Origin of the sequence: Flavobacterium sp. I-STPP5a, from assembly GCF_009764685.1 — a bacterium.
In the GTDB taxonomy this organism is placed as follows: domain Bacteria; phylum Bacteroidota; class Bacteroidia; order Flavobacteriales; family Flavobacteriaceae; genus Flavobacterium.
Genome location: NZ_VHLM01000055.1, coordinates 115,344 through 173,014, shown reverse-complemented (window position 1 = coordinate 173,014; position 57,671 = coordinate 115,344). Strand labels below are relative to the sequence as shown.

Here is a 57,671-nt window from a genome sequence, read left to right as displayed (position 1 = left end):
AAAATTTGATTGGTATTTATCCAATTTAGTAGCTTTCATACGATTGAATCTTTTCGTTAAAATTGACTTGCAAAAATGGTTAGATAAGCCATTTGAAGAACACATAGAGCCTCCTCCAGAAAACATACAGGGGGTTCTGTTTTAAAAAATGACCATTTCTAAGGTGTAAACTCAATGAAATGGGCGGATTTTATATGATGTAATTTTATTTAGGACAGGATTGAATAATTATATAAAAAACTATTTATGCTATATTTAGAATAACATATTAAAAATAGAAGACTTTATAATTCAATTGAGAGCTTCAAAATAGTACACTAGAATCATTTTTTAGTAGGCAGTGTAAGTTTGTTGATTTAGAACTACTTAAGATTCGTCTTTAGTAGTACGAACTAAGTTTATTCCTGAAATAAAAAATACAGCACCTAGAATACCGTATATTAGTATGGGTTTTATTGTTTCAAAATCAGAGTTTGCTGATGAGAATAATACTGCTGCATAAATTAATCCGCCTATTCCTAGGACAGTTAATATTGTTCCAAAAAATCTTTTTATGTTCATTGTTTAATAATTTATTAGAAACAAAAGTACTAGTAATGTATCCTAGAATTATTGTACAATTATTTTAATAATTTATATCATTCACACAAAAAGGTTCGGATATGCATAATAACCTACAGTGTAACTTAAGCTACATTTTTGTCATTAACTTGATTATTATATGTTTCAATAGTTATATAATTCAAGGCAGGATTTTTCGTTTTTCTATTGCATCAAATTTCAATGTATTGCAACGCGAGTCCGCTTTCCTTGGGTCAAAAATTTGGGTTTAGCTTTGAACTTCTTGCTTAATGTATTGGGTCAGTCAAGCTCTTTCATGCATTTTTCAACTGTCATTGCTTTGCCAGTTCACTATCGCTCGTATTGTGAAACTTGATAAGCTAAGTACTTGAATACTTAAAAAAAACAAATCGATTTATCTATTCAAACATCTTCCCCTTGGTTCATCACCCTCATGAAGCACAATTACGGAATGCAAAAACTGCGCAGCAGCAGCAGAGTCATTTACTTTTGTAGCACTACGTTCTAACATTTCTAATTCAAACTCCGTTAATATACTTTCCCTTATTCCAACTTTTCTCCATTGCGATAATGGCCTGCAGCCTTTTGTTACTACGCGAGCCAAATAAAGTGCATCAAGTAAAGCTTGATTCGCACCTTGACCTTTAAATGGACTCATAGGATGAGCTGCATCTCCAATTAAGGTTACTGGTCCGGCTTTCGCCAAAAATTCCGACTTAAGTAATTCTCTGTCATAAACAGGATAGCCAGAAATCTGAGCTTCTGGTGTTGCGAGTAAAATTTGAGGAATAGGATTATGCCACAGCGTTCTACGACACGCTTCTTCCTTTAATGCTTGAGCTCCTTGAGCACTCAAAGCCTTAGCGTCTTCTTCGGGCATTGGGAAACTCAATTGCCACATTACTGAGTCTAAATCATAAGGCATAACATAGATTCGTTCTTTGCCATTGGCAGTTTGAAATACAGTAGCCGAATCCAGTAGCGGACTATCGAGACCTTCAAGGGTTTTTAAAGGGCAAATACCTAATATTACAATACAACCGAGATATCGTAAAGTCCTACTATCATCACCAATAAGTAATCTCCGAACTGAACTACGAATGCCATCGGCTCCAACCACAAGATCTGCTTTGTAGCTTTTTATTTTTCCATCCACTTGAAAGTTTAAATCAACACTTTCATCTTTACATATTTTAAAATCTGTTAATTGGTGACCCCAATGTATTACATCATGTCCGCCTAACTGCTCCAGAAGTGCTAAGCGCAAAGATTGTCGTGCAATATGAATGTTGGTGCGTTTTTGAAAAGTTTTAGCATCCGATTGTATCCATTTTCTAATTCCCCATTCGCCAATAACTGTTCCATCAATCGTGTGAACTACATGTCTTGTTGAAACTACTCCTTCATTCAATGAAATGATTCCCAGGCCTTCAATAGCTTTGCTAGCTTGTTGCAAAGTAAGCCCGTAGCCTTGAGATCTGGCTTCAAAGTTGTTATCGCGTTCAAATATTGTAAAAGGAATTCCACGATGTAAACAAGCAACAGCAAGAGCAACTCCACCAATACCACCGCCAATAATGGCAACATGTGGGTAATTTTCTTTGTCTGCTTTTGGTGGATGTAACGTTTTAACTAAGCCAGATCCGCTGCAGTGTGAGCACGCATACAAGTGTCCTTTGGGTGGGGTTGGAGCTGGCTTATCTTGATCGTTTTTGTTAAAAACCTCTAGTTCAAGTAAATATTTATTTCGGACTTTCTTGCTTAGCCCTTTACTTTTTTTACCACGTCCTTTACATTCGAGACAATGAGTCCAATATGTTTTTGTATTTTCCACTATTGTTGTTGCTTTTTTTACTGAAAGAAATTACACTTTTGATTTGACTAATTTTAAAGAATTACCAAAAAGATGTTCGTTTAATCTAATGTCAAGGCACCCAAAATTTCTTCTGACAAAAAGGGTCCACCCGGATATTGTGCGGTGTAGTCTAAGTTCATCCAAATTTGCCCGCGTTCGTCAACGTGATAATGTAATTTTTGACTGATACTTTCCTTAGGGAAAAGGATATTCTTGATTAAAAAATTCACTTGCTCTAAGTCAGCTTCAGTTCCAATTAAAATCTCAGGATAAATATGCCCAGTAGTATGAATCAATCTTGGAGTACCACCTATAGATTTGATACTGGCCGCCATTAAAATAGAGTGATCATCGCAATCCCCAGACAAATATAGCAAAGACTCTGAGGCTGAAGCAATATAATCTCGTGCTTTGGGATCACTTACGTAATTCCAACGGCTGTTGATTTCTTTAAAAACGGCAAAGCATTGAATGATTGTTCTATAATCCGAATAACCTTTTAATCCTTTAAAATGCTTATTCGTGGCCATTAAGGCAAAATTTCTAATTTTTGGATTTTGATATTCTATTGCGTTGACAATTTTTGATTTGTTTGGAAAAGGTAACAACTTAGCAATGATTATATCTTGAGGATACGGATTATCAGACATGGTGTACAGCATGGAATTGTAATCTTCATAAACGCTATTAAAACCATAATTACCAATAGTAGAACCGTAAATTAAAGCAAGTAGATAAACAAAAATACAAAGTATGATAATGGTACGTAATAGCCTTAAAATCAGCTGAATTATCACGACCATAACGATAAAAATCACTACGCGATCAATGTTTAAAAACCAATTTGGGTTAATTAAGTTTTGATGTAAAATGATAAAAAGAGGAACAGCAATTAATACATTCAGTACAAAAATAATAACATCGTCCCAAGGTTTTTTGACCTGAAAACGATGTTTAATTCCCTGAAAATTAATTTCTTTTTTTTGTATCATAGTTACAATAAAAACAGTTTCCTATACTGTTTTTACAATGTCCTCAAAAGTACCTTTTTTATCAATAATTCCGAGTTCAAAAAGTTGATTTTGAACTTTGTTTAACATTTGAGGTTCTAATCCTTTTTGAGACCAACGCGTTAATCGTAACCACTCTTGAATATCTTCTATTTTTTGATGGTAGGCTTGTGCCAATGTTTTATCAATGCTTGGTATTTCTTTGAATTCTTGCGTGGTTTGATTGATGATTTCTAATACTTTCGCAACTATTTCTGGTTGTCCTAGCAATACTTCATCGCGAACTGCAATTACAAAGCACGGCCAAGGAGTAGGGCAATCAGCAATTCGTCTGAAAACACCTTTGTCTACGAGTGGTTTTGTCATAAAACGTTCCCACATAAAATAATCTGCGGTTCCGTTTGTTAAGGTTTCAACAGCTCCGTCGATGGTATTTACGATTTCAAATTGTAAATTAGTTGTATCCCAATTTTGATTACTAGCGTTTACGTAAGCCATCAATTGCGAACCAGAGCCTAATCGAGAAATTGCAATTTTAGCGTTTTCTAAATCTGCTAAGGTTTTAAAACTTGAATTAGCAGCAACATGAATACCCCAAATTAAAGAACTTTCAACATATACTTGCACTATTTTACTCGAATTTCCAGCTGTGATGTCTTTTACAATTCCTTCGGTAAGGATAACAGCAATATCAGTTTCGCCAGCCCGAAGCATTTGACACATTTTACCAGTTCCCTCAGGAACATCAGTCCATTGTAAGTCTATATTTTCGTTTTCAAAATCGCCGTTTTCAATGGCTAAATGCCAAGGCAAATTAAAGTGTTCTGGAACTCCTGCTATTTTTATAGTTTTCATTATAGATTGGGATTTTTTAATTCGTACCAATTCCAAGAAACACCGTCTTCTAAATAAGTTTCGGTCATTTGTAGTCCAATTTTTTGCAAAATTCGGTTAGAAGCTATGTTATCCGAATGCGCTGCCGCTTCCATAACCGGAATTTTCATAGTTTTAAAACCATAGTCCAACCACGCAAAACTAGCTTCACTCGCGTAGCCTTTGCCCCAAAATTTTTCATCTAAGCGATACCCAATGTCGTAAAAATTGATTTTGTTATTGACTATTTCGGTGTTGAATTTTAATCCTGCCCAACCAATAAGTTCTTGAGTCTCTTTTAAAATAATCACAAAACGACCAATATTATTATTTTTATATTGCAATTGGACAGATTCAATAGTTGTATGTACTTCGCTAATATCTTTTACGGGTTTGTTCCAAAGGTATTGATGCACATTAGGATTTCGGTCCATTTCAAACAACGCTTCGGCATCTGAAAGTTTCATTTCTCGTAAAAGTAATCGGTCAGTTTCTAGAATTAAGTCCATGGTAAATTAATTTGAAGTCTTGAGCAAAAAGCGTTTTAGCCCTGATAGAAGCGGCATCCTCTTGTGGTAGCGCTAGCGAACACAAGAGATATAGCGGATAGCAGGAAATAGCTCCTAAAATTACACATTTATATCTTTAAAATGCTGATTTTTTGCATGGCGAATCATGTTGGTAAAAGCATTGTCATCTAAACTCGGAATTTCTAAAATTTGGTTCAGAATTTCGGTGTCGTACTCGTTTGCCGCTGTTGTAAAATACGGACTCAAATGCTTGCCAATACTCTCGTAATATAGTTTTTCAATGTTATTTTGATAGGTGAAGTCTTTGATGTTTTCTATTAAAGTAAAATTAGAGTAACCAACCTCTTTCATTATCAATTTCAAACCTTTAGTCATATTAAAACTTTTGTTGTGAACGATGTTTAACTGTTCAATATCTTCTCGTTGAAAAACTGAAACAATAACTTTTGCAACATAATCTACAGGAATAATATTTAAAACCGTATCAGGATTTACAATAAACCTCACGTTTTCTTGATCGCCTTTGCGCTGCGAGGTAAAATGGAAAAATTTGGCCAACAAATAAAACACCATGTATTTTGAGATAAAATAGGGGTTTTCAGGAGTTAGCATATTACCACCAATTACGCTAGGACGTAATATTTGAAAAGGCAAATCTATTTTTTTACAAGCTGTTGCAATGAAATTTTCAGAAGCAAATTTGGCGTTTTCGTAAGCATTGCGGTGCTCTGGCTCAAAATTTAAGGAATGAAAATCGTTATCAATCATTCCTGTTCGGTTACCTGAAGAAAATGCTGTTCCGATGTAAATAAATTTGGTAATAAACGGATGAAAAAGTTCAAAAATAGACTTGGTTATCGTAGTATTTTCGTTAAAAATTCTTTCACGCTGGGATTCATCTGTAGACAAATTGACCAAACCAGCCGAGTGAATAAAGTACGCTCCCTTGATTTTTTCGGTCACCGTATTTTGAATATCAGCTAAATCCGTATCAATGATTTCGATAAATTTTTGAAGTTTTTCATAACCTTGCTGAAGCAATACAGAAGGTGTGTAGCTGCTTGTCAGTAATTCTTTGATACGTTCATGAGCTGATTTTTTTCCTTTGTTTCGAGCTATCAAAAAGAGTTTTCCATCAGGATTAGAAGTACTAAAAAGTTCTAGAATTTCATACATGACGTGCGACCCTAAAACGCCCGTGGCACCGGTAAGTATTATTTTCATTCGTTGTTTGTTCAAAAAACAAATGTAGTTTTAAAAAAGAATAAATTGTTTTTTAAAACTACAAATGTGTATATCGAGAATTGTGGATTTAGATTCCTGCGGCCAGTTTATCCAGCGTATACGCAATTAAGGCATCTACCGCTTTATAAGGATCTTCGCTAAAAGTTCCAGATGCACGATTGGCAATGATGGCGTTTAATGACAAGGCTTGGTGTCCTAAAAGTGCCGAAAGCCCATAAATTGCAGCGGTTTCCATTTCTAAATTTGTAATTTGGTTGTCACCAAATTTAAAATTATCCATTTTTGAATTCAATGCTTCATCCTGAATGCTTAAGCGGAGAACTCGCCCTTGTGGTCCGTAGAAACCTCCGGCAGTTGCTGTAATTCCTTTGTGCATTTGGTCACTTTCAATTACTTTTTCTAATTTTTCAGAACAAGCAATTACGTACGGTTTTCCTTTTCTGAGATCCCAATTAGTATGTTGAACGAAAGCGTCTTCTATTTCTAGATTCGAAACTTCGTCAATTAAATAGGAGCGAAGCATATTGTCTAATCCCAATCCAAATTTAGATAGTACAAAACTATCCACGGGAATATCAGCTTGCAAAGAACCTGAGGTTCCGATGCGAATGATGTTCAAGGAAGTTAAATTTTCTTTTGGCTGACGCGTTTCTAAATCGATGTTAACCAAAGCATCAAGCTCGTTGATTACGATGTCAATATTATCTGGACCAATTCCAGTAGACATAACGGTAATGCGCTTGCCTTTAAAAATTCCGGTTTGGGTTTTGAACTCTCTTTTTTGAGTCGAAAATTCAATACTATCGAAAAATTGGGTGATTTTCTCCACACGATTTTGATCTCCTACAAAGATGATATCGTGCGCAATATTTTCTGGTTTTAAATTCAAATGGTAAACGCTACCGTCTGGATTTAATATTAATTCTGATGATTGTATCATTTATTTTTTTGTTTAAAGTTTAAGGTTTTAAGTTGCTCAACTGAATATTAAAACTGAGACTGTATACTGAGACTGCAAACAGCTCACTATCATCCTCCAACACGTTTTACTTTGAATCCTTTTAGTTTTAATATTTCCATTATTTTATCTCGGTAATCCCCTTGAATGATTATAGAATCGTCTTTGAAAGTACCGCCCACGCTCAGTTTGGTTTTAATTTCTTTGGCTAGAATTTTAAAATCTTCATCCGTACCTTCATAACCTTCAATGATGGTGGTTGCTTTTCCTTTACGTTTTTCAAATTTACAAATCATTGGCTCTTTTTGAACGTATAATTCGTAGGGTTCCTGTGCTTCAACCTCTTCTGGCAAGGGTTCGTGATCAGGGAAAAGGTTTTTTAATTGGTCTTGTAAGTCCATAACTTTATAATTTTGAACGCGGATAATACGGGTTTTACGGATTTACGCGGATGCTATTTTCTATTATTTTGATATACTTTTCTAATAAATTCTGGTTTTTTACCAAAGGTTAGCACCACTACACATAAATTCAAATATCAGCGTTATCTGCGATCCAATTCTATGAAAAAACAAAAAGACATCAAGCGAACTCGATGTCTTTCTTGAACTATTGAATTAAAATTTATTTTTTGATCAATCCTAAATCAACCAAACGCTCATAAAGGTAATCACCTGCAGTGATGTCTTCAAATTGTTTTGGATTTTCAGCATTAATACAGTTTTCTAAGCAATTCAATGGCATATCGCTCACTGGGTGCATAAAAAACGGAATAGAGTAACGAGAAGTTCCCCATAATTCACGTGGCGGATTCACTACTTGATGAATAGTCGACTTTAATTTGTTATTAGTATGACGTGATAACATGTCACCCACATTAATTACCAACTCGTCTGGCTCCGCAATAGCGTCAATCCATTCTCCGTTGTGGTTTTGAACCTGTAAGCCTTTTCCTTGAGCACCCATTAACAACGTAATCAAGTTGATGTCACCATGAGCAGCAGCTCTAATAGCGTTTTCAGGCTCTGATGTAATTGGTGGGTAATGAATAGGTCTTAGGATAGAATTTCCATCTTTTGCATAATTGTCAAAATAAAATTCATCTAATCCTAATCTTAAAGCCAAAGCTCTTAAAACATACACACCTGTTTTTTCTAACATTTGGTAGGCTTCTTTTCCGACTACATTAAAACGAGGTAGTTCGTTTACTTCAACATTTTCAGGATATTCTGCAGCGTATTTAGAATCTTGAGACACATACTGTCCAAAATGCCAAAATTCTTTCAAATCTCCTTCTTTTCTGCCTTTGGCATGTTCTGTTCCAAAAGAAACATAACCTCTTTGTCCGCCAATTCCAGGAATTTCATAACTGCGTTTGGTTTCTAATGGTAGGTCGAAAAAATTTCTAATTTCACCATACAATTCATCAACCAACTGGTCGTTTAAAAAATGCCCTTTGAGTGCTACGAAGCCAATGTCTTCAAATGCACTTCCGATTTCATTTACAAATTTTTGTTTACGTGCCGGGTCATCCGACAGGAAATCACGCAAGTCAACACTAGGAATGTTTTGCATACTTAAATAATTTTATAAATTGCAAGGAATAAATCTTGCAGTTACAAATGTAAAGAATAATTTTATATCTGAATTTTAAATTTTACAAACAACATGAAAAAATATAACAAAATAACACAAAACTGTTATATTTTTTTATCTTTGAACCATACATTAAAACCGCAACCATGATCTTCGAGAGAAAAAATCTTACTGACAATCAATTATTAGATTTATATAAACGAATACTAAAACCCCGACTGATAGAGGAAAAAATGTTAATCCTTATTCGTCAAGGTAAAGTTTCAAAATGGTTCTCAGGAATTGGTCAAGAGGCAATTTCTGTTGGGGTTACCGCAGTTTTAGATTCAGATGAATACATTTTGCCTATGCATAGAAATTTGGGAGTATTTACAGGAAGAGATATTCCGTTATACCGCCTTTTTTCGCAATGGCAAGGCAAAGCCAATGGTTTTACAAAAGGTCGCGATCGTAGTTTTCATTTTGGAACTCAACAGTACAAAATTATTGGTATGATTTCGCATCTCGGACCACAATTGGGTGTGGCTGATGGAATTGCTTTGGCTAATAAACTCAAGAAAAACGGTAAAGTTACCGCTGTTTTTACCGGTGAAGGAGCAACAAGTGAAGGAGACTTTCACGAAGCTTTGAATATTGCTTCGGTATGGGAATTACCTGTTTTATTTATAATTGAAAATAATGGATACGGACTTTCTACACCAACAAATGAGCAATATAGATGTGAAAATTTAGCAGATAAAGGCATTGGTTACGGAATGGAAAATCATATTGTTGACGGAAATAATATATTGGAAGTATTTAATTTATTATCTGAATTAAAGGCTTCAATGAAAGATAATCCAAGACCTGTTCTATTGGAATTTAAAACCTTCCGAATGCGCGGGCACGAGGAGGCGAGTGGAACAAAATACGTTCCGCAGGAATTAATGGATATGTGGGCTGAAAAAGATCCTGTAGAAAACTTCAGAAACTTTTTGACAGAGAACAAGATTCTTACAAGTGAATTTGATGAAGCGCTACGATTAGAAATTAAGAAAGATATAGACGAAAGTTTGGCTCTAGCCAATGCAGAACCTGAAATAGAAGCTTCATTAACTGAAGAGCTAAATGATGTGTACAAACCATTTATATATGAGGAAGTTAAACCTTCAACGGAAAAAGAAAACATCCGCTTTATAGATGCAATTTCCAGTGCTTTGAAACAATCTATGGAGCGCTTTGAAAATTCGGTAATCATGGGGCAAGATATTGCTGAATATGGTGGTGCATTTAAAATTACTGATGGATTTGTAGCGCAATTTGGCAAAGAGCGCGTGATTAATACACCCATTTGCGAAAGTGCTGTAGTTTCAGCGGGAATGGGATTATCTATTAATGGTTACAAAGCGATTGTGGAAATGCAGTTTGCTGATTTTGTTTCTACAGGATTCAATCCAATAGTAAATTTATTGGCCAAATCGCACTATAGATGGCTAGAAAAAGCCGATGTGGTGGTAAGAATGCCTTGCGGCGGTGGAACTCAAGCAGGACCATTTCATTCACAAACCAATGAAGCTTGGTTCACCAAAACTCCAGGTTTAAAAGTAGTTTATCCAGCCTTTCCTTATGATGCAAAAGGCTTGTTGAATGAGGCTATAAATGATCCAAATCCTGTATTGTTCTTTGAGCACAAGCAATTGTACAGAAGCGTTTACCAAGACGTTCCAACAGCTTATTACACCTTACCATTAGGAAAAGCGGCTCTATTGAAAGAAGGTGATTCGGTAACTATTATTGCTTTTGGAGCGGCAGTTCATTGGGCAATTGATACATTGGATAAAAATCCTGAAATTTCAGCAGATTTACTAGATTTAAGAACCTTACAACCTTTAGATACCGACGCTATTTTTGCTTCTGTAAAGAAAACGGGTAGAGCTATTATTTATCAGGAAGATTCCATGTTTGGCGGAATTGCCAGTGATTTATCAGCCATGATTATGGAAAATTGTTTCCAATTTCTTGATGCACCAGTTCAGCGTGTTGCAAGTCTAGACACACCAATTCCGTTTACAAAAGCATTAGAGGATCAATATTTACCCAAAGGCAGGTTTGAAAATGCTCTTAATGCTTTATTAGCGTATTAGTATGGAAGTTATTTTAGGTTGTTTTTAGAAATTTAATTCTAAAAATAACCTAAAATCCAATAGATAATTATAAAAATTAGAATGGTGCCAAAGCATCCTCCACCTAGTTTTTTAGCTCCGTAGCCCGCTAGTATTGTTTTAAAGAATCCGTTCATAATTTTTTTAATAAAAGTAACCATTAGTTTTTACATTACAATCTTTTCATAGTTGTGTATTTTTTTCGAAAATAATTCATTTGTATTTGTAGCAACAAAATGATGTTTCTATTTTTGAAAAAAAATTAAAACGTACTCATGAAGCCGCTTAACGAAAAATTATTAGTCAAAGATGCCACTATAAATAAAGTACAATTTGACAAAGAATGGTTTTATAAATTAGATGATATGGCTTTTTATTTGAAGGAAGACCTTTCAGAAGTTGAATTTGTATACTTGCCCATGCAAATTGATGGTGAACAAGAGTTTGTGAAATGTTCCAGTTTTGAAGATATAATGCGCGGTCGCAAAGAAATTGAATAGAAAAGGAGACGTTTTAGCCTCCTTTTTAGTTTTTTAACGATTGTTTAGTTTTGCTTTTTCCTTTCTAATTACGCTAATCTTGCGGTTTTCTATTTTACTTTCTAACCATGAAATAATATCAAGATATAAAAAGGCGCGTTTTTCATAGGTATTTTGCTCTAACTCAATAAAACGAGTTCGCATTTTGATAAACTCTTTCTTGATATCTGTCGGGTAAATAGAGTTTAAGTTTTTCAAGAATTTGATAATTTCTTTTTGCACTTCATGCAAGTCGTTCATTTTGAGTAAAAACTTGTACGTATTTTTGAGTTGATTTTCTAAATAATAATCCTTCCCTAGTTCGTAGTGTGCTATCAAACACAGCAGGCGAGCAAAACACATCAAATCTTCACGCATGCTAAGATTTTTGTTGTTGATAATTTTCTCTAAGTAAACAATGCATTCTGCATATTTTTCGTTACCAAAATAAATAGAAGCAAACTTATAGTAAAATAACATTTCGTGATGCTCGTCTAGGTGATCCGTATGTATTTTTAATTTATTGACTACTTCTGGAATTAAATATTCACTTTCTGCAAAAGTACCTTCTAGAATATGCAAATTAAGTTTGTTGTTGTACACATATAAAAAGGACAAACTCGCAATATTGTCATTCACCGGAAAGCGGGAATCTTTGATGGTTTCTTCTAATAAATCTAAGTATTTTTTGAACTTGGTTTTATACTTCAACATGTACAATGATTCCAGTAAGTAATGATTCCCTTTCAAGAAAAAAACAGGATTCAAATAAATCATATTGGGATTATCATAAAAAAGGGTAACCCATTTTAAAGCATATTTATAACATGATAAAAAATCTTGCACTAAAAAACTACGCCACAAATTGGCATTATAAAACCAGTATTTTTCTCGAAAACCAAACTTTTTTTCGTCGAATTTGGAGATGTGCTTTTTAAAATAATCATCAATATAAGTATACTCTGCATCGGTTTTTACATAACCCGTTTTGAGCATAATTCCGTACAACTGTAAGGATAAGTTTGATAATTTACTGGAAATGGTATTGCGATAATTTAGCTCTTTTGCTTGTACCACTAATTCATCTGCACGTCCTTGAATACTTCGGGTGATGTATTGCGATTCAATGAGTTTCTCAAATTCTACAATTTCATAAGCCATTAGTTTTTCATCATTCTCTAAGGCCAAAATTTTGGTTTTATCTAAGATTTTTAGACTTTGTTTATATAAGCCTTTATTGTAGAGAATTGCGGCAAAATCAATTTGTTCTCTCAGTTGGTATCGTATATTTTGACTCGGAATATTCAATCGGATACTGACCAAAATTTGCTTGTAGAGGTACGATTTAAGGTTTGACAATTGTACTTTTTTGATACTGCCACTTTTTAAGATCAGTTTTTCATCATAGACTTCTGATTTATCTAAAATAGTAAAGAGTTCGATAAATTTTGTATTGGAACTGGTCTCTAATCTACTTGCAAAAATTTTAAATTGTCTTTTCTCAGATTTAGAAAGGGACTTTATTAATACAAATAAGAAATCTTTTTGATGGTTGGCCATTGTAGAATATTGTGACTTAATGTTTTATTAATCAGTACTTTATAAAGTTTAAATACCCCTTATAAGCAGTATATTTCAGGAAATTGTGTTTTCTATCCCACTAATGAAAGATATTTTTGTTACAAGTTGTGCAAATTACATTAAATAAATGAAAATGAATAGAGAGAAAGTTCAAATTTTTGATACCACCTTACGTGATGGAGAGCAAGTGCCAGGATGTAAATTAGATACCAACCAAAAATTAGTGATTGCAAATAGATTAGATGAAATGGGTGTAGACATCATTGAAGCTGGTTTCCCTGTTTCTAGTCCAGGTGATTTTTTATCCGTTTCAGAAATAAGTAAGATCGTTAAAAATGCAGTAGTTTGCGGATTAACTCGCGCTGTAAAAAACGATATTGATGTGGCAGCTCAAGCTTTAAAATTGGCTAAAAAACCAAGAATTCATACCGGTATTGGTACCTCTGATTCGCATATTTTCCATAAATTAAATACTACTAAAGAAGATATTATTCAACGTGCCAAAGCGGCTGTAGCCCACGCAAAATCCTATGTAGAAGATGTAGAGTTTTATGCTGAAGATGCTGGAAGAACCGATAATGAATTCTTAGCGCGAGTCTGCGAGGAGGTCATTAAATCAGGAGCTACAGTTCTTAATATACCAGACACAACTGGGTATTGTTTGCCAGAGGAATACGGTGCGAAAATAAAATATTTAAAGGAAAATGTTAAAGGGATTGATAACGTTATTTTGTCTTGTCATTGTCATAATGATTTAGGAATGGCAACGGCAAACTCAATTGCTGGGGCAATAAACGGTGCGAGACAAATAGAATGTACAATCAACGGAATAGGTGAGCGAGCAGGAAATACGGCACTTGAAGAAGTGGTAATGGTATTTAAGCAGCATCCGTACCTGAATTTAGACACTAATATTAATACCCGTCAGCTTAATGAAATGAGTCGATTAGTATCTGAAAGTATGGGAATGATCGTGCAACCCAATAAAGCAATAGTGGGTGCCAATGCTTTTGCCCATAGCTCCGGAATTCATCAAGATGGAGTTATAAAAAATCGAGCCACTTATGAAATCATGGATCCGCTCGAGGTGGGTGTAAATGAATCATCAATTGTTTTAACAGCACGCAGCGGCAGAGCAGCATTGGCTTACAGAGCAAAAAAAGTAGGTTATGAATTGACTAAAGTGCAACTCGATGTGGTTTACATTGAGTTCTTGAAATTTGCTGATATAAAAAAAGAAGTAGTAGATCAAGACATTCATCAAATAATTGAAGCTTGTAAAATGAGTAAGGAGTTGGTTTTAAATTAAATAAAACCCCTAAACTAAAATCAAATATTATGAACTTAAAAATAGCAGCGCTTGCAGGAGATGGAATAGGACCAGAAGTAATTTTACAAGCCAAGAAAGCTTTGTATGCCATTGGTGTCATTTTTGATCATGAATTTGTTTTCGAAGATGCTCTAATTGGGTCTATTGCAATAGAAAAGACGGGAAATCCTTTACCGGAACAAACTTTAAATCTTTGTTTAAATACAGATGCCGTGCTATTTGGAGCCGTAGACGATACTGTTTCAAGTGCTAAATTACGTCCTATTCAAGGTTTATTGAATCTGCGTCAAGCCCTCGGATTGTATGCAAACATTAGACCAATAAAGCCTTATGCTGACTTACTTGATTTATCTCCATTGAAAAGAAAAATAATTGAAAATACTGATTTTATTATTTTTAGGGAATTGTCTGGCGGATCTTATTTTAGTGAGAAAAAAAGCAACGAAACGGGCACGTTTGCCTCTGATCTTTGTGAATATTCTGAAGAAGAAATTATTCGCATCAGTCATTTAGCTTTTCGAACTGCTCAAAAAAGAAATAAAAAATTAACCTTAGTTGACAAGGCAAATATTTTAGAAACCTCGCGTTTGTGGCGCAAGGTAGTAACTGAAATTTCAGAAAATTATCCTGATGTAGTGCTAGAATTTTTACTAGCGGATGCTGCAGCAATGCAAATTATAATCAATCCAAAACAATTTGATGTCATTCTAACAGAAAATTTATTTGGAGATATTTTATCAGACGAAGCTAGTGTTATTACGGGTACAATTGGATTGTTGCCATCGGCGTCATTAGGAAGGTCATCGGCGCTTTTTGAACCTATTCATGGTTCTTTTCCAGAAGGAAAAAATAAAAACATCGCCAATCCTATAGCTTCTATACTCTCTATAGCTATGCTCTTGGAACATTTTGGTCTCCATGCTGAATCTTTAAAAGTATACGAAGCTGTGCAAAAAGCAATTGAATTGAATGTAGTCACCTCTGATTTGAATCCGTACTCGAAATTTGGGACCAATGAAGTTGGAGATTTTATTGCCAACTATATTTTAAGCAAAGACGACTTGTATTTTAAAAGCGACAATGTCTACATAGGACAATCGACTATTGTATAGGATGTTTTGTTAAAGTAATAAGATTAATTACAAGAATTATTTAAAATATTGAGATTTTGTTTTTTTAGTAGCATTAGTTTTTATAGTTTTGCTGCTTATAAAAAGAAAACATGAGAATTTCAATTATTATAACTTCTGTAATTAATGTCAATGTGATTATCACATGTGCAGAGGGAATGTTATAAATATAATTGAAAAAATATTTAAAACCTCCCAATTATTTTGGGAGGTTTTTTTTTGGAATAAATTTAAAATACAGAAACAATCATATAATGGAATTAAATAAATACAGCAAAACGATTACTCAAGACGAAACACAACCTGCAGCGCAAGCCATGTTGTATGGTATTGGTTTAACCGAAGCTGATTTGAATAAAGCTCAAGTAGGCATAGTAAGCATGGGATATGAGGGAAATCCCTGTAACATGCATCTAAATGATTTAGCCAAAGACATCAAAACAGGAGTTTGGCAAGAAGATTTAGTAGGATTAATTTTTAATACGATCGGTGTAAGTGACGGAATGTCAAACGGTACAGACGGAATGCGATTTTCACTGGTATCACGAGATGTTATTGCTGATTCTATCGAAACAGTTGTTGGCGCACAATGGTACGATGCAGTAATTGCAATTCCAGGCTGTGATAAAAACATGCCAGGTTCTGTTATGGCAATGGGTCGACTCAATCGTCCTTCGATCATGGTTTACGGTGGCAGCATTCATTCTGGAAAATGGAAAGGAGAATCGCTAAACATTGTATCGGCTTTTGAAGCCCTTGGAAAAAAGTTTAACAATACGATTTCACCCGAAGATTTCAAAGGTGTAATTCAAAACTCTTGTCCTGGTGCGGGTGCTTGTGGCGGAATGTACACAGCAAATACCATGTCCTCAGCCATCGAAGCTTTGGGAATGAGTTTACCCTACAGCTCGTCGAATCCAGCGTTAAGCCCCGAAAAAAAACAAGAATGCCTTGATGCGGGAAAAGCCATTAAAATTCTGTTAGAAAAAGATATCAAACCTAAAGATATCATGACGCGCGCGGCCTTTGAGAATGCCATTACGATGGTAGCAGTTTTAGGAGGATCAACCAATGCTGTCATGCACTTAATCGCAATGGCGCACTCGGTTGATATTGAAATAACTTTGGATGATTTTCAAAGAATTAGTGATAAAACTCCTTTGTTAGCCGACCTAAAACCTAGCGGAAAATACCTGATGGAGGATCTTCATGCCGTGGGCGGAGTTCCTGCTGTTATGAAATATTTATTGAAAGAAGGTCTTTTACACGGACATTGTTTGACGGTTACGGGTAAAACTTTAGCCGAAAACTTAGCCTCTGTACCTGACTTAAATGATGGTCAAGATGTAATTCATGAAATTCAAAAAGCATTAAAGAGTACTGGAAATATTCAAATTTTATACGGCAATTTGGCATCTGAAGGCTGTGTGGCCAAAATAAGCGGTAACGAAGGCGAGTATTTTGAAGGAGATGCCATTGTGTACGAAAATGAACATGATGTTATAAAAGGAGTCCGAAACGGCGAGGTTAAACCTGGAAATGTAGTCGTCATTAGGTATTGTGGACCTAAAGGTGGGCCAGGAATGCCTGAAATGCTAAAACCAACCTCTGCTATTATGGGTGCTGGTTTAGGAAAAAGTGTCGCTTTGATTACTGATGGTAGATTTTCTGGTGGTTCACATGGATTTGTAGTTGGGCATGTTACTCCAGAGGCTTATGATGGTGGTGGTATCGCATTAGTTCAAAATGGCGATATCATAACGATTGATGCCATAAAAAACACCATCGATCTTAAAATTTCGGATGATGAATTTGCAAGTCGAAAGTCTAAATGGGTACAACCAGAAACGCAAATAAAAAAAGGAGTGTTACTTAAATACATACGATCAGTTTCGAGCGCTTCTACAGGCTGCGTAACAGATAAATAAAAACCAATAGGGATTTCAAATGGCAATATCACTATCAAAAAAAAAAATTGATTGTTATCACCACAAATTTTGAAATTGATATTGTAATTGCTGTTGCGAGGGAAATTTATAAGAGGCAGCGGCTAAATAAAAATAAAAATGGAAAATAATAAAATATCCGGTGCAGAAGCCGTTATCAAATGTTTGTTAGAAGAAGGAGTGGATATCATTTACGGCTATCCGGGTGGAGCCATTATGCCAGTCTATGATGAACTTTACAAATTTAAAGACGAATTACATCACGTATTAGTACGTCATGAGCAAGGAGCTACACACGCCGCACAAGGATATGCTCGTGCAACCGGTAAAGTAGGAGTAGCAATAGCAACTTCTGGGCCTGGAGCTACCAATCTAGTGACAGGAATTGCTGATGCTCAAATTGATTCCACACCAATGGTTTGCATCACAGGTCAAGTTGGTAAACATTTATTGGGTTCTGATGCTTTTCAAGAAACCGATATCATCGGAATTTCGACTCCGGTTACCAAATGGAATTACCAAATTACAGAGGCTTCTGAAATCCCAGAAATTATTGCAAAAGCATTTTATATCGCCAGATCAGGTCGTCCAGGGCCAGTTTTAATTGATATTACAAAAAATGCGCAGTTTGATGAAATGGAATTCAGTTACAAAAAATGTACCAGTATTCGAAGTTATCATCCTAAACCGATCCTTAATGCTAATAAGGTTCAAGAGGCTGCAACTTTAATTAATAATGCTAAAAAACCTTTTATTATTTGGGGTCAAGGTGTTATTTTGAGTCAAGCCGAAGCCGAATTAAAAGAACTTATAGAAAAATCAGGTATTCCCGCAGCATGGACTATTTTAGGACTTTCAGCTTTACCTACTTCCCATCCACTTAATGTAGGGATGGTGGGAATGCACGGCAACTACGGACCAAATGTACTCACAAATGAATGCGATGTATTGATTGCACTCGGAATGCGTTTTGATGACCGCGTAACTGGAAACCTTGCCACATATGCCAAACAAGCTAAAATAATTCATTTTGAAATTGATCCAGCCGAAATTGATAAAAACGTAAAAACAGATGTAGCCGTTTTAGCAGATTTGAAAGAATCTTTAACAGCCTTACAACCGCTTATTGAAAACAGCACACATGAATCTTGGCACAATGAATTTAAAGCCAAATATGAAGTTGAATTAGAAGCTGTTATAAATGAGGAGTTAGAACCCAAAAAAGAGGGAATTTCAATGGGTGAAACTATCGAAATGATTAACAAACACTCTAAAGGAGATGCTATCTTAGTATCGGATGTGGGGCAACACCAGATGTTTGCTTGCCGCTACGGGAAATTCAATTTAACGAAAAGCAATGTCACGTCAGGTGGTTTAGGAACTATGGGATTTGCATTGCCCGCAGCAATTGGAGCCAAAATGGGTATGCCAAATCGTGAAGTAGTAGCAATTATTGGAGATGGTGGTTTTCAAATGACCATTCAAGAATTAGGAACCATTTTCCAAACTAAAGTTCCAGTTAAAATTGTAGTCTTAAATAATGAGTTTTTAGGAATGGTACGTCAGTGGCAACAATTATTTTTTGACAAAAGATACGCTTCTACCGAAATGATCAATCCTAATTTTATAGCTATTGCGGAAGGCTATTACATCAAAGCTAAAAAAGTAATAAAAAGGGAAGATTTAGATAGCGCAGTTGCAGAAATGTTAGCATCACCTGATTCCTATTTCTTAGAAGTGATGGTCGAAAAAGAAAATAATGTATTCCCAATGATCCCAACAGGAGCATCGGTATCGGACATTCGTTTGTCCTAAAAATAGTTTAAAGTTTAAGCTGTAAAGTTTTGGAATTTCAAAAGAATTTTATTCAACTTTTATACCTTAAACATAAAACTTTAAACATAAAAAAATGGAAAATAAAACATTTACCATCTCAGTATATTCAGAGAACAACGTGGGTTTATTGAATAGAATATCAGGCATATTCTTAAAACGCCACATCAATATTTTAAGTTTGAACGTGTCCGAATCAGAAATTGAAAACGTTTCTCGATTTATAATTGTGGTGAATACCACAGAAAAATGGGTGCAAAATATCGTAGGACAAATCGAAAAGCAGATCGAAGTGATTAAGGCTTTCTATCACGTTGACGAAGAAACTATTTTTCTAGAAAATGCACTTTTTAAAATAGAATCAAGCTTGTTGTTTGACGAAAAACAAATTCAAAACATCATCAAAGAAAGCCACTCTGAAATTGTTACTGTAGCAAGAGATTTCTTTGTGATTTCAAAATCGGGACAGCGTGCTGAAATTCAAGATTTATACGAAAAGTTGCAACCTTTTGGAATTATGCAATTTGTTCGTTCAGGCCGAATTTCAGTCTCTAAAGAAAAAATGCAAATTTCTTCTTTGCTCGAGCAACTGTAGCAATAAATTAAAAATAAACTAAAAAACTAAATTATACTTTCCTTAAAAATTACAAAATGGCAAATTATTTCAACTCATTACCACTTCGATTACAATTAGAGCAATTAGGCGTTTGCGAATTTATGAACCAAGCTGAATTTTCAGAAGGCATTAGTGCATTGGCTGGTAAAAAGGTTGTAATTGTGGGATGTGGAGCCCAAGGGTTAAACCAAGGATTGAACATGAGAGACTCAGGTTTAGACATATCGTATGCTCTAAGAGCGGAAGCAATTGTAGAAAAAAGAGCTTCTTTTACCAATGCGTTCGATCACGGATTTACTGTTGGAACCTACGAAGAATTAATTCCAACTGCTGATTTAGTTTGCAATCTTACCCCAGATAAACAACATACTGCTGTAGTAACAGCCATTATGCCTTTAATGAAAAAAGGAGCTACTTTGGCATATTCACATGGCTTTAATATTGTAGAAGAAGGAATGCAAATTCGCCCTGACTTGACAGTAATTATGTGTGCTCCAAAATGCCCAGGATCAGAGGTGCGTGAAGAGTATAAACGTGGTTTTGGAGTTCCAACTCTAATTGCAGTTCATCCTGAAAACGACCCTAATGGCATTGGTTTTGCCCAAGCAAAAGCCTATGCAGTAGCCACTGGTGGACATAAAGCAGGTGTGCTAAACTCGTCTTTTGTTGCCGAAGTAAAATCAGATTTAATGGGAGAACAAACCATCTTGTGTGGCATGTTGCAAACTGGATCAATTTTGTGTTTTGATAAAATGGTCGAAGAAGGAATTGAGCCAGCATATGCATCAAAATTGATTCAATACGGTTGGGAAACCATTACCGAAGCTTTAAAACACGGTGGAATTACGAACATGATGGATCGCCTTTCGAATCCTGCTAAAATTGAAGCTTTTCGTTTGGCGGATGAATTAAAAGAAATTATGCGTCCGTTGTTTCAAAAACATATGGATGATATTATTTCGGGCGAGTTTTCAAAAAACATGATGATTGATTGGGCTAACGATGATATCAATTTACTAACTTGGAGAGGAGCAACAGCTCAAACTAATTTTGAGAAAACTGCTCCAACTGCAGCTCATATTACAGAGCAAGAATATTTTGACCATGGAGTTTTATTAATAGCAATGGTAAAAGCGGGAGTTGAACTAGCTTTTGAAACCATGACTCAATCTGGAATTATAGAAGAATCGGCATATTATGAATCATTACATGAATTGCCTTTGATTGCCAATACTGTCGCTCGAAAAAAATTATACGAAATGAATCGCATTATTTCGGATACTGCTGAATACGGTTGTTACTTATTTGATCATGCTTGCAAACCCTTGTTGGTTGATTTTATGAAAACGGTAAAAACAAATGTAATTGGAAAACCATTTTCAACCTCAAACGGTGTGGACAATAGTGTTTTGATTGCGGTAAACAAAACCATAAGACAACATCCTATTGAAGAAGTGGGTGAGTGGTTGCGTGCTTCAATGACAGCGATGAAAAAAATAGGATAAACTATTCACAATTTACCACATATGAGGATGTGGCGAGATTGGCACTATATCATTTGATTTCATAATATTTTGAGTTAGTTAAAAAGTGTTAAATAACCGAAGATATAGATGCATTTAGATTCGCTTAACTCTAAAATTCTTTGGAGTTAGGTGAATCAATCTCTATAAATACTTTGTTATTTTGTAATACTTAAATAGTAAAACACTCATTCAAAAGAAAATTTAGATAGTTGGTTTTGATTAATAACGATAGTTGTGGTTAATTTTCGTTTGATATTACCTTATTTACTAAATAATTTTATTTGTTTTTCAAATTTTGTTGACACAAAGGTGAGATAGATGTAGTTCTAGCTCGCCTTTGCGTGTTTTAAGTATTTACGAAAAAAAAGCAATAATTAAACAAATTGTCATTTAAATGGCTAATTTGTTTTTTAAAATGTATTTTTTTGCAGGTATTTATACTGTAAATTGTTTTAAGAATAGCAATAGATTTAATACTTTTATAAAAAATTACACTATGAGTTACTACAAAATTGATAATCTAGAACAATATTTTAAACATTATAATAAATCAGTTCGTGAACCTAGAAAATTTTGGGGAAAAATAGCAGAGGAAAATTTCACTTGGTACCAGCAGTGGGACAAGGTTGTTGAATTTAATATGGCCGAAGCCGACATCAAATGGTTTACGGAAGCCAAAGTGAATATTGTCAAAAATTGCATTGATAGACATTTGGCAAAAAGAGGCGAAAAAACCGCTATTATATTTGAACCAAATAATCCAAACGAAGAGGCAGTACATATCAATTATAATGAGTTACACCAACGTGTTTGTAAAATGGCAAATGTGTTACGTGAACAGGGAATTAAAAAAGGAGATAGAGTTTGCATTTATTTACCTATGATTCCTGAGTTAGCTGTTTCAGTTCTTGCTTGTGCCCGTATTGGTGCTATTCACTCCGTAGTTTTTGCTGGTTTTTCGGCATCAGCAGTAGCTAGTCGCATTAATGATAGCTCTTGCAAAATGGTGATTACTGCCGATGGTGGTTTTAGAGGAAACAAAACAATAGATCTGAAAAGTATTATTGATGAAGCATTAGAAAAATGTTCATCTGTCGAAAAAGTTTTAGTTGCCAAAAGAATACATACTGAAATTAAAATGCAAGAGGGTCGTGACCAATGGTTACAACCTCTTTTAGATGAAGCTTCGGATAATAATGTTGCCGAAATAATGGATGCTGAAGATCCTTTATTCATTTTATACACTTCTGGTTCTACTGGAAAACCAAAAGGAATGGTGCATACCACAGCGGGTTACATGGTGTATACAGCCTATACATTTAAAAATGTTTTTAACTATGAAGAAAGTGATGTGTTCTGGTGTACAGCTGATATCGGATGGATCACCGGTCACTCGTACATTCTTTATGGACCACTTTTAAATGGTGCAACTACAGTGATATTTGAAGGTGTTCCGTCTTATCCTGACTTTAGTCGTTTTTGGGAGGTAATCGAAAAACATAAAATCACTCAATTTTATACCGCGCCAACTGCCATTCGTTCTTTGGCGAAAGAAAACATAGAATTTGTACAAAAATATCCATTAAAATCTTTAAAAGTAATCGGATCTGTAGGAGAACCTATTAATGAAGAAGCTTGGCACTGGTACAATGACCATGTTGGGGACAAAAGATGCCCAGTTGTAGATACTTGGTGGCAAACAGAAACGGGAGGAATTATGATTGCTCCAATAGCTTTTGTTACTCCTACAAAACCTACTTATGCAACCTTGCCACTTCCGGGAGTGCAAGCTGTTTTGATGGATGATAAGCGCAATGAAATTGAAGGAAATCAAGTAGTAGGTAGTTTGTGTATCAAATTTCCTTGGCCAGGAATTGCCAGAACTATTTGGGGTGACCATCAACGTTATAAGGATACTTATTTTTCAGCTTTTCCAGGTAAATTTTTTACAGGTGATGGTGCTTTACGAGATGAAGTAGGTTACTACCGAATTACAGGTCGAGTAGATGATGTAGTTATTGTTTCGGGTCATAATTTAGGAACAGCTCCTATTGAAGATGCTATCAATGAACACCCAGCTGTTGCTGAATCAGCTATTGTGGGTTTTCCTCATGATATTAAAGGGAATGCTTTATATGGTTTTGTTATCCTAAAGGAAACAGGTGAAACCCGTAATAAGGAAAACTTAACTAAAGAAATCAACCAACATATTTCGGATCATATTGGACCTATTGCTAAGTTGGATAAAATTCAATTTGTTTCTGGTTTGCCAAAAACGCGTTCCGGAAAAATTATGAGGCGAATTTTAAGAAAAATTGCCGAAGGAGATTATTCTAACTTTGGTGACATTACAACCTTATTAAATCCTGAAATTGTTGAGGAAATTAAAGAAGGAAAAGTTTAATTACATGAAGAGCCGTTTTATTTTAAAGCGGCTTTTTTTTTGTTTCTATATTTTTTTAGACCATAATTATGTAACTTTTTTTAAGTTTTATATAGCAAATGGTAATAAACTTATTCATAAATTTACTTCCACATGAAAGAAAAAGAAGTACTTATTGTTGGTGGTGGTTTAGCAGGTTTGACTGCTGCAATTCACTTGTCTAAAATTGGACTTCAAGTAACGGTTATTGAAAAAAATAGTTTTCCGAAACATAAAGTTTGTGGAGAATATATTTCTAATGAAGTTTTACCTTATTTCAACTGGCTTGGTCTTGACCTATCTCATTTAAATCCTACACATATTACTATTCTTGAATTTTCAACATCAAGTGGAAAAACTATTAAAAGTAATCTCCCGCTTGGAGGTTTTGGTATTAGTCGTTTTGCTTTGGATCATTATTTGTATCAAATAGCAATCAAAAATGGCTGTATCTTTTTACAAGATACTGTAGAGGAAATTATCTATTCAAACAATGAATTTAATGTTAGAACAGCAAAAAATAGTATTTTAAAATCTGAAATTGTTATTGGTGCTTTTGGCAAACGTTCGAATATTGACCAAAAAATGAACCGGGATTTCATCACTAAAAAGTCTCATTGGCTTGCAGTTAAGGCTCATTACATGGGAGATTTTCCTAATGATTTAGTAGGACTTTATAATTTCAAAGGTGGATATTGTGGCGTCTCTAAAGTGGAAAACGATAGTATTAATATTTGTTATCTTGCAGATTATGATACATTTAAAAAATATAAAAATATTGAAGAGTTTCAAAGTCATGTTCTAAAGCAAAACCCTCATTTGAACGAAATTTTCAAAAAAACAAAAATGCTTTTTGAAAAACCTTTAACAATAAGCCAAGTATCATTCGAAAAAAAACAAGCTGTTGAGAATCATATTTTAATGATTGGAGATACTGCAGGACTTATTCATCCTTTATGTGGCAACGGAATGGCAATGGCAATTCATAGTGGTAAAATTGTTTCGGAGTTAATTCATGAATACTACAGCAATGAAATCAAATCTCGAGAAGAATTAGAAGAAAAATACATACAGGAATGGAATTTTAACTTTAAAGAACGACTTAAAATGGGTCGGTTTTTATCAAATATTTTGCAAAAGCAAAAACTTTCAGGGGTATTAATGCGTTTATTAAGTATATTTCCTTTTTTATTACCTAAAATTATTAAAAAAACACACGGAAAACCAATCCTTTTACAATCTTAAATGGCAATAAATACTAAGTACAGAACTGATAAACCAGAAATAATGGACGATTTTGCCTTAGAGGGCGAAATTTTACGAGATGCTTTAGACAAAATAGCAAAAATCAATCAGTTATTAGGTGGAAATCAGTTGACCTTAAGAGGAGTACAAGAACTTATTCAACTATCTAAAAAAGAAGAAATAGTAATTGTTGACGTAGGCTGTGGCAATGGAGATATGCTTCGAACTTTAGCTGATTTTGGACTTAATAATAAACTAAATTTTAAGTTGATAGGCATTGATGCTAACAATTTTACAATTTCTCATGCAATACAATTATCCGAAAAATATACGAATATCAGTTATAGCTGTGAAGATATTTTTAAGGATTCTTTTAAGGAATTAAAATACGATATTGTCTTGTGTACATTAACATTACATCATTTCAAAAACCATGAAATTGAAGATTTATTAAAAGTTTTCCATACGAATTCCTCGATAGGAATTGTAATTAATGATTTACATCGAAGTCCAATTGCTTACCGCTTATTCCAAGGGTTGTGTTTTGTATTTCAATTGAATGATATGTCCAGAGAGGATGGATTTACTTCGATTTTAAGAGGTTTTAAAAAAGAAGAACTGATTCATTTTTCTAAAAAATTAAATTTTAAAAACTATAAAATTCATTGGAAATGGGCTTTTCGCTACCAATGGATAATTTCGAAAATATGAGTGTAAAAATCAAAACAGTTATTAAACAGGTACCCAAATATTCTAAAAATACAGATGAAATTATCCCTTTTTTGGATGCTTGGCTTGTAGGGCAAGACGATCGTTTTGTAAGAAAAGTTAAGAAAATTTTTGAAGGAGCTGCAGTTGATAAACGATATTCTATTATGGATCCAATTGAAGTCTTTACCAAAACTTCATTTGAGGAAAGAAACGATATTTATGTTCGTGAAGTAATAGATTTAGGCGAAAAAGTTTTAGAAAAAGCCTTAAAAAAAGCCCAATGGAACCCTGAAGATTTAGATTATATCATCACAGTAAGTTGCACTGGAATTATGATTCCGTCACTAGATGCCTATTTAATCAATAAGTTAAAACTACGCCAAGATATCGTCCGACTTCCAGTGACTGAAATGGGTTGTGCTGCAGGAATTTCAGGAATTATCTATGCAAAAAACTTTTTGCAGGCCAATCCCGGAAAACGTGCTGCTGTAATTGCAGTAGAAAGCCCCACGGCAACCTTTCAATTGGATGATTTTTCTATGGCCAATATAGTAAGTGCAGCCATTTTTGGTGACGGAGCGGCTTGTGTGCTTTTATCATCACATGAAGATGATGACGGACCTGAAATTCTAGCCGAAGAGATGTATCATTTCTATGATAATATCCACATGATGGGCTTTAAATTAACGAATTCTGGATTGCAAATGGTCTTGGATATTGAAGTCCCCGAAACGATTGCTTCGCATTTTCCTGATATTATTCATCCCTTTTTAGAAAAAAATAATTTAAAAATGGAAGATATCGATCATTTGATTTTTCATCCAGGAGGAAAGAAAATAGTACAAACGGTAGAAAGTTTGTTTTCCAGTTTGGGTAAAAATATAGACGATACAAAAGAGGTTTTACGATTGTACGGAAACATGTCTAGTGCAACTGTTTTATATGTTTTAGAACGAATAATGGACAATCAGCCTAAAAAAGGGGAGAGGGGTTTAATGTTGAGTTTTGGCCCAGGATTCTCTGCCCAAAGAGTTTTGATACAATTTTAATTCACTTTTAAAAACAATGACAAACCAAGATATCCTAAGTAAATTACCGTATTCTAAACCGTTTCTCTTTGTAGATGAAATCATTTCAATTGATGAAAATGGAGTAGAAGGAACCTATACTTTTGATGAAAATCTTGACTTTTATAACGGACATTTTAAAGACAATCCAGTCACACCAGGAGTAATCTTGACAGAGGTGATGGCTCAAATTGGTCTAGTATGTTTAGGTATATTTTTATTAAATGAAAACTTAAATAGAAATATTGCAATTGCTTTAACATCAACAGATATTGAATTTTTAAAACCTGTTTTCCCTAAAGAAAAAGTAACCGTAATTTCAGAAAAAATGTACTTTAGATTCGGAAAATTAAAATGCAAAGTCATCATGAAAAATGAAAAAGAAGAAGAGGTTTGCACAGGAACAATTGCAGGAATGATAATTTCTAAATAAATGAAAAAAAGAGTTGTTATTACGGGTCTAGGCGTTGTTGCTCCAAATGGAGTTGGACTTGATGCGTTTACACATGCCATTAAAAACGGAATTTCAGGAATTAAACATGATCAAGAATTGGAACGATTGCAGTTTTCATGTCAAATAGCTGGGAAACCTGAAGTTTCAACAGAATTAGCATTGCGCTATTTATCAGAACTAGAGTTAAGAAATTTCAATTCAACTGGAATTTTGTATGGTGTAATAGCGGGTATTGATGCATGGAAAGATGCGGGATTATCTTTAGCTATCAATGAAAATCCAGATTGGGATAGCGGAACTATTTTTGGGACAGGAACCTCTGGAATTGATAAATTTCGTGAAAGCATTTATAAAATTGATGATTTTCAAACCAGAAGATTGGGTAGTACTGCCGTAGCGCAAACTATGAATAGTGGTGTTAGCGCATATTTAGGAGGTAAGTTAGGTTTAGGTAATCAAGTCACTACAAATTCCTCGGCCTGCACAACGGGTACAGAAAGCATTTTAATGGCCTATGACCGCATAAAATCAGGTCAAGCCAAACGTATACTAGCAGGAAGCACTAGTGATTCTGGCCCTTACATTTGGGGTGGTTTTGACGCCATGAAAGTGTGTACTTTTAAGTACAATCAAGACCCAGAACACAGCTCAAGGCCAATGTCAGAAAGTGCTTCAGGATTTGTCCCTGGTAGTGGAGCAGGAGCTTTAGTTTTGGAGGATTTAGAAACAGCACTTGAAAGAGGTGCAACTATTTATGCCGAAGTTTTAGGTGGCCATGTTAATTCAGGTGGTCAGCGAGGACTTGGTACAATGACCGCACCAAATCCTGTTGCTGTACAAAAATGTATAATGAGTGCCATTACTAATGCCGAAATCACAGCAAAGGATATAGATGCGATCAACGGACATTTAACAGCCACTTCAAAAGACAGCCTCGAAATTCAAAATTGGTGTGAAGCTTTAGCCAGAAAAGGAAAAGATTTCCCGTACATAAACTCCTTGAAATCAATGGTAGGCCACTGTTTGTCAGGTGCCGGCAGTATCGAAAGTGTAGCCTCAATATTACAATTATATCACGGATTTATTTTTCCGAATACTAATTGTAATGATTTACACCCTGAAATCACAGCTTTAATTGACCAATCACGAATACCACAACAAGCTATAGAAATGGAATTAAATATAATTGCAAAAGCTAGTTTTGGTTTTGGTGACGTAAATAGTTGTGTTATATTTAAAAAATACAAACAGTACTAAGATCATCAAAACAAAAAATCATTATATTTATCAAAATACTACTTATGAATAGAGAACAGACCATTGCAGAATTAAAGAATATAGTTAAACCATATATAGCAAATCAAGAAGCGTTTGACACACTTACCGAAGATACCGATTTTATAAATGATTTAAAGATCAACTCCGCTAATTTAGTAGATGTTATTTTAGATATAGAAGAAAAATACGATATAATTATTGATAATGAAGCTATGGAGCGTATGGTTAATGTAAAAGCGACTTTAGAAATTATTGCGACTAAATTATCAGAGAAAAACTAACGAATGAGATGTAAAAGTTAGCTAGATGATTGGAAATGATATTGTAGATTTGGCTACAGCCAAAAAAGAAAGTAACTGGAAACGTAAAGGTTTTTTAGAAAAAATTTTCACAGTTAAAGAACAAAATTTAATTTCACAAAGTAAAATTCCAGACGTAATGGTCTGGAATTTATGGTCTAGAAAAGAAGCAGCCTATAAAATTTTCAATAGAGAAACAGGTATAAGAGGCTTTTTTCCATTGCTTTTAGAATGTAGCTTCGAAGATGAAAAAACAGGAAAAGTAGTCATTCAAAATAAATCGTATCTTACCAACACTACTTTTGAAAATAATGCTGTTTACACAATTGCCGTAACCCATAAAGAACATTTTAAAAAAATAAAAAACATAAACCCAAATACGACTATTTTAAAAAAGAATGGTATTCCGTTTATAATTGATCCTGTCTCCATGGTTGAAACCCCCATTTCTATAACGCATCACGGCCTATTATGGAAAGGAATTACTCTATTACTTTAAATTTTTATTTTATGCCTAATCTTGATTTTAGTTTTAAAAATAATAAGGCTGTTTTGTAGGCATCATCAGCTGCAGAATTTCGGTCACTTACTGGAATTTTGTAAAATTCACAAAGTTCATCAAGTGTACTTTCTTTATCTGTAATATCATGAAGTTTTCTGTGCATTACATCAATGTCAAGCGCTTCGTTCTTCAGTCGTCCACAATCCATTCTTTCCAGTGCTTCATTAATTATATCTACATCAAAATCAACATGATGCCCCACTAAAACTGCATTGCCAATAAATTCCAAAAAAGACTTTAAAGCTTCTGGCTCGCTTATCTTTTTAAATTTACTTTCAACTAAGAATTCATTAGTTAAGCCGTTGTCATGAAAGTACTTATATTGAGTAAATACAGCTTCAAAATTGTCACCTATGGCAATTGCATTTTTGACTATAGAAAAAGAACCAATCGACAAAATCACATCATTTTTGGGATTTAATCCCGTTGTTTCAGTAGAAAAAACAACAAATCTTGATGATTTCTTGTCAAATTTGGCTGTATATGCTTTCCAAAAATCAGGATATTCTTTATTGATATTTTTTAACCAATCTAACATACTATGAAAATTGTGTAAGTTGAAATTTACTTTTAATTAGTTCTTCTAAATCGCGCATCGGGGCTAGGGCATTTTTCAATTTTTCTTTATCATTTTTTGATAATTCCTCTAAATTAATATACTGACCATTATTGTCATTTTTTAAACCCTCTAAGGTTCTGAACTTAGACAAAGTTAAGAAAGCTTCGGCGCAATTAAGATAGATTTCAGCATGTTTAGGATCTGTAATCGATAATTGCTTGAATCTTTGAAAAGTATTATTAATTCCCTTAACTTCAAAGGATAAACAAAACAACCTGGCTCCATCAATTAATGGCATAAGACCACGTGTTTTGATATCGAATTTGTCTTTATGCTCACCATCTTCCTCAAGGTGAAACTTTTTGAAAAATGTTAAAGGAGAATTGTTTTTCAAGCCCTCATTACCCAAAAAATCAAAGAAAAGCGTACTGTTTTTAACATTTTTAAAAATGACCGTACTAATGGCATCTTCCATTTTTTGTTCTCCGAAAATGATTTCATAATCAAAGAAAATACTACTTAAATCTGTACTATTTTCACTTGGATTTAGCATCCAATTGTCATATTTTTTAGTCCAGTCTGTTAATGATTTGCACCACAACATATTACTTCCCATGTGCCCATTAGGACAGAATTCATATCCTGTTTTTTCAAGTATTGCAGTTGTCTTTTTTCCTAATTTTAAGAAATAATCTTTTACATCACGATATTTTTCTGCGGCAACATCTTCAAAAATTAAAATACTATCCTGATCTGTAAGCAATAATTGTTCTTTTCTTCCTTGACTGCCTATACTTAACCAAGCAAAACGAGCAGGAGGAGAGCCCAAATCTAAAATTGACAATTCAACAGCACGTTTTAACAAGGCTAAATTAATTTCGCTTGTAATATTAAAAATATGCGATAAAGGCACATTTTTAGAGATGGATGTTTGTATCAAATCCGTGACTCTATCTCTTATTTGTGTAAGTTCCTTAGGAGTTTGACTGCGTTTGATTTCTTTAATAAGTACACCGGGACTATTTGATTGTGCAACTATTAAATCGTATTCACTAATAACTCCCTTAACAGGAGATCTATCTGTACCATCTATAGTTACACACAAGTGAGTAACATTGTTTTTAAGCATTAACAATTGCGCTTCGGCAAGTGATACATTTTCAAGAACTGTAACAACTGGTGAGGACATTATTTTATCAATAGAAACAGTAATAGGAAATCTACCGGTTGCAATCTTGGTTCTCATATCAGTATCGGTAACAATACCAATAGGGAAATCATTATCACAAATGAAGATGTTGTTTGTTAAGGAGGCAGTCATTTGTTGCGCTACATCCTGGATATTAGCATGTACTGTGGTTTTTAATGGGTTAATATTGTATGTTAACGACTGGAAATATTGCATTTCTGATTGTTGATCAGAATAAAAAACATTATCAGAAATTAACTTTCCTATTAAGTGTTCTTTATCTTTTGGATTTCTTGTATTTACAGCAAAACTTTCTAGTAAAAAATTCAAAACATCTGGATTATTGGCTACAAAAGGTCTAAAAGAGACAATAGGTATGGCATACACAATAGCTTCCTCTCTAGATTTAGCCGACATCATGTAATTGTTTTTTGCAAAAAATGGTCGAATACCAAAAATATCACCTGCCACACATTTATTTACTAAAGTCTCCTCAGAATCTGAGATTACATATAAATTGATAACCCCAGAGGCTACCACATAAAAACTATCATGAAGTAAATCATTTATTTGAAATAAGGTTTGATTTTTTTCTAAAACAATAACTTTCATATCTCTAGCTATTTGTGAAAGTTCTTCAAATCCTAAAAAATTAAAAGGCGCATATTCACTTAAAAAGTCTGCAATTTGCTCTGCAATAGAATTCATAGTGTTTGTTTTTATAATGTAAAAATAACAAATAATAAGAAGATAAAACAGCTTTGTAAATGCTTTACCATTAAATTATACATTCCTTAATTTTTTCATAAAATAAGACTAATTTTTAATGTTTGTAATGCAGTTTCTTTAACTTTATACAGTAACTAAAAACTAAAAAATATGAAATCAATAATGAAGACAGGCTTTGCACTAGTGGCTTTATTTATAGTTAATGTAATCGGGGCTCAAAGTAAACCTACAAGCACTAAAGAAACTTTTACAGGTAAAGTTAATGAAGCAATAATAACCGTAAATTATGGAAGTCCATCAATAAACGGTAGAAAAATTTGGGGAGAGTTAGTACCATTTGATAAGATTTGGCGCGCAGGAGCAAATGATGCAACCACTTTTGAAACCGATAAAGATCTAACCGTGGAAGGTGCGAAATTACCAGCAGGAAAATATTCTTTTTTTATAATTCCAAATAGTAAAGAATGTACAATTATTTTTAATAAAGTAGCCAAACAATGGGGCGCTTATAAATACAGTCAAGAAGATGATCAATTACGAGTTGTTGTAAAACCATTAGTAGTAAGGTCCGTATCTGAAAAACTGACTTATGAAATTAATTCAAATACATTCAATTTAAAATGGGATAATTGGTCAATTCCAGTTCAAATCTATTAGTCATAAAGCAGACTTAACAGATTTAAACTTCACAAAGCTAATTAAAAAGGCATTGATAAAAGCAATGTTTTTTAATCCCATGTTTTCTATTTTACATAATATAAATTATAGTTCAAATATATACAGTTGAATATTGTGAAAATTGGGCAATTAAAAATCCTCTTTTAGATTGGATAAAATTAAATGTGTAGTTGGCTCACCGTAAACCAATAATCGATCAATATATTTTTGTAAATGCAGCTGATTATTTAAAATCACTTTCATAAAAATATTATGCGTTCCTGTAATTCTGTGAATTTCAAAAATCTCAGGAAATTGATCTAAATTTTCACAAAAAACACTCAATTTTCCGCTGTACAATTTAAACATAATGAAAACCTCAAGTCCGAATCCTAGTTTTGTATTGTCTAATCTTACTCGATATCCTTTGATAACTTCTAAGTCTTCTAGTTTTTGAATGCGCTCTCTAACTGCAGATGGCGAAAGTTCTACGTGCTTGCCAATTTCTACAAATGAATATCGAGCATTTTGTTTTAGACATTCAATAATTTTTAAATCTAATGCATCTACCATAAAAAAGTTTTTAAAAAACAAATTTACCATTTAAAAATGTGTTTTTTAACTTTTTTACCATTGAAACAATTTCCCAAGAAGTTGATCTTCGTTTACTTTTGCAAAATGGATACGATGATGATTTTACTTTCACTTGGGATTTTTACAGGCTTTTTTGTTCAAACAATTACTGGATTTGCAGGAGCTCTCATTGCATTGCCTTTTTTATTATTTGTCATGCCATTGCCAGATGCTGTTGGATATTTGTCTATTTTTTACATGATTTCTAGTCCTATTCATGTTTATAAAGAGTGGAAAAACATCGATTTAGATTTATTAAAAAAATTAGCTGTTTCTTCTTTTTTTGGTTTGCTTGTAGGTATAGTTGTTTTGGCCTACGGACAGCCCGTTATTTTAAAAAAAGCTTTAGGGATTTTCATTATTTTGTTTGTTTTAAATAGTTTGCGTAATGCTAAAGAAATCGAATTATTTACCAAAATGAAGTTTGTTTTTGGATTTTTAGGAGGTTTTTTTTCAGGACTTTTCTCAACCGGAGGACCACTATATTTGATCATCGTTAAAAATGAAATTTCGGATGTAAAAATTATGAGAGCTACAATGTTTGGGGTTTTGGGCTTAATTACCTTATTTAGAATTCCTGTTCTTGCTTTTGAAGGTATATTAACATGGCAACAACTGTACAACTCTCTTTATGTATTGCCTTTTTTTATTTTAGCCTTAGTATTAGGTAAAAAAGTATATCTTTTTTTGAATGATACTATATTAAAAAAAATCATGCTTTTGCTCCTTTTTGTTTCGGGATTTGTTTTGCTTTTAAAAAAATAAACAACCGTAGCATCCCATTTATATTGGTTACTTTTGCAAAAAATAAAATATGAAGGTACAAAATGTAATGTCTCGTTCACGATACATCAAATTAATACTAATTTTGGGATCTCTGACGGCTCTTGGTCCTTTTTCAATTGACATGTACCTGCCCGGATTTGCGGGAATTGCAAAGGATTTAAATACTACTGTTGCCAATGTATCCTTGACATTATCCAGTTATTTTATAGGCATATCAGCAGGTCAACTATTGTATGGGCCATTATTAGACCGTTTTGGTCGAAAAAAACCTTTATTCATAGGAATGTTGGTTTATATTTTAGCTTCGTTAGGCTGCGTATTTGTTACTGATATAGACACTTTTATTGGTCTACGATTTATTCAAGCCATAGGTAGTTGTGGCGCAACAGTAGCATCTGTATCAATGGTAAGGGATTTGTTTCCAGTTAAAGATATTCCTAAAGTATTTTCAATGTTAATGCTGGTAGTTGGGCTTTCGCCAATGCTAGCGCCTACTATAGGCGGTTATATCACTGAAGATTTTGGATGGCATACCGTTTTTTTTATTTTGATGTGTATGGGGATTTTAATTTTAATTGCTGCATTGCTCGGCTTACCCAATACCTTTGTGCCTGACACTACTATTTCCTTAAAACCCAATCCTATTGTTACTGGATTTATTTCAATACTTAAAGTACCTCAATTTTATACCTATGCATTTGCAGGTGCAATAGCTTTCTCTGGGTTGTTTACTTATGTGGCAGCCTCTCCTATTATTTTTATGGACATTTATAAGGTAGATGCAAAAACGTATGGATGGATATTTGCTTTTATGTCTTTGAGCTTTATTAGCGCAAGTCAGTTAAATTCTTTATTGTTAAGGAAATTTAGAAGTGATCAAATGATAATAGGTGCTTTAGTAGTGCAATCAATAATCTCTATTGTATTTTTATTTCTTGCTCTCAAGGGTTTATTAGGGTTGTATGAAACCATAGCTATGCTTTTTATTTTTTTGGCTTGTTTAGGAATCTCCAATCCAAATACTGCGGGACTGACTCTTGCTCCTTTTGAAAAAAATGCTGGCAGTGCCTCTGCATTAATGGGCGCTATTCAGTTAGGTTTGGGTGCGATGGCATCGTTTGCGGTAGGTTTATTTGTAAAGAATTCAATTTTACCTATGGTTTTTATCTTAACCACTTCTACGATAATTGCACTAATAATCTTGATTTTAGGTAAAAAAAGAATAAAAAAAACTAGTACACCCTCTATTTAAATTGAGGGAGTACTAGTTGTATGTCTTTTTACAGAAAAACTATTTTTTTTGTTTTTTGATAGGTTTTTCTAATTGTTGCTGTGCTTCATTCTTAGTTTGTAGCACTTGATTTGCTATTAGTTTTTCAATTAACTCGTCCTTAGTTAAATGATGGAAAACCGTTTTTATTTTCTCTTTTAATTCAGCTGCAACCTCATGATTGGGTTTGGTCTTAAAAATTTGCTTGGCCCACAAAAACGTATTGTTTTCTTCAATACTTGCTTGGTTAGGTTTAGCAAAAGGTAAAAATTTAATACCCAATTCTTTTTCAAAGTCAGCAATTTCAACTACTTCTTCTTGTTGTAACACAGTTAAGGCAAGCCCCTTTGCTCCTGCTCTAGCTGTTCTACCGCTTCGGTGTACATAAGCTTCGTATACATCTGGTAAGTGATAATTTACAACATATGAAATTTCTTTTACATCTATTCCTCTAGCTGCAAGATCTGTTGCTACTAGGATATTAATGTGGCCTTCACGAAACTGCTCCATTATTCGATCTCGAATACCTTGAGATAAACTGCCGTGTAAGGCGCCAGATGAAAATCTATTTATGGCTAAATTTTTGGCCAATTTGTTTACGGCTGCTTTTGTTTTACAAAAAATGATTCCGCGTTGACCCTCTTTTGTAGTAAGAAAATGCATTAAAACATCTAGTTTTTCTATAGGGTCCACTACAATGTATTGGTGATCTATCCCTTGATTACCTATTGTTTCCATGTTAGCGCTTACTTGCACTACATTTTTATTTAAATAGTTTTGAATCAATTGCTTAATTGTACCCGGCATAGTTGCCGAAAACAAAAATGTTTTGTGTGAACTTGGCAATTGAGCCACAATTTCATCTAAACTTTCTTTTAGAATTGTTACCATTTCATCAGCTTCATCGAGTACTAAGAATCTCGTTTCTTTGAGGTTTATGGCATTGCGTTGTATCAAATCAATTAGTCGTCCTGGAGTTGCTACAACAATATGTGTAGGCAAAGTAAGTCTTTCTATTTGAGGTTTTATAGGTATTCCTCCGCAAGTTGCTGTTATAGAAGCTTGCGGGATATATTTTGCAAAATCTTCTAAATTTTTAAAGATTTGGTGTCCCAATTCTCTAGTTGGCACTAAAATTACGGCTTGAATTGCTGGAACATTAATATCTATCAATTGCAAAATAGGAAGTCCAAACGCAGCTGTTTTTCCAGTACCGGTTTTTGCAATAGCGACCAAGTCCTGTTTGTTTGCGAGTAACAATGGAATGGTTTGTACTTGAATTTCAGTAGGAATAACAATTTTCAATTCGGTTATTGCTTTAAGTATGGGTGTTGCTAATCCTAAATCTGAGAATTGTTTTTGCATTTGTATTTGGATTTTGTATTTTAAAAATAATAGTTCTTTTGTAACGTAATTTTAGCCCTGATGGGAACGGCATCCTTTTGTGGTCTCTTTTTTGAGACCACAAAAGATACAGTGTACAGCAGGATTAGCTCCTAAAAAGAAATTAATCTTCATCAGGTTCATTCATGATTTTTTCTCGGTATTTTTTACCTGTTAATAGAACCAATTTTAGTTTGTAATCATCTACAAGCCATTCTCTATAGTTTTTACTGCACTGACTCAAACATTTTGCATAACGCTTGATACGGCAATCAATATCATCGTCTAATAATTTACCTAAAGCTTTTGCTTCTTGCAAGGTTTCGGAATTGTCAACACACATAGCGGCATGTTGATCTAAAGATTTATCCAAAACTTCCTTTGAACGTAAGTTTAGTTTTATAATAAGTTTATGTTCTTCCTCTACATCAAAAGTTACCACTTCGGTTTTACTGAATTTGGCACGCACATCTGGAGGCATTGTGTATTTAAAGTACAGCTCAATTTCAGTGTCGTCTCTTAAATTTTCTAGGTAAAACTCTGGTGATTTAAATATGTGTTGCCAATTTACAGGTTCACTCCACAGTCCAAAACGGGCGGCATTATTACCTAAATCTATTACATTAAAACTGTCTTTACCTGGTAATTTTCTTGATCCACGACCTATCATTTGATAGTATAAAGTAAGGGATTTTGTAGCTCTATTTAAAATAATAGTTTCAACAGTAGGCTCATCAAAACCGGTAGTAAGAATACCTACTGAGGTTAAAATGGCGTCTGGAGTATATTTGAACCAATGCAAAATGTCTTTTCGTTCGTCATTACTGCTGGTATTATCTAAATGGCGTATGGCATAACCGGCTTCTCTAAAGGTCTCATAGACATAGAGTGATGTGTTGATTCCATTATTAAAAATCAAGGTTTTTTTGCCCAATGATTTTTCGGTGTAAGCATGTAATAATTTTTCTTGCATAGCCATATTGGTATACAAATCATCAGAAGATTTTACGGTGTAATCTCCATTGATACCTACTTTAAGCGAAGTCAAACCTACATCATAACTATAGGTAACTGCTTTTGCAAGAAAACCATTTTCTATTAATGAGCTTATAGTATCACCTACTATTAATTCATTATAGCTCTCGTGCATGGGTAATTTTATGTTAGAACTCAATGGCGTTGCTGTTACTCCTAGTATAAAAGCATTCTTGAAAGAGCTTAATAATTTTCTGAAAGAGTTGTAATGCGCCTCGTCAATAATAACTAAACCTACATTGTCTAGGTGCAATTTATCATCATTGATACGGTTTTTTAAAGTCTCTACCATGGCAACAAAACACGAATAGTCATTTTGATCCGGTAGCTCTTTTACTTTACTATTGATGATTTTATTTTTTACATCAAAACCTTTCAACATTTTTGAAGTTTGCTTACACAACTCAATTCGGTGTGTTAGTACTACTACTTTTTTATCGTGTTGAGATAAATAACGGCGAACAATCTCTGAAAAAACAACTGTTTTTCCACCACCAGTAGGCAACTGATATAATAAATGGTGTTGTGGAGGTGCATTATCTATTCGCTCAAAAATGGCATCAATATCGCCTTGTTGGTATGCGTAAAGTTGTTTTTTGCCTTCTCTTTCTAATTCTAAGGTATTTTGGGACATTGCTAATTATTGGATTTTTGCAAAAATACACCTAAAAAACAGTTTAATTGACAATTTTATTTAAAAAAACTGTAGCTGATTAATTAATTTTAAATTATGGTAGTCTATTAATATTCTAATCGATCCATAATAGCATCAAATTCAGAGATGTTACACCATTTTTGATCTATAACAGCATGATGTATTTGGCTGAGTCTCGTTTTAAAATCGGTTAAGATGGCATTTGCTATTAAATAAACTACGACTTGCTCAAAGGAATTGAACATACTTTTAAAAAAAAGATCTTGTTTGATTGCATTTTCTGAAGCAAATGTTTGAGCAATTTCAATGTTATATAGCATCAAATCGGTGATAATAAAAGGATCAACACCTAGAGATATAAAGTGTTTGATGTATTTTTGAGCTACAGAACGTCTCATTTTAGGTCGGCTACGTCTACCTGATTTTTTTACAGGAAAATATTCATAGGCAATTTTTACTTTAGCTTCTTTTAAAAGATTGTCTTCTTTTGGATTAAAAACGAAATCATAATAGACTTTTACGGGACTAAATTTCTCGTACAACTCTATAATTTGCTCTTCGAGTTGCTCTTTAGTCAATTGTGCCACATATTTTTTTAAATCTCGCTTGCTCATTATCAAAGTTTATGCATACAAAAGTAATTTAGTTTTGTGATTTTAGTATCTAAAATCAATGTTTATACTTAATTTTGTCTTCAAAATAAAAAAATACAAATGCTTAAAATTTTTAAAATCACAGCTATCGTTGAAGGAATTTCTGCCTTATTGCTGTTTTTCTTTGCCATGCCAATGAAGTATTTATTTAATGATCCTATTTATGTAAAACATATTGGAATGGCACACGGTGTTTTATTTACCGCGTACATTGTGCTTGCTACTGTTTTGAAATTTACTGAGAAGTGGGATTTTAAAAAGTATTTTGTCATTTGTATAGCCTCTATCCCTCCTTTTGGCACTTTTTATATAGAAAGAAAATACCTAAAAAATGTTTAAATACATCGAGAAAATTTTCACTTTTATATATCCTATTTTTCGAAAAATAGGTTTGGGGAGTAGCACGGCTTCTTATATCAGTTTGCTCCTTAATATTGTTGTGCTATGTGTACTTTCGTATATTATATATCTTGTTTTCAGACTTGTATTAGTAACTATTCTAGCTATTATTGCTCAAAAAACTAAGACAAAATTTGACGATTTATTGGTTTCAAATAAAACGGCAAAATACATTGCGCATTTGATACCGCTTTTGTTTGTTTACAAATCTGTACCCGTAATTTTAGAACGATTTGAATATTGGGAAGGGATTTTTGCAAAAATAGTTGGTATTTATATTATTGTACTCGTATTGTGGATTATCAGAACTATTTTTAATGCTTTGCGAGATTATTTAAAACTACAACCTCGTTATAGTGACAAACCGATAGATAGTTTTATTCAGGTAATCATGATTCTATTGTGGGTCATCGGTACTACATTAATAATATCTAAGCTGTTTGACATTGACAAAAAAGAACTTTTAACTATTTTGGGAGCCGTATCTGCGGTGATTATTTTGATTTTTAGAGATACGATCTTAGGTTTTGTATCGAGTGTGCAAGTTTCTATAAATGATATGGTTCGAATTGGGGATTGGATTACGATGGATAAATTTGGCGCAGACGGAGATGTAATTGAAATCAATTTAGCAACGGTTAAGGTTCGGAATTTTGACAACACTACTACTACAATTCCTACCTACAGTTTGAGTTCAGATTCTTTTCAAAACTGGCGCGGTATGCTCAACTCAGATGGACGAAGAATTAAACGCCACATCTTAATTAAAACAAGCAGTATCCGTTTTCTTGAAGAAACAGAGTTAGTGGGATTAAAAAAAATACACTTGATAAGCCATTACCTTGACGAAAGAAAAAATGAGATTGAAAAATACAATCTTGAAAATAGAATAGATAAATCACTGGCTATAAATGGTCGAAATTTGACAAACTTAGGCTTGTTTAGAAAGTACATCACCGAATATTTATTCAATTATCCTGGCTTGAACAAAGACATGCTCATGTTATGCAGGCAATTACAATCAACAGAGCATGGTGTTCCTCTTGAAGTGTATGCCTTTTCTTATGACAAACGATTTGAAAACTATGAGTACATTATGTCTGATATTTTTGATCACATCATAGCTGCTGTCGGTTATTTTGATTTAGAAATATTCGAATCTAAAATTGAGTTAAACAATTAAAAGACAGCTTTTACAATCTGTCTTTTACAAACTCAATTGAAGTTTTTCCGTGTGGTTTGGGTTTTCCATGCTCATCAACATTAACCATTGTAGTTTGATCAATAGAGATAATGGTTTCTCGTGTCATCATATTACGAGCTTCACATTTTAAGGTAATTGATGTGGTGCCGAACTTGATGACATCTATCCCTATCTCTATAATATCACCTTGTTTTGCGGAACTCCTGAAATTAATTTCGGACATATATTTAGTCACAATTCTGGAATTTTCTAGTTGCACAATGGTATATAAAGCTAGTTCCTCGTCAATCCAAGCAAGGAGTTTCCCTCCAAATAAGGTGCCATTGGGATTTAAATCTTCGGGTTTTACCCACTTTCTAGTATGAAATCTCATCGTTTTAAATTTACTTGTAAAAATAAACCTTTTTTACTTTTATATTTTTTAATTTTAAACAAAAAAAAATGGAAGCAAGAGATCATTTTATAGCTGAATTTAGAGGAGAAACATTAGGCGTTATAACTAGTCAATCAACAACCGAAGAATCCTTTCAGAATGAAGTACTTCGTCCTATTTTGAAATTACAGAACGAAATAATATGTGCTTCTTTTTCAAATTATTTAAAAAAAAATAAAATAGATTTTGATAATTTTTCGGTAGATAAGAAAATGAAAACTATCGATAATGCTGTTCAAAAGGACATTAAATTTAGAAATGCACTCAAAGGAATGATTTCGGGATTATTTACCATTTCTGAGTATGAAATCTACACAAATAATAGCTCTAATTTAAACAAACGAATGATGAGCATGCTTGTTGAAAGGTTAAAAAGTCAAGTTCAAGTGTTTGATAAGAAAGTAGTTGAATAAATATATTTGTGTTATAATCAAGATTTTAAGTAGTAATTATAGAACAAATGACTCAAACATAAATTAAGTTTGAGTCATTTTTGTTAATATAAAGGTTTATTTTTTAATGATTTTTTGTTTGTATTCTTCTCCGGTTTCAAATACAATTTGGATAAAATAGAGACCTTTATTTAAATTACTAAGATCAATACTGTTGTTATTTGCTTTTCCAGATTGAACAACTTTTCCGCTTGCAGACAAGATCTGAAAATCCAATGCTTTTGAACTTGAATTGATTTGTAATGTACTACTTACTGGATTTGGGAATACAAAAACTGAAGTGCTTTCCAGTTTAATTTCGGTTTTTGAAGCTAATCTGGCAGTATTAACTCCCCAATTGTAAGAATATCCATTTGTTTTATTTAATAAATCTGGGGTTTGATTATCAGTCCCACTTGAGCCATTATTAAAAATTAAATTTGTTGATGTAGGTCCTGTAATAGTATATTTATAAAACCCATTTACATCTGCTACCATAGCAACTCCTGGCCATGTTGTATTGGCTGCACTTCCAGTAGGGGTAGCATTCCAATAATGAATTTTTGGTATTGTTGTCCAATTTGTTGGAGGTTTAAAATAAACTGTCATAGTTGTTTGAGCAGGACAACGATTTGCTGGTTCACTAGCTAACCAAGCACTATCATAATACTTAATTCCGGCAGTAGTAGCAAGATCAGCAGTTTTTAATGTTCCATCGTTAAATATTAAGTTTGTTGCGCTTACAGTAGATGGGAAAGTAAATTTGTACCAATCACCACAATCTTTTGTCATTGCAACTCCCGGCCAAGCTACCGTTGGTGCTGTACCTGTTGGAGACCAGTAGTATACTTTTACAGTTGAATTCCAGTTTGCTGGTTTTTTAAAGTATACGGTAAATGTTGGTAATGTACCAAAAGTGTATGTTTCTGTTCTGATTGTAGAGTTTGCACCTACAGAATTTCTCACAAAAGCATTAAGAGTTTTAGTGGTATTAATGGAAAGTGTTACTGAACCAACTGCGGACGGCGATGCAATGGTTGGTGTTGTACCATCTAGAGTATAATATATAGTAGATGTAGAAGTATTAGCTGTTAAAGTAGTGTTAACCGTTGTTCCGGTTGTAAAAAAACCTCCTACCTGACTTACTGTTAGGCTTGGTACATCAACAGCACTTGCCTTGTCCCAAATTGCAAAACCTGTGCCAGATAATTTTAATGTCCAACCTGTTCCAGAAGGAGACCAATTATCTGATCCTAATTTCATTGCCACTTTATTGTCAATAATAGCTGCATATAGATTATTTGAAGCTGTTACTATATTTAAGGTAGAGGTGTTAGATAGTAAATTATCTTTTCTAATTTTAATCATAGCATCAATTTGAGATTTGATTCCCCAATTAAAATAATGAGGCCACCAAACCATCGGAGTTCCAGGATGAGTTAAAATATAGGCATAACCATTTAATACTTTTGATCCAGGAAAAATCCATAAATCTTGACCATAAGGCACAGGTCCCGTATCGTGATTATCAAGCATAGTTACTGCTTTATCTGGCCAAACTCCAATTAAACCAGAAGCTTTGCCAGAACCATCTTTTAAATAACTTAAATTATTATCATTAAATGCATTTTGGAGTGCGCTTTTGGTTGCAAAATCAAAAGCAGTTGAAGAAGCTGTATTAGTTCCACCCTTTGTGTAATCTAACCATTTTACAATTCTATTGCGGTCACCTTCTAGCAATTCCCCTACAGCAAAATATGGCGAGGTAGCATCGTTATATTCTTTAATATATTTTCCATCAAAGCCATGAACAAAATCATAACGCCATCCATCAAAACCTATTTGATTTTTCAACCAAAGCATCCAAGTTTTGATACCATTTCTAACTTCAACATTAGAATGGTCTAAATCTCTAGCTGCAGAAAACAATCCTGAAGTACCGGGAGATTTTAAACCTGCTTGAACAGGATCATAATCTGGATTTCCAGTTCCTTTTTGTCCAGAAGGACTAATATTAGAATTATTGCAAATGGACCAAGTTTGTGTTGGAGTATTCCATGATGGTGTCGAAAAATCATACCACCCAGTTGTTCCGCCACGATGATTGACCACAATGTCTGCAATAACCTTTATGTTTTTTGAATGAAGATCAGTTATTAATGATGTTAATTGTGCTTGGGTGCCATGAGCGTTATTCAAGTCATACCAAACTGTTGGTATATACCCCATTCCTCCTGTTGATTTACTTGGCGGAGGTAACCAAATAGCATCGAATCCACCAGTTTGCAATGCTGTTGAATTACTTTTTATCACATCGTACCATTTGGTTGTTGAAACATCAGTGGTCCAATGAAAACCTTGCATCATAACTTCTCTCCCAGTGGCAGTTGTTTGTGAAAAAACAATGGGGTGTAACAATAGTAAAAAGAGCAACAATAAATAATTTTTTGCTTTCATAAGTTGATTTTTTTAGTTAATATTTTATGAAATTAATATTTTATTTGTATAATTTTTATTATTATTCTTATATATATTTTGCTTTTTTAAAGTTATTAGCACTCTATCGTTGTAGTAGAGTTGAATGTTAATAAATTTTTACGAAATCGATTGAGCATTTGAATGGTAATAATTTAAAAACAGATTAAGTTGAATTATTTTGAATAGTATATCCCACATAATTTTATATGAATTAAATAATTATACATAGCTAAAAAAAAATAAAAATCAGAAATTTGAAATGAATACAATTACAACTTAAAAAATAAAAAAATAGTTTCTTACTACAAACTGCAATCCTTATATTTGCACGCGTCTTTGAAAACAGGACTTGTAAAGCAATATCATTAAAAAATACAAATGAAAATATCATACAACTGGTTAAAACAATTTATAAAAATAGACTGGAAATCCGAAGAAACAGCTGCATTGCTTACAGATTTAGGGCTTGAGGTAGAAGTGGTTGAAAAGTACCAATCTATTAAAGGAGGATTAGAAGGAGTAGTTATAGGTCATGTATTAACATGTGTACAACATCCAGATGCTGACAGACTGAAAATAACAACGGTTGATATAGGAACTGGAACACCCATACAAGTAGTTTGTGGTGCTAGTAACGTAGGTGCAGGACAAAAAGTGCCTGTTGCTACTATTGGTACTGAATTGTATGATAAAGAGGGTAACGCTTTTACAATCAAGAAAGGAAAAATTAGAGGTCAAGAAAGCCACGGAATGATTTGTGCTGAAGATGAGTTAGGCCTTGGCGAAAGCCACGACGGAATCATGATCCTTGATGATTCATTGGTTCCTGGAACAGCCGCTGCAACTGTTTTTAAAATAGAAAATGATGAAGTTTTTGAAATAGGATTAACACCAAATCGTGCTGATGCCATGAGTCATCTAGGCACAGCAAGAGATTTGAGAGCAGGACTTTTACAAAATGGAGTTAGCGTAGAGCTTATTACACCTTCAGTTAGTAATTTTAGAGTAGATAAAAGAACTTTAAAGATTGATATTGATGTTAAAGAACCAAAATTAGCACCTAGATATTGTGGAGTTACAATCTCAGGTATTGAAGTGAAACCTTCTCCTGCTTGGTTACAAAACAGATTAAAATCTATTGGGTTAAACCCAAAAAATAACATTGTTGATGTCACTAACTATGTTTTACACGAATTGGGTCAGCCCCTTCATGCCTTTGATGCTGCTAAAATAAACGGAAAAGTAGTCGTGCAAACTCTTGCAGCAGGGACTAAATTCACCACTCTTGATGATGTTGAAAGAGAATTGCATGAGGAAGACTTAATGATTTGTGATGAAAAAGGTCCACTTTGTATTGCAGGTGTTTTTGGAGGAAAAAAATCTGGAGTTACAGAAAGTACTAGTTCTATTTTCTTGGAAAGTGCCTATTTCAATCCTGTAAGTATTAGAAAAACAGCTAAAAGACATCAACTTAATACCGATGCCTCTTTTAGATTTGAAAGAGGAATTGACCCTAGCATTACTGAATATGCATTAAAGCGTGCTGCTTTACTAATTCAAGAAGTTGCCGGTGGCGAAATCACATCAGATGTAGTGAATGTGTATCCAAAGAAAATTGAAGATTTTAATGTTTTTCTGAACTTCAAAAATGTTAATAAAATAATTGGACAGGAAATTCCAAAAGATACTATTAAAAAAATTCTAGTTTCACTAGACATTAAGGTAAATAGTGTATCGGATGCTGGACTAGGATTGACTATTCCTGCTTACCGTGTAGATGTTCAAAGAGAAATTGATGTTATTGAAGAACTATTAAGAGTTTACGGTTATAACAATATTGCTTTTTCAAATAAATTGAATGCAACGGTTTTTAACGCGCCACGAAACGAAGATTATAAAATTCAAAATGTTATTGCCTCTCAATTGAACTCTCAAGGATTTCATGAAATGATGGCTAACTCATTGACAACGGCAAACTACGTTACACTTTCTGATCAACTAAATCCTACGAATAATGTAACCATGTTAAATCCTTTGAGTGCTGATTTATCAACCATGAGACAATCATTATTATTCTCTGGTCTTGAGGCAGTATCTTACAATATCAATCGTAAAAACGCTGATTTAAAACTGTTTGAATTTGGCAAAACATACCACAACTACCTTGCTGGTTATGAAGAGAAAAAACATTTAAGTTTATTACTTACTGGTAATAGAAACCAAGAAAACTGGACTGGAACACAAAAAACTTCAGATTTCTTTTTGTTTAAAGGATATGTTTTGGGTATTTTATCTCGATTGGGTATTGATAAATTACAAACTAAACCCGTTGAACTTGATGTTTTTGCTGAAGGAATTTCACTTGTTGTTGGGAATGACACAATCGTTTCATTAGGAGTAGTTAAAAAAGTAATATTAAAACATTTTGGAATAAAACAAGAAGTGTTTTATGCAGATTTTAATTGGGATTTAATCCTTAAAAAAATTAGCACTAAAATTAAATATACAGAGATTCCAAAATATCCTGAGGTACGGAGAGACTTAGCTTTATTGCTAGATCAAACAGTTAGTTATGAAAGTTTATACAACTTGGCTAGACAAACTGAAAAAGGACTTTTGAAAAACATTGATCTATTTGATGTTTACGAAGGTCAAAACCTACCCGAAGGAAAAAAATCATATGCAGTGAGTTTTACCATTCAAGACAATGCAAAAACACTTACTGATGCTCAAATTGATAAAATTATGAGTAAGTTGCAAAAGAACTTTGAAACGGAACTTGGTGCTGTTTTAAGGTAAACTTTTTGTGGAAATTAAAAAAGCGGTTGCTTTAAATTGTAGTCGACCGCTTTTTTAAATATTTTGAAAGACTAGAAATAGTATATAGGTTTCTTTTTAGCAATAATCTTCTAAGTTTATTTCTTCGGCAATAAGCATTTGAATATCAGACATAATCAACATTGTTTTCAATTTGATTGCTCCAGCTTGTAATTGTTCATTTGATGTTGTGAATTTCCAAATAGCATCTACAAAATTTTCAAACGGTAAATCAGGATCATACTTTACAACTTTTGCCTGACTAATGATCAATAAGATTTGCTTTACCAGTTCTCTACACTCTTCAACTTTTAATTCAAAGGGTTTTAAAACTGTCAATATCAAGCTTTGTAAATCATATAATATCTCCGAGGCAGCTTTTAATTGCGCTTTCTTTAAAGAGATACTTTTATTATCAGCAAACCTTGGAATCAATAATTTACTTTGTAAACCAGACAATTCCGCTACTTCACTGATAGTATATGTACTTAAAATCTCTTCATTTTTAGCAATCCAAGCTGTTAATTTTTCGATAAACAAAGGATCTTTTGTTTGAAGACTTCTCGTTATTTTTGGAAATTCTAACAAGTTATTTTTTAAAACGCTAACCAGGTTTAATGTTGATTTTCTCATCTTTATTCAGGTAATAATTTTGATTCTATTTCTCCTTTAGCATTTTCAGATCTACTCCACTCCATTCCGTTTTCAGAAATTTTTAATTTAATGAAGATTAAATTTTCAGACTTAAGTTCTCTTAATTTATTAGCTTCAACAACTATATTAAGATTGGTTAAAGCCTCTACCTCTTTAGTAATTGTAATTTCTCGCGTTAAAACTGTAATTAAATCTTTAATAATCAAATCAATGTTTATTTTGGCAAATGCTTCTTTATTTATCAAAGCATATTTTTCAATTGTCTTTAAATAATACACTACAATTTCTTTTGAAAAACCCGAAATAGAATCATGACTGTTGGTTAGTTTAATTTGTTTTTCCAAAACACCTACTTGTCTAGCTGTCTCCGTTTGTAGCAATTTAGTAGGTTCTTTTGTGATTTTTAAGACTCCAAATTTTTCTAATAGAAAACTATAAACCAAAGTATTAATCTTGATACTATCAAAACCAATTACTGGCGGTTTTGAGATGTTTTCAATTTCATCTAAAGCAATGGGAATTGTCATTTCAACATCGTCAATACGCATTCTTGGAATTGAAAAATGTTTCAAATAATCATGTTTTGCATATTCTTCGGCCAATTTTACAGTTTGAAGGTCAGACATTATTTTAGCATTGGTAAAACTAGCTACAATACTTCCTAGGTAATCATTTAATTTTATCATAGTTTTTTATTTTTTAAATAGATTGGCCACCCCAACAAGACAGCCAATCTATTTTAATATTATTACTCGTTTACACTAGCTATACTATCTTCTAGCATTGTTAATATACGATCTAATCCAGCTGGTAATTCATCATTAACAGCACGAACGCGAACACCTAAATTATAAGTTTTCTCCACATTAGAACCTGTAACCGAAGTTCTCTTGTACGAAGCAGATGCTTTGAAATTGACAATTTTATAATTAATTCCAAGCTCAGCACTTACGTTAAACTCACTAGAAACACTTTTGGTTTCAGTAGAAGTAAGCTTCGCATTGAAATCAATAGTCATTTCTTCTATTCTGATACTTGGAATAGATAACATGGTTAAGAATGGAACTTTGATTTCGACTTCTTTTTCAAGAAATTTATCATTACTACCATTATAATCAGGATTAGGGACCGATTTTTTGTAGTTGAAATCTACATAACGCAACTGCTTTGGTGCTGTTGAAGAACTTCCCTCCTCAAAACCAACCGATTGTATAAAATTAACTTGTGCCATAGAGGCTGCATTTTGAGCTTGAACAGCTGCTTGTAATGGTCCACCGATGTAAACACTAAAATCTAAACTATTTAATTCTGCTACTAAATTTGACATATTTATTTTTCTTAAAATTTAATTCTTACTCTCTTATTAAGGTTTTTCAGATTCCACCTTTCCATTTTGTGCACCAAATGGTTCGGTACAAAGTTGAATCATAACAAGTTTGTACAAAAGAGTAAACACACCCTATTTTATTTTTCGATTTACCCTAAAAAAAAGGGGGTTTTTCCCCTTGTGGTATCTACTGAATTGAAATAGTTTTGTCCTGTTACCTTTTAATAATCTAACCTTAACTAAAAAACATTATGGAACAAAAAACAATTAAGCCAAAACAACTAATTACCAAGGAATTTGCTAAATTGCTAAATGAAAATTATAATAAAACCAGATATCCTTTAATCAAGGAAGCTATAAAAAAAGAAGATGCCAATGCGATTTGGTTTTCAATTGTAGAACTAGAAAACTATATTGCTTACATAAAAGCTGAAGCAAAGAAGCAAAAAGGTGAAATTGATGGTATTCGTTTTCATTTTGGAGCATATCCCGAAGATAAAGCATATGCCGAAAAAGCAGGTTTGACAACTATTTTTTTAGCCCCAACAGGGTCAAAGAAAATTAAAAGAACTACAGAAGCTACCATAATCGAAAAATCTATAGAAAATGATGACTCCTTGAATATTGCACCATTAAACTATGGTTCTATTGGTAATCCACCTCCAATCCCTTATATTTATTAAATGTTTGAAGATTTAAGATTTTATATAATTTATTTAGCTTTATTATCAAGTATAATAGGATTTCGATTCTATTATAAATTGCCTAATAATAAAGCTAAATTTATATTGTTTATAATTGTATTTTCGTTTTTAACGGAATTTATAGGCAAATACTTTACATTATGGACTGGATTAATTAATTTTTCAGTCTATAATTTTTATATGTTAGCTAGTTTCACTGCTTATATCGTATTATTATACGCGCTCTTACTTAAATTAGAATTTAAAAGAATTGCAATTTGCTTCTTAATTATCTTCTATTTATTTTACTTTTTTAACCTTTACTATTTTCAATATCATAACGATACCGTATTCACAAATAGTTTTGCACTTGGAGTAGTTTTTGTATTACTCTTATCATGTTGCTATTTTATAGAAATTTTTAATTCTAAAAAAATACTTAATTTCAAGAAATCAATTTACTTTTGGTTTATTCTTGGAATTTTGCTTTTTCACGTACCTTTTTTACCTTTTATGTTGGCTATAAAATGGTTTTTAATAAAAAATGATGAATCAATATTTAGCTTAGTGCTTTTTATATTGAATCTATTAATGAACGGCTGTTTTATCATTGGATTTTTATGGAGCGAAAAGAGATACAACTATTAATTATTTCACTTAGTATAATTTTCTTTACATTAATTGTAATACTACTGACTTTGTTCTTTTATTTTTCAAAGAAAAAGAATTCTTTTTTGATTGAACAAATGAAATCTAAGCACTACTTTCAATCTGAACTAGTAAAAACAAGGATAGAAATCAAAGATCAAACCTTGTCTGAAATTAGTAAAGAACTTCATGATAATATTGGCCAAATACTATCGGTAGCTATAATGCAATTGAACTTATTCCTGCAGGATGAAAATAAAATTGTTAAACCCAAAGAACTTAATAATCTAAAAGAAATCATTGCAAACGCGCTGGATGAAATTAGAATTTTATCGCGAATAATTAATAAAGAAAACACCTTGCAATGCAATTTCATTGAAGCAATACAATTAGATTTAGATAAGATTAAAAAATTAAAAAAAATCAAATGTATTTTAAATTGGGATGGCATTTCACCACAAATACATTTTGAACATGAATTATTTATTTACCGAATTTTTCAAGAAGCCATTCACAATAGTTTAAAACATTCACACAGTGAAACCTTTGAAATAACAATTCAAACTTCAAAAGATCATTTCCTATTAACCTTAACAGATTTCGGAATTGGATACAATACCAATGAATTATCTACCGGTTCTGGATTGAACAACATGAAACTAAGAGCTCAACTGATTGGGGCATCAGTAGATATACATTCCAATAATAATGGCACCTCAATTAAGTTAATTTATCCTTTAACCTCAAATCATGAAGACTACCAATAAAATAATTATTGTAGATGATCATCTACTCTTTTCTCAATCTTTAAAACTCTTAATAAATAGTTTTGATGATTTTGAAGTAGTTAATAGCTTTGAAAATGGCAAAGAATTTATTAATCATCTTCAAGAAAACCCTGACACCAATGTTGATCTAGTGCTTTTGGATGTAAATATGCCCATTTTAGATGGATTAAGCACCATTAAATGGATAAAGGAAAACCAACCCAACTTGAACGTTATAGCCCTCTCAGTAAACAATGACGATGAAACCATCATAAAAATGATTACCAATGGTGCAAAAGGATATTTACTAAAAGATACTAGCCCAAAAATTTTTCAAGAAGCAATCATTGCGGTAATTGAAAAAGGCTTTTATTTTACTGAGTTAGTTTCATCTATTTTGATTAATCGAATTGATAATGACAGTAAAAAAATTATTTTAAAAGAAAAGGAACTCATTTTTCTAAAACTAGCCTGCACCGAAAAAACATATAAGGAAATTGCAGAGGAAATGTTTCTAAGCCCAAAAACAATCGATGGTTATAGAGAGGTCTTATTTGAAAAACTTGAAATTAAAACTAGAATTGGCCTTGTACTTTATGCCATAAAAAATAAAATCGTTATTATTTAAAATTCTATTTTAACCGAATATATTTAATGAAAAATGCCCCAAATAGCATATCACTTTTTGGGGCATTTTCATATATAAAACCTTTTTTACAAACTCTTTATTACAAATTCACTTCTTCTGTTGAGCTCATGTTCTTCTTCAGTACAGCTTTCTTCGGGAATACATTTTATAATTTGAACTGATTCACCATATCCTTTTGCAAAAATTTGTTTTGGTAAAATTCCTTGATCTAAAAAGTAATCTCTTGTAGCCTGTGCTCTTTTTTGAGATAAGTCTTTATTAAATTTTTCATTTCCTCTATTATCCGTGTGGGAACCTATTTCTACAATCATTTCTGGATATTTTTTCATCAAAGCAACAACTTTATTCAAGATAGTTTTTGAGTCTTTTCGGATATACCATAAATTATAATCAAAATAAATAGGATCTGTTTTGATGATTAAGCGGTCTTTGTCTTTTACAACATCTTTTTCATTTGCTAAAATAGTAGCAACTTTTTCAATTTTTTTGGCTTCAGCTAATTCTTGATTTCTTTTTGCATTTATCGCTATGCTTTTAATTTTCTCAGCCTGAGCTACTTTTTCTTTTTCTTGTTGCAAAGCTAGAGCAGTGAGCTTATTTCTCTCTTCTTCCTCTAAAACAAGTTGCTGCTCTCGTTTAATTACCTCATTTGATTTAATTTGCATGGAAGCATCATTATTCTTTTTCCGCTCAGCATTAACTACTATTTTTTTGAATGCTGAAGTATAATTTTCTTTTTCTGCAGTAATTTTATAGGTGGATTTACATAACACTTCAAAACTTAATTTACCTTCGCTAGTTGTTGTGCTATTTTGTACTATTTCACCATCAGCGTTTAGTAATTGTACCAAGACATTATCTAATGGTAATTTAGTATCAATATCTGTAATAATTCCAGTTATATATTGCTTACAATCTTCAATAATCAATGGTTTCTCTTCTGTGAACGAATAAATATCATCACTGCCTTTACCTCCTAAGCGGTTTGAAGAGAAAAAACCTTCCTTTATATCTGAATTAATAAAAAAAGCAAAATCATCATATCCTGAGTTTATGGGTAACCCAACATTTTCAGCTTGCGTAGGAACTCCATTTTGTAAATTCGAAACAAATACGTCTAATGCACCATACCCTTCATGTCCATTTGATGAAAAATACAATCTATTGTCTTTTGAAACAAATGGAAATTGCTCTTTTCGAGCAGTATTAATTGTATTGCCAAGATTAACCGGTACTCCAAAAGTATCTCCGTAAATTTCTACTGAAAAAATATCAAATGAACCCAATGTTCCTGGCATATCCGAAGCAAAATACAATGTTTTTTCATCCATGCTTAATGCTGGATGTTCTGTTGAATAATTATCATTGTTAAAAGGCAACGAAATTATATTTGTCCATTTTCCGTTATGCCATGAAGCTCTAAACAACTGTAAATTGGAAACTTTATCTTTATTTTTTCCGCGTCTGCCTTTTTTATAATTATTTCTGGTGAAAAACATGGTTTTTCCATCTTTTGTAAATACAGCATTTGATTCATGCATAGCTGTGTTTATTTTATTGTCAAAACTAGTGGCTACTGAGTCAACTGCGTTTACATTGCGTAACGGAATTGCCATCAAATCAAGATATGATTCTCCATTCCATTTAAAACGTTTATCAAACATACCCATTTTAGATTTGACACCTGCAAATACAAAAGAATTACCTGTAATAAAGCCTCCAAACTCCGTATGGGGTGTATTTATTTTCAAATTTTTAATCTGGTATCTATCCCCAATAGCATTAACGTTTTCAAGAACTTGAAGGCCTTTTTGATACTTTATCAAAACATCTTTATCTGATAAGGAAGCATAATATTTTTGTAAAACTGTATAAGCTTCATCATATTTTCCAGATGCTTTTAAAGTTTGTGAGTATTTAAAATAATACTCTTCTCCAACTTCATTTCCAAAATTTGTAATTAAAAGTTTGTAGTAATACTGAGAAGTATTAAAATCATTGGTATAATAGTAGCAGTCAGCAAGGTTTTGAATTACAATTTGCGAATTATTATCTTGTATTATTGATTTATACAATGGAATTGCTTTATTGTAAAAAGTGCGTTCAAAAAGTTGGTTAGCTCTTTTTAGATTGTCGTCTTGTGCATGAAGTAATTGGATAGAAAATACCAATAGTAGCAAGTATATTTTTTTCATAATTTATGTCTTAGAAAAATCGTGGTGATTTATCATATCCTCTGCTGGATAAATCTAAATTAAACAATACAAAAATTTCATGTGTTCCAGAGTTAAACTGACCTAAATTAGAAGTATTGTAATCATAGGCGTACCCAACACGAATGCTCGGTGTTACTTTCACATTTGTCATTGCACTTATAGCATCTCCAAAACGATATGCCGCTCCAAACTCAAACTTTTCATTGTACAAAACATTGGCAGTTACATCTAGAGATATTGGCGCACCCGAAACGTATTTTGACATAACAGCTGGCTTAAATTTGAATTGTTCAGATACTTGAAATACATATCCAGCTGTTAGGAAAACATGGGTGTTTTCTCTACTAAATGAATTGGTTCCTGACCTATTTTCAAATTGTTTTGTGGCTAATAAATTTGGGGCAGATAAACCCACATAATAGTTGTCTGTAAAATAAAAGGCTCCAACACCTACATTTGGCATGATGTCATTTCTGTTTTCTGAAAAAGCATCATCTGTTCCAGGATTACCACTTTCAAATACAAAACCATCAAAATTTGTTTGCAAATTGGTAAATCCAGCTTTTACTCCAAAGGATACTTTATGATTGTTATTAAACTCTAGTAAATAAGCAAAATCTGCAAAAAAATTATTTTCTTTTTTTGCTCCGCCGCCTATATCATCTGATATTAATGAAAACCCTACTTCTACTTTTTCATTTACAGGCATGTGTGCAAATAATGTCAATGTTTTTGGTGCACCCACAGCACCCACCCACTGGGATCTATACAAGGCACCCAAATTTAAATTAGACTCTATGCCTGTAGCATATGCAGGATTTAAAACACTCATATTATACATGTATTGTGTATATTGAGGGTCTTGTTGTGCCGTTAATTTTGTTATTATCAAGAAAAGACTTGATAGTAGTATGAATTTTTTCATGTATTATTTTTTAAAAAATAAAGATTGTTATCTATTTAAATAAAGGCGTCCTTGTTTTGGTGAAATTCCGTCTTTATTAAAATGAATAACATAAAAATAAACTCCTTCAGGCGCTTTTCCGTTGCTACTTGTTTTCGCGTCTGATGAAGATCCATCCCATTTTGGCTTGTTTTTATTAGCTGTATACACGAGACTTCCGTATCTGTTGAATATTTCTAATGCATAATTGGGATAGATAAAATCAATATTCGGAATAGAAAAAGTTTCATTTACACCATCACCATTGGGTGAAAACCCATCTGGAATAAAAAATTGAGGCGTTACATTACAATTAGTTAAGGAAACCGTTACTTTTAAAGGAGTTGTTGACAAACAATTGTTTACACTTGTGGAGTCAAAACCATAATATATTCCATTATCTCGAAGTAATGTTGTGGTTGCTAATAAATTTCCACCTGTGGCAGCATCGTACCACACTACAGTTCCATTTGAGGTAACATTATTGGATAAACTTTGAATAGTAGGCAAATCTAACCCACAAAATTTTTCCCCATTTTGAAGTAGAACAGGAGTTTGCAATTCATTAATAACAACTTGAGCAAGAGCCAAACCAGATTCGCACCCTGTAGTTACGTTTACCTCTTTTACGTAATAATTTGTAGATTGTAAAACAGTTGCCGCAGGTAATACAGTAGTGCTTGTAAGCGAATTAAACCATCTATACTGAGGGCCATTAGGTACTAGACTAGCTACGGTTGCATTTTGCACTTTACAAAATTCTTGATTGCTAGTCAACGGGACATTTGGCAAGGGGTTAATCACAAAATCTTTGCTAATTGTATTCATCAAAGCAGAACATCCAGTACTAGAATCTGTAAAGGATTGTAAATTAAATACTGTAGTTCCAGTATTGGATAATAATGAATTAGGAATGGTATAAGTGGCTCTACCAGCATTAACAAGCAAAGGAACCATTTGAACTCCAGTAGTATTGGCACCAGACAAAGAGTAACTAATTGATATAGCAGTTAAATTCCCTAATCCCGAAATTTCTACAACTACTGCCTGATCTTTACAAACCGCTCTAATAGCAACTGCTAAATTACTTGTATCTGGTAGCGCTTTTATTAAAAATGAGCTAACTATTAAGGCGGTATTGGTACAGTTAGTAGCCAAGTTTGTAATTTTGTTAATAATAAAGTTAGTATTTCCCACATTAGGAAGTTGCGAAGCAGGAATCTGGAATGATGCAACTCCTGTTCGAACTGTAATGGTCATGCTTTGATTAGCAAGACTATTACTTCCAGAAAGTGTATATCCAATACTATAATCACCATCAATGAGATTCCAAGGTCCTGATATTGTAACATTAGCATTTGCTAATTGGCATATAGGATCAATTTGTATAGTAGCGTTATTAATTTGTGGAATAGCATCAATCCTTACAACCGCTGAAATAGCGGGAATAATATTAGTGCAAATTCCTAATGTAGAAGCGCTTACTATATTTAAAACAGTAATAGTATAGCTGCCTGGTCTACTAAAATTACTTGATGCAATAGGAAAAGTGAAAACATTATTGGTAAAGTTTTGCGTAGTTGAAAATACATTTGTGTTACCAGAAATTGTATATGTTACGGTATAAGTATCATTCGGGATAGCAACAACATCTCTTATTGATGCTGTAAATGATGTAGAAGCTAATTCGTTTTCACAAATTGGAGCATTAACACTTAAAGTTCCACCTGTATAATCGATTTGCTTTTCTAAAGTAATAAATAGAACAGACGTTTGATCATCACAAACATTATTGTCCGAAAAAACTGTATATGTAAATCGATACAGACCTGGACCCCGAGTATTGTATATGTTTTGAATATCAATAACAGAATCTGTATCATTTATATTATCAATTTCATCTGTACCAGTTTCTGTCCAAATACCGCCTGGATCCTCACCTGTTAGTCCATCAAAAAGATTATAATTAGTATAAGAATTTAATTCGTTTGAACATAATTTCAATTCATCAGGGATTCCAGCAATAGGAGACCGGTAAATAGTTACAAATATTTTTACCTCAGGTGGAGCAGGACAAGATCCTATTGCGGGAATTGAATAGGTGTATTCATATGTATTACCCGGGTTTAAATTTGTGGTATTAAGTGTATTATTGGTTAAACCAAGAGTAGTGGTATTCCCTACCCAAGTACCTCCTACTTGTGGTGGGAGAAAATCACCATTAAACGCTTCATATAGATTATAAGCAAATTCAGTATTACAAACTGATGAATTTGCACCAGGAACCCCTGTATATCCACCTATGCGAACCGTAACAATAGCAGTATCGCTGCAACCTGAAGTTGTTGTAACGGTATAGGAATACCTATATGTGCCACTGCGACGAATTAATTGAGCATTTAAAATTCCAGTAGTTCTATTGATCCCGCCAGATCTATCTATATCTTTCCAAATACCACCTGTTGTGTGCAAACCAAGTTGCGCATTAAGATTTATACTTTTGCTAGATATATTTGTAACATCGCATATATCCAATGCTACGTTGTCATTACCTGCAATTCCATCACACTGACTATAGGAAATATGAGCACCAGCAAAAAAAAAGATGTAAACAAGGAAGCTGATGGAAAATTTATAAGAAAAAAAATGTACTTTTCTGTTCATATTAAAAATATATTTAACCAAAACTACACTTTTTTTTCAACATTTTTTTTATAAAATATATTTTTTATAGGAAATTAAAGCAGTTTTTTATTTATACAAGGTTTTGTGAAAAATAAAATAGCCCTACACATAAGTGCGGGGCTATAAAAACTAAGCAAAAATCAACTTGAATTTAAAATTATTTTTTTGGTAACACAACAGTATCTACAACATGAATCACACCATTTGATTGGTTCACATCCGCAATCGTTACTTTTGATTGGCCACCATTTTCATCTGTAATGTAAAGATCTTTACCTTTCATCCAAGCTGTTAATGTTCCGCCACTTACTGTTTTTAATGTAGCTTTTCCATTTCCTGCTTTAATTGCTTTTGCAATATCTGCAGCATTCATTTTCCCTGCAACTACATGGTAAGTTAAGATAGTTTGCAATGTTTGTAAATTTTCTGGTTTTAATAAAGTATCAACTGTACCTGCTGGCAACTTATCAAACGCTGCAT

Annotated in this window: 52 protein-coding genes (2 of these 52 cut by a window edge); 27 read left to right on the top strand and 25 right to left on the bottom strand. The window is 33.1% G+C overall.

What is annotated here, in order from left to right; all coding sequences use genetic code 11:
* Positions 1-145, top strand: part of the annotated coding region (locus tag FJV36_RS10605; protein WP_158728099.1) for an IS4 family transposase (this coding region is incomplete at its 5' end). Its footprint begins 555 nt before the window's first position; 145 of its 700 annotated nt are in view.
* A 221-nt stretch (positions 146-366) separates the two neighbouring features.
* Here FJV36_RS10605 and FJV36_RS10600 read toward each other — a convergent pair.
* From FJV36_RS10600 to FJV36_RS10560, 9 genes are all read right to left on the bottom strand, one after another.
* A complete protein-coding gene (locus FJV36_RS10600) occupies positions 367-561 on the bottom strand; it encodes a hypothetical protein (protein WP_158729693.1) in 195 nt (64 codons plus the stop codon).
* A gap of 415 nt (positions 562-976) precedes the next feature.
* A complete protein-coding gene (locus FJV36_RS10595) occupies positions 977-2,416 on the bottom strand; it encodes an NAD(P)/FAD-dependent oxidoreductase (protein WP_158729694.1) in 1,440 nt (479 codons plus the stop codon).
* Positions 2,417-2,496: 80 nt separating this feature from the next.
* Positions 2,497-3,429, bottom strand: a complete 933-nt coding sequence (locus FJV36_RS10590; RefSeq protein ID WP_158729695.1) for a transglutaminase — start codon at positions 3,427-3,429, stop codon at positions 2,497-2,499.
* Positions 3,430-3,450: 21 nt separating this feature from the next.
* Complete coding sequence (locus tag FJV36_RS10585) at positions 3,451-4,302, bottom strand: substrate-binding domain-containing protein (RefSeq protein WP_158981073.1); 852 nt, start codon at positions 4,300-4,302, stop codon at positions 3,451-3,453.
* Positions 4,302-4,829 carry a GNAT family N-acetyltransferase gene (locus tag FJV36_RS10580; protein ID WP_158729697.1) on the bottom strand — a complete coding sequence of 176 codons (528 nt, stop codon included), beginning with the start codon at positions 4,827-4,829 and terminating at the stop codon, positions 4,302-4,304. The genes FJV36_RS10585 and FJV36_RS10580 overlap by 1 nt, the downstream gene beginning before the upstream one ends.
* A gap of 120 nt (positions 4,830-4,949) precedes the next feature.
* Positions 4,950-6,074 carry an SDR family oxidoreductase gene (locus tag FJV36_RS10575; RefSeq protein ID WP_158729698.1) on the bottom strand — a complete coding sequence of 375 codons (1,125 nt, stop codon included), beginning with the start codon at positions 6,072-6,074 and terminating at the stop codon, positions 4,950-4,952.
* 88 nt (positions 6,075-6,162) lie between these two features.
* Positions 6,163-7,035 (bottom strand): nucleoside phosphorylase, encoded by an 873-nt coding sequence (locus tag FJV36_RS10570; RefSeq protein ID WP_158729699.1) that lies wholly within the window; start codon positions 7,033-7,035, stop codon positions 6,163-6,165.
* 89 nt (positions 7,036-7,124) lie between these two features.
* Positions 7,125-7,454, bottom strand: a complete 330-nt coding sequence (locus FJV36_RS10565; RefSeq protein WP_158729700.1) for a translation initiation factor — start codon at positions 7,452-7,454, stop codon at positions 7,125-7,127.
* 223 nt (positions 7,455-7,677) lie between these two features.
* Complete coding sequence (locus FJV36_RS10560) at positions 7,678-8,628, bottom strand: isopenicillin N synthase family oxygenase (RefSeq protein WP_158729701.1); 951 nt, start codon at positions 8,626-8,628, stop codon at positions 7,678-7,680.
* A 167-nt stretch (positions 8,629-8,795) separates the two neighbouring features.
* On the opposite strand from FJV36_RS10560, the gene FJV36_RS10555 reads away from it, so the two are divergent.
* Positions 8,796-10,772 carry a thiamine pyrophosphate-dependent enzyme gene (locus FJV36_RS10555; RefSeq protein WP_158729702.1) on the top strand — a complete coding sequence of 659 codons (1,977 nt, stop codon included), beginning with the start codon at positions 8,796-8,798 and terminating at the stop codon, positions 10,770-10,772.
* A 293-nt stretch (positions 10,773-11,065) separates the two neighbouring features.
* Positions 11,066-11,290 carry a hypothetical protein gene (locus FJV36_RS10550; protein WP_158729703.1) on the top strand — a complete coding sequence of 75 codons (225 nt, stop codon included), beginning with the start codon at positions 11,066-11,068 and terminating at the stop codon, positions 11,288-11,290.
* Positions 11,291-11,323: 33 nt separating this feature from the next.
* Here FJV36_RS10550 and FJV36_RS10545 read toward each other — a convergent pair whose 3' ends face one another.
* Complete coding sequence (locus FJV36_RS10545) at positions 11,324-12,868, bottom strand: hypothetical protein (protein WP_158729704.1); 1,545 nt, start codon at positions 12,866-12,868, stop codon at positions 11,324-11,326.
* Between the two features lie 154 nt (positions 12,869-13,022).
* On the opposite strand from FJV36_RS10545, the gene FJV36_RS10540 reads away from it, so the two are divergent.
* From FJV36_RS10540 to FJV36_RS10475, 14 genes are all read left to right on the top strand, one after another.
* A complete protein-coding gene (locus FJV36_RS10540; protein WP_158729705.1) occupies positions 13,023-14,198 on the top strand; it encodes a 2-isopropylmalate synthase in 1,176 nt (391 codons plus the stop codon).
* A 29-nt stretch (positions 14,199-14,227) separates the two neighbouring features.
* Complete coding sequence (gene leuB / locus FJV36_RS10535) at positions 14,228-15,331, top strand: 3-isopropylmalate dehydrogenase (RefSeq protein WP_158729706.1); 1,104 nt, start codon at positions 14,228-14,230, stop codon at positions 15,329-15,331.
* 272 nt (positions 15,332-15,603) lie between these two features.
* A complete protein-coding gene (gene ilvD / locus FJV36_RS10530) occupies positions 15,604-17,277 on the top strand; it encodes a dihydroxy-acid dehydratase (protein WP_158729707.1) in 1,674 nt (557 codons plus the stop codon).
* 138 nt (positions 17,278-17,415) lie between these two features.
* Entirely contained in the window at positions 17,416-19,110 is a 1,695-nt protein-coding gene (ilvB, locus tag FJV36_RS10525) for a biosynthetic-type acetolactate synthase large subunit (protein WP_158729708.1), read from the top strand.
* A 94-nt stretch (positions 19,111-19,204) separates the two neighbouring features.
* Positions 19,205-19,723, top strand: a complete 519-nt coding sequence (gene ilvN, locus FJV36_RS10520) for an acetolactate synthase small subunit (protein WP_158729709.1) — start codon at positions 19,205-19,207, stop codon at positions 19,721-19,723.
* 56 nt (positions 19,724-19,779) lie between these two features.
* Complete coding sequence (ilvC, locus tag FJV36_RS10515) at positions 19,780-21,249, top strand: ketol-acid reductoisomerase (RefSeq protein ID WP_158729710.1); 1,470 nt, start codon at positions 19,780-19,782, stop codon at positions 21,247-21,249.
* 517 nt (positions 21,250-21,766) lie between these two features.
* A complete protein-coding gene (acs, locus tag FJV36_RS10510; RefSeq protein WP_158729711.1) occupies positions 21,767-23,674 on the top strand; it encodes an acetate--CoA ligase in 1,908 nt (635 codons plus the stop codon).
* Between the two features lie 132 nt (positions 23,675-23,806).
* Entirely contained in the window at positions 23,807-24,937 is a 1,131-nt protein-coding gene (locus FJV36_RS10505) for an NAD(P)/FAD-dependent oxidoreductase (RefSeq protein ID WP_158729712.1), read from the top strand.
* A complete protein-coding gene (locus FJV36_RS10500; protein WP_158729713.1) occupies positions 24,938-25,648 on the top strand; it encodes a methyltransferase domain-containing protein in 711 nt (236 codons plus the stop codon).
* Entirely contained in the window at positions 25,645-26,697 is a 1,053-nt protein-coding gene (locus FJV36_RS10495) for a type III polyketide synthase (RefSeq protein ID WP_158729714.1), read from the top strand. Before FJV36_RS10500 ends, FJV36_RS10495 begins: the two co-directional genes overlap by 4 nt.
* A gap of 16 nt (positions 26,698-26,713) precedes the next feature.
* A complete protein-coding gene (locus FJV36_RS10490) occupies positions 26,714-27,148 on the top strand; it encodes a 3-hydroxyacyl-ACP dehydratase FabZ family protein (RefSeq protein WP_158729715.1) in 435 nt (144 codons plus the stop codon).
* Entirely contained in the window at positions 27,149-28,426 is a 1,278-nt protein-coding gene (locus FJV36_RS10485; protein WP_158729716.1) for a beta-ketoacyl synthase, read from the top strand. It abuts the gene before it with no gap.
* A gap of 44 nt (positions 28,427-28,470) precedes the next feature.
* Positions 28,471-28,728, top strand: coding sequence for an acyl carrier protein (locus tag FJV36_RS10480; RefSeq protein WP_158729717.1), 258 nt, complete (start codon positions 28,471-28,473; stop codon positions 28,726-28,728).
* Between the two features lie 25 nt (positions 28,729-28,753).
* Complete coding sequence (locus FJV36_RS10475; protein ID WP_158729718.1) at positions 28,754-29,245, top strand: 4'-phosphopantetheinyl transferase superfamily protein; 492 nt, start codon at positions 28,754-28,756, stop codon at positions 29,243-29,245.
* Positions 29,246-29,249: 4 nt separating this feature from the next.
* Here FJV36_RS10475 and FJV36_RS10470 read toward each other — a convergent pair whose 3' ends face one another.
* On the bottom strand, positions 29,250-29,846 hold the full coding sequence (locus tag FJV36_RS10470) for a PolC-type DNA polymerase III (RefSeq protein WP_158729719.1): 597 nt from the start codon (positions 29,844-29,846) through the stop codon (positions 29,250-29,252).
* Between the two features lies 1 nt (position 29,847).
* Positions 29,848-31,764: a DUF294 nucleotidyltransferase-like domain-containing protein gene (locus FJV36_RS10465; RefSeq protein ID WP_158729720.1), complete on the bottom strand. Its 1,917-nt coding sequence runs from the start codon at positions 31,762-31,764 to the stop codon at positions 29,848-29,850.
* A gap of 171 nt (positions 31,765-31,935) precedes the next feature.
* Here FJV36_RS10465 and FJV36_RS10460 point away from each other — a divergent pair, with 171 nt between their 5' ends.
* Entirely contained in the window at positions 31,936-32,442 is a 507-nt protein-coding gene (locus tag FJV36_RS10460; RefSeq protein WP_158729721.1) for a DUF2911 domain-containing protein, read from the top strand.
* A gap of 150 nt (positions 32,443-32,592) precedes the next feature.
* Here FJV36_RS10460 and FJV36_RS10455 read toward each other — a convergent pair whose 3' ends face one another.
* On the bottom strand, positions 32,593-33,015 hold the full coding sequence (locus tag FJV36_RS10455; RefSeq protein ID WP_158981071.1) for an Lrp/AsnC family transcriptional regulator: 423 nt from the start codon (positions 33,013-33,015) through the stop codon (positions 32,593-32,595).
* A 114-nt stretch (positions 33,016-33,129) separates the two neighbouring features.
* Here FJV36_RS10455 and FJV36_RS10450 point away from each other — a divergent pair, with 114 nt between their 5' ends.
* Together FJV36_RS10450 and FJV36_RS10445 are read left to right on the top strand one after the other, a co-directional pair.
* Positions 33,130-33,840, top strand: coding sequence for a sulfite exporter TauE/SafE family protein (locus FJV36_RS10450; RefSeq protein ID WP_233264599.1), 711 nt, complete (start codon positions 33,130-33,132; stop codon positions 33,838-33,840).
* Positions 33,841-33,907: 67 nt separating this feature from the next.
* A complete protein-coding gene (locus FJV36_RS10445; RefSeq protein ID WP_158729832.1) occupies positions 33,908-35,113 on the top strand; it encodes a multidrug effflux MFS transporter in 1,206 nt (401 codons plus the stop codon).
* A gap of 39 nt (positions 35,114-35,152) precedes the next feature.
* Here FJV36_RS10445 and FJV36_RS10440 read toward each other — a convergent pair whose 3' ends face one another.
* From FJV36_RS10440 to FJV36_RS10430, 3 genes are all read right to left on the bottom strand, one after another.
* A complete protein-coding gene (locus FJV36_RS10440) occupies positions 35,153-36,496 on the bottom strand; it encodes a DEAD/DEAH box helicase (protein WP_158729723.1) in 1,344 nt (447 codons plus the stop codon).
* Positions 36,497-36,638: 142 nt separating this feature from the next.
* A complete protein-coding gene (locus FJV36_RS10435; RefSeq protein ID WP_158729724.1) occupies positions 36,639-38,183 on the bottom strand; it encodes a DEAD/DEAH box helicase in 1,545 nt (514 codons plus the stop codon).
* 107 nt (positions 38,184-38,290) lie between these two features.
* Entirely contained in the window at positions 38,291-38,818 is a 528-nt protein-coding gene (locus tag FJV36_RS10430) for a DUF6155 family protein (protein ID WP_158729725.1), read from the bottom strand.
* Positions 38,819-38,917: 99 nt separating this feature from the next.
* Here FJV36_RS10430 and FJV36_RS10425 point away from each other — a divergent pair, with 99 nt between their 5' ends.
* Positions 38,918-39,196: a DUF3817 domain-containing protein gene (locus FJV36_RS10425; protein ID WP_158729726.1), complete on the top strand. Its 279-nt coding sequence runs from the start codon at positions 38,918-38,920 to the stop codon at positions 39,194-39,196.
* Entirely contained in the window at positions 39,189-40,439 is a 1,251-nt protein-coding gene (locus FJV36_RS10420) for a mechanosensitive ion channel family protein (protein WP_158729727.1), read from the top strand. Before FJV36_RS10425 ends, FJV36_RS10420 begins: the two co-directional genes overlap by 8 nt.
* Before the next feature lie 10 nt (positions 40,440-40,449).
* Here the strand turns inward: FJV36_RS10420 and FJV36_RS10415 are convergent, their stop codons facing one another.
* Positions 40,450-40,833, bottom strand: a complete 384-nt coding sequence (locus FJV36_RS10415; protein ID WP_158729728.1) for an acyl-CoA thioesterase — start codon at positions 40,831-40,833, stop codon at positions 40,450-40,452.
* 68 nt (positions 40,834-40,901) lie between these two features.
* Between FJV36_RS10415 and FJV36_RS10410 the strand changes: the two genes are divergently transcribed.
* Positions 40,902-41,306: a glyoxalase gene (locus FJV36_RS10410; protein ID WP_158729729.1), complete on the top strand. Its 405-nt coding sequence runs from the start codon at positions 40,902-40,904 to the stop codon at positions 41,304-41,306.
* Between the two features lie 96 nt (positions 41,307-41,402).
* On the opposite strand, the gene FJV36_RS10405 is transcribed toward FJV36_RS10410, so the two are convergent.
* Positions 41,403-43,781: a starch-binding protein gene (locus FJV36_RS10405; protein ID WP_158729730.1), complete on the bottom strand. Its 2,379-nt coding sequence runs from the start codon at positions 43,779-43,781 to the stop codon at positions 41,403-41,405.
* Between the two features lie 399 nt (positions 43,782-44,180).
* On the opposite strand from FJV36_RS10405, the gene pheT reads away from it, so the two are divergent.
* Entirely contained in the window at positions 44,181-46,601 is a 2,421-nt protein-coding gene (gene pheT, locus FJV36_RS10400; protein WP_158729731.1) for a phenylalanine--tRNA ligase subunit beta, read from the top strand.
* Between the two features lie 96 nt (positions 46,602-46,697).
* On the opposite strand, the gene FJV36_RS10395 is transcribed toward pheT, so the two are convergent.
* The 3 genes from FJV36_RS10395 to FJV36_RS10385 all read right to left on the bottom strand — a co-directional run bounded on the left by FJV36_RS10395 (position 46,698) and on the right by FJV36_RS10385 (position 48,600).
* Positions 46,698-47,252 carry a hypothetical protein gene (locus tag FJV36_RS10395; protein WP_158729732.1) on the bottom strand — a complete coding sequence of 185 codons (555 nt, stop codon included), beginning with the start codon at positions 47,250-47,252 and terminating at the stop codon, positions 46,698-46,700.
* 2 nt (positions 47,253-47,254) lie between these two features.
* Positions 47,255-47,959, bottom strand: coding sequence for a hypothetical protein (locus tag FJV36_RS10390; RefSeq protein ID WP_158729733.1), 705 nt, complete (start codon positions 47,957-47,959; stop codon positions 47,255-47,257).
* 62 nt (positions 47,960-48,021) lie between these two features.
* On the bottom strand, positions 48,022-48,600 hold the full coding sequence (locus FJV36_RS10385; RefSeq protein WP_158729734.1) for a DUF2589 domain-containing protein: 579 nt from the start codon (positions 48,598-48,600) through the stop codon (positions 48,022-48,024).
* A 251-nt stretch (positions 48,601-48,851) separates the two neighbouring features.
* Between FJV36_RS10385 and FJV36_RS10380 the strand changes: the two genes are divergently transcribed.
* The 3 genes from FJV36_RS10380 to FJV36_RS10370 all read left to right on the top strand — a co-directional run bounded on the left by FJV36_RS10380 (position 48,852) and on the right by FJV36_RS10370 (position 51,326).
* Complete coding sequence (locus tag FJV36_RS10380) at positions 48,852-49,283, top strand: hypothetical protein (RefSeq protein ID WP_158729735.1); 432 nt, start codon at positions 48,852-48,854, stop codon at positions 49,281-49,283.
* Between the two features lie 746 nt (positions 49,284-50,029).
* Positions 50,030-50,698, top strand: a complete 669-nt coding sequence (locus FJV36_RS10375) for a sensor histidine kinase (RefSeq protein ID WP_233264600.1) — start codon at positions 50,030-50,032, stop codon at positions 50,696-50,698.
* Complete coding sequence (locus FJV36_RS10370; RefSeq protein ID WP_158729737.1) at positions 50,682-51,326, top strand: response regulator transcription factor; 645 nt, start codon at positions 50,682-50,684, stop codon at positions 51,324-51,326. Before FJV36_RS10375 ends, FJV36_RS10370 begins: the two co-directional genes overlap by 17 nt.
* Positions 51,327-51,412: 86 nt before the next feature.
* Here FJV36_RS10370 and FJV36_RS10365 read toward each other — a convergent pair whose 3' ends face one another.
* The 4 genes from FJV36_RS10365 to FJV36_RS10350 form a co-directional block, all read right to left on the bottom strand.
* Entirely contained in the window at positions 51,413-53,542 is a 2,130-nt protein-coding gene (locus tag FJV36_RS10365; protein ID WP_158729738.1) for an OmpA family protein, read from the bottom strand.
* Between the two features lie 10 nt (positions 53,543-53,552).
* Complete coding sequence (locus tag FJV36_RS10360) at positions 53,553-54,488, bottom strand: type IX secretion system membrane protein PorP/SprF (protein WP_086455216.1); 936 nt, start codon at positions 54,486-54,488, stop codon at positions 53,553-53,555.
* A 27-nt stretch (positions 54,489-54,515) separates the two neighbouring features.
* Positions 54,516-57,170: a gliding motility-associated C-terminal domain-containing protein gene (locus FJV36_RS10355; RefSeq protein WP_158729739.1), complete on the bottom strand. Its 2,655-nt coding sequence runs from the start codon at positions 57,168-57,170 to the stop codon at positions 54,516-54,518.
* 178 nt (positions 57,171-57,348) lie between these two features.
* A protein-coding gene (locus tag FJV36_RS10350; RefSeq protein ID WP_158729740.1) for a fasciclin domain-containing protein crosses the window boundary here: on the bottom strand, positions 57,349-57,671 show its 3' portion. The gene runs 232 nt beyond the window's last position; the window shows 323 of its 555 coding nt (coding positions 233-555); its start codon lies off the right edge, out of view; its stop codon occupies positions 57,349-57,351.

Excerpts from the sequence above, each read along its gene's own strand:
- FJV36_RS10600 (WP_158729693.1), bottom strand. The coding sequence starts at position 561 with ATGAACATAAAAAGATTTTTTGGAACAATATTAACTGTCCTAGGAATA.
- FJV36_RS10590 (WP_158729695.1), bottom strand. The coding sequence starts at position 3,429 with ATGATACAAAAAAAAGAAATTAATTTTCAGGGAATTAAACATCGTTTT.
- FJV36_RS10585 (WP_158981073.1), bottom strand. The coding sequence starts at position 4,302 with ATGAAAACTATAAAAATAGCAGGAGTTCCAGAACACTTTAATTTGCCT.
- FJV36_RS10580 (WP_158729697.1), bottom strand. The coding sequence starts at position 4,829 with ATGGACTTAATTCTAGAAACTGACCGATTACTTTTACGAGAAATGAAA.
- FJV36_RS10575 (WP_158729698.1), bottom strand. The coding sequence starts at position 6,074 with ATGAAAATAATACTTACCGGTGCCACGGGCGTTTTAGGGTCGCACGTC.
- FJV36_RS10570 (WP_158729699.1), bottom strand. The coding sequence starts at position 7,035 with ATGATACAATCATCAGAATTAATATTAAATCCAGACGGTAGCGTTTAC.
- FJV36_RS10565 (WP_158729700.1), bottom strand. The coding sequence starts at position 7,454 with ATGGACTTACAAGACCAATTAAAAAACCTTTTCCCTGATCACGAACCC.
- FJV36_RS10560 (WP_158729701.1), bottom strand. The coding sequence starts at position 8,628 with ATGCAAAACATTCCTAGTGTTGACTTGCGTGATTTCCTGTCGGATGAC.
- FJV36_RS10555 (WP_158729702.1), top strand. The coding sequence starts at position 8,796 with ATGATCTTCGAGAGAAAAAATCTTACTGACAATCAATTATTAGATTTA.
- FJV36_RS10550 (WP_158729703.1), top strand. The coding sequence starts at position 11,066 with ATGAAGCCGCTTAACGAAAAATTATTAGTCAAAGATGCCACTATAAAT.
- FJV36_RS10545 (WP_158729704.1), bottom strand. The coding sequence starts at position 12,868 with ATGGCCAACCATCAAAAAGATTTCTTATTTGTATTAATAAAGTCCCTT.
- FJV36_RS10540 (WP_158729705.1), top strand. The coding sequence starts at position 13,023 with ATGAATAGAGAGAAAGTTCAAATTTTTGATACCACCTTACGTGATGGA.
- leuB (WP_158729706.1), top strand. The coding sequence starts at position 14,228 with ATGAACTTAAAAATAGCAGCGCTTGCAGGAGATGGAATAGGACCAGAA.
- ilvD (WP_158729707.1), top strand. The coding sequence starts at position 15,604 with ATGGAATTAAATAAATACAGCAAAACGATTACTCAAGACGAAACACAA.
- ilvB (WP_158729708.1), top strand. The coding sequence starts at position 17,416 with ATGGAAAATAATAAAATATCCGGTGCAGAAGCCGTTATCAAATGTTTG.
- ilvN (WP_158729709.1), top strand. The coding sequence starts at position 19,205 with ATGGAAAATAAAACATTTACCATCTCAGTATATTCAGAGAACAACGTG.
- ilvC (WP_158729710.1), top strand. The coding sequence starts at position 19,780 with ATGGCAAATTATTTCAACTCATTACCACTTCGATTACAATTAGAGCAA.
- acs (WP_158729711.1), top strand. The coding sequence starts at position 21,767 with ATGAGTTACTACAAAATTGATAATCTAGAACAATATTTTAAACATTAT.
- FJV36_RS10505 (WP_158729712.1), top strand. The coding sequence starts at position 23,807 with ATGAAAGAAAAAGAAGTACTTATTGTTGGTGGTGGTTTAGCAGGTTTG.
- FJV36_RS10500 (WP_158729713.1), top strand. The coding sequence starts at position 24,938 with ATGGCAATAAATACTAAGTACAGAACTGATAAACCAGAAATAATGGAC.
- FJV36_RS10495 (WP_158729714.1), top strand. The coding sequence starts at position 25,645 with ATGAGTGTAAAAATCAAAACAGTTATTAAACAGGTACCCAAATATTCT.
- FJV36_RS10490 (WP_158729715.1), top strand. The coding sequence starts at position 26,714 with ATGACAAACCAAGATATCCTAAGTAAATTACCGTATTCTAAACCGTTT.
- FJV36_RS10485 (WP_158729716.1), top strand. The coding sequence starts at position 27,149 with ATGAAAAAAAGAGTTGTTATTACGGGTCTAGGCGTTGTTGCTCCAAAT.
- FJV36_RS10480 (WP_158729717.1), top strand. The coding sequence starts at position 28,471 with ATGAATAGAGAACAGACCATTGCAGAATTAAAGAATATAGTTAAACCA.
- FJV36_RS10475 (WP_158729718.1), top strand. The coding sequence starts at position 28,754 with ATGATTGGAAATGATATTGTAGATTTGGCTACAGCCAAAAAAGAAAGT.
- FJV36_RS10470 (WP_158729719.1), bottom strand. The coding sequence starts at position 29,846 with ATGTTAGATTGGTTAAAAAATATCAATAAAGAATATCCTGATTTTTGG.
- FJV36_RS10465 (WP_158729720.1), bottom strand. The coding sequence starts at position 31,764 with ATGAATTCTATTGCAGAGCAAATTGCAGACTTTTTAAGTGAATATGCG.
- FJV36_RS10460 (WP_158729721.1), top strand. The coding sequence starts at position 31,936 with ATGAAATCAATAATGAAGACAGGCTTTGCACTAGTGGCTTTATTTATA.
- FJV36_RS10455 (WP_158981071.1), bottom strand. The coding sequence starts at position 33,015 with ATGGTAGATGCATTAGATTTAAAAATTATTGAATGTCTAAAACAAAAT.
- FJV36_RS10450 (WP_233264599.1), top strand. The coding sequence starts at position 33,130 with ATGATGATTTTACTTTCACTTGGGATTTTTACAGGCTTTTTTGTTCAA.
- FJV36_RS10445 (WP_158729832.1), top strand. The coding sequence starts at position 33,908 with ATGTCTCGTTCACGATACATCAAATTAATACTAATTTTGGGATCTCTG.
- FJV36_RS10440 (WP_158729723.1), bottom strand. The coding sequence starts at position 36,496 with ATGCAAAAACAATTCTCAGATTTAGGATTAGCAACACCCATACTTAAA.
- FJV36_RS10435 (WP_158729724.1), bottom strand. The coding sequence starts at position 38,183 with ATGTCCCAAAATACCTTAGAATTAGAAAGAGAAGGCAAAAAACAACTT.
- FJV36_RS10430 (WP_158729725.1), bottom strand. The coding sequence starts at position 38,818 with ATGAGCAAGCGAGATTTAAAAAAATATGTGGCACAATTGACTAAAGAG.
- FJV36_RS10425 (WP_158729726.1), top strand. The coding sequence starts at position 38,918 with ATGCTTAAAATTTTTAAAATCACAGCTATCGTTGAAGGAATTTCTGCC.
- FJV36_RS10420 (WP_158729727.1), top strand. The coding sequence starts at position 39,189 with ATGTTTAAATACATCGAGAAAATTTTCACTTTTATATATCCTATTTTT.
- FJV36_RS10415 (WP_158729728.1), bottom strand. The coding sequence starts at position 40,833 with ATGAGATTTCATACTAGAAAGTGGGTAAAACCCGAAGATTTAAATCCC.
- FJV36_RS10410 (WP_158729729.1), top strand. The coding sequence starts at position 40,902 with ATGGAAGCAAGAGATCATTTTATAGCTGAATTTAGAGGAGAAACATTA.
- FJV36_RS10405 (WP_158729730.1), bottom strand. The coding sequence starts at position 43,781 with ATGAAAGCAAAAAATTATTTATTGTTGCTCTTTTTACTATTGTTACAC.
- pheT (WP_158729731.1), top strand. The coding sequence starts at position 44,181 with ATGAAAATATCATACAACTGGTTAAAACAATTTATAAAAATAGACTGG.
- FJV36_RS10395 (WP_158729732.1), bottom strand. The coding sequence starts at position 47,252 with ATGAGAAAATCAACATTAAACCTGGTTAGCGTTTTAAAAAATAACTTG.
- FJV36_RS10390 (WP_158729733.1), bottom strand. The coding sequence starts at position 47,959 with ATGATAAAATTAAATGATTACCTAGGAAGTATTGTAGCTAGTTTTACC.
- FJV36_RS10385 (WP_158729734.1), bottom strand. The coding sequence starts at position 48,600 with ATGTCAAATTTAGTAGCAGAATTAAATAGTTTAGATTTTAGTGTTTAC.
- FJV36_RS10380 (WP_158729735.1), top strand. The coding sequence starts at position 48,852 with ATGGAACAAAAAACAATTAAGCCAAAACAACTAATTACCAAGGAATTT.
- FJV36_RS10375 (WP_233264600.1), top strand. The coding sequence starts at position 50,030 with ATGAAATCTAAGCACTACTTTCAATCTGAACTAGTAAAAACAAGGATA.
- FJV36_RS10370 (WP_158729737.1), top strand. The coding sequence starts at position 50,682 with ATGAAGACTACCAATAAAATAATTATTGTAGATGATCATCTACTCTTT.
- FJV36_RS10365 (WP_158729738.1), bottom strand. The coding sequence starts at position 53,542 with ATGAAAAAAATATACTTGCTACTATTGGTATTTTCTATCCAATTACTT.
- FJV36_RS10360 (WP_086455216.1), bottom strand. The coding sequence starts at position 54,488 with ATGAAAAAATTCATACTACTATCAAGTCTTTTCTTGATAATAACAAAA.
- FJV36_RS10355 (WP_158729739.1), bottom strand. The coding sequence starts at position 57,170 with ATGAACAGAAAAGTACATTTTTTTTCTTATAAATTTTCCATCAGCTTC.